General features: G+C 59.3%; 26 protein-coding genes. 23 read left to right on the top strand and 3 right to left on the bottom strand.

The window, feature by feature from the left end:
• Window positions 1-84: 84 nt before the first annotated feature.
• Entirely contained in the window at window positions 85-513 is a 429-nt protein-coding gene (locus tag E1K68_RS15470) for a glycine zipper domain-containing protein (RefSeq protein WP_003191547.1), read from the bottom strand.
• Between the two features lie 226 nt (window positions 514-739).
• On the opposite strand from E1K68_RS15470, the gene E1K68_RS15465 reads away from it, so the two are divergent.
• Window positions 740-1,198: an Hsp20 family protein gene (locus E1K68_RS15465; protein WP_003191546.1), complete on the top strand. Its 459-nt coding sequence runs from the start codon at window positions 740-742 to the stop codon at window positions 1,196-1,198.
• 67 nt (window positions 1,199-1,265) lie between these two features.
• On the opposite strand, the gene E1K68_RS15460 is transcribed toward E1K68_RS15465, so the two are convergent.
• A complete protein-coding gene (locus tag E1K68_RS15460; protein WP_003191544.1) occupies window positions 1,266-2,162 on the bottom strand; it encodes a LysR family transcriptional regulator in 897 nt (298 codons plus the stop codon).
• A 338-nt stretch (window positions 2,163-2,500) separates the two neighbouring features.
• On the opposite strand from E1K68_RS15460, the gene E1K68_RS15455 reads away from it, so the two are divergent.
• From E1K68_RS15455 to E1K68_RS15425, 7 genes are all read left to right on the top strand, one after another.
• Window positions 2,501-3,190 carry an isochorismatase family protein gene (locus tag E1K68_RS15455; protein WP_003191543.1) on the top strand — a complete coding sequence of 230 codons (690 nt, stop codon included), beginning with the start codon at window positions 2,501-2,503 and terminating at the stop codon, window positions 3,188-3,190.
• 63 nt (window positions 3,191-3,253) lie between these two features.
• Window positions 3,254-3,880, top strand: a complete 627-nt coding sequence (gene ycaC / locus E1K68_RS15450; RefSeq protein WP_003191542.1) for an isochorismate family cysteine hydrolase YcaC — start codon at window positions 3,254-3,256, stop codon at window positions 3,878-3,880.
• Window positions 3,881-4,054: 174 nt separating this feature from the next.
• Window positions 4,055-6,202: an FUSC family protein gene (locus E1K68_RS15445; protein WP_003191540.1), complete on the top strand. Its 2,148-nt coding sequence runs from the start codon at window positions 4,055-4,057 to the stop codon at window positions 6,200-6,202.
• Window positions 6,192-6,401, top strand: coding sequence for a DUF1656 domain-containing protein (locus tag E1K68_RS15440; RefSeq protein WP_003191536.1), 210 nt, complete (start codon window positions 6,192-6,194; stop codon window positions 6,399-6,401). Before E1K68_RS15445 ends, E1K68_RS15440 begins: the two co-directional genes overlap by 11 nt.
• Window positions 6,398-7,354 carry an HlyD family secretion protein gene (locus E1K68_RS15435; protein ID WP_003191534.1) on the top strand — a complete coding sequence of 319 codons (957 nt, stop codon included), beginning with the start codon at window positions 6,398-6,400 and terminating at the stop codon, window positions 7,352-7,354. Before E1K68_RS15440 ends, E1K68_RS15435 begins: the two co-directional genes overlap by 4 nt.
• Complete coding sequence (locus E1K68_RS15430; RefSeq protein ID WP_212614349.1) at window positions 7,354-8,775, top strand: OprD family outer membrane porin; 1,422 nt, start codon at window positions 7,354-7,356, stop codon at window positions 8,773-8,775. The genes E1K68_RS15435 and E1K68_RS15430 overlap by 1 nt, the downstream gene beginning before the upstream one ends.
• 23 nt (window positions 8,776-8,798) lie before the next feature.
• Complete coding sequence (locus E1K68_RS15425; RefSeq protein WP_003191531.1) at window positions 8,799-9,722, top strand: transporter; 924 nt, start codon at window positions 8,799-8,801, stop codon at window positions 9,720-9,722.
• On the opposite strand, the gene E1K68_RS15420 is transcribed toward E1K68_RS15425, so the two are convergent.
• Complete coding sequence (locus tag E1K68_RS15420; RefSeq protein ID WP_003191530.1) at window positions 9,719-10,339, bottom strand: TetR/AcrR family transcriptional regulator; 621 nt, start codon at window positions 10,337-10,339, stop codon at window positions 9,719-9,721. The two genes, E1K68_RS15425 and E1K68_RS15420, sit on opposite strands and share 4 nt — an antisense overlap.
• Window positions 10,340-10,565: 226 nt before the next feature.
• Here E1K68_RS15420 and E1K68_RS15415 point away from each other — a divergent pair, with 226 nt between their 5' ends.
• The 15 genes from E1K68_RS15415 to E1K68_RS15345 all read left to right on the top strand — a co-directional run.
• The gene (locus E1K68_RS15415) at window positions 10,566-11,432 is read left to right on the top strand and encodes a fumarylacetoacetate hydrolase family protein (protein WP_003191529.1); all 867 of its coding nucleotides are present in this window, start codon (window positions 10,566-10,568) and stop codon (window positions 11,430-11,432) included.
• Window positions 11,433-11,560: 128 nt separating this feature from the next.
• Window positions 11,561-12,556, top strand: coding sequence for a VOC family protein (locus E1K68_RS15410; RefSeq protein ID WP_003191528.1), 996 nt, complete (start codon window positions 11,561-11,563; stop codon window positions 12,554-12,556).
• 11 nt (window positions 12,557-12,567) lie between these two features.
• Window positions 12,568-13,191, top strand: coding sequence for a malonic semialdehyde reductase (locus E1K68_RS15405; protein WP_003191526.1), 624 nt, complete (start codon window positions 12,568-12,570; stop codon window positions 13,189-13,191).
• A 104-nt stretch (window positions 13,192-13,295) separates the two neighbouring features.
• Complete coding sequence (locus E1K68_RS15400) at window positions 13,296-14,528, top strand: MFS transporter (protein ID WP_003191525.1); 1,233 nt, start codon at window positions 13,296-13,298, stop codon at window positions 14,526-14,528.
• 30 nt (window positions 14,529-14,558) lie between these two features.
• Window positions 14,559-14,942: a nuclear transport factor 2 family protein gene (locus tag E1K68_RS15395; RefSeq protein ID WP_003191523.1), complete on the top strand. Its 384-nt coding sequence runs from the start codon at window positions 14,559-14,561 to the stop codon at window positions 14,940-14,942.
• A gap of 180 nt (window positions 14,943-15,122) precedes the next feature.
• On the top strand, window positions 15,123-15,923 hold the full coding sequence (locus E1K68_RS15390; protein ID WP_240164764.1) for a hypothetical protein: 801 nt from the start codon (window positions 15,123-15,125) through the stop codon (window positions 15,921-15,923).
• A gap of 252 nt (window positions 15,924-16,175) precedes the next feature.
• A complete protein-coding gene (gene pstS / locus E1K68_RS15385) occupies window positions 16,176-17,207 on the top strand; it encodes a phosphate ABC transporter substrate-binding protein PstS (protein ID WP_003191519.1) in 1,032 nt (343 codons plus the stop codon).
• A gap of 74 nt (window positions 17,208-17,281) precedes the next feature.
• Window positions 17,282-18,247, top strand: a complete 966-nt coding sequence (gene pstC / locus E1K68_RS15380) for a phosphate ABC transporter permease subunit PstC (protein ID WP_003191517.1) — start codon at window positions 17,282-17,284, stop codon at window positions 18,245-18,247.
• The gene (pstA, locus tag E1K68_RS15375) at window positions 18,247-19,140 is read left to right on the top strand and encodes a phosphate ABC transporter permease PstA (protein WP_003191515.1); all 894 of its coding nucleotides are present in this window, start codon (window positions 18,247-18,249) and stop codon (window positions 19,138-19,140) included. The genes pstC and pstA overlap by 1 nt, the downstream gene beginning before the upstream one ends.
• A gap of 76 nt (window positions 19,141-19,216) precedes the next feature.
• Entirely contained in the window at window positions 19,217-19,978 is a 762-nt protein-coding gene (pstB, locus tag E1K68_RS15370; protein WP_019817112.1) for a phosphate ABC transporter ATP-binding protein PstB, read from the top strand.
• A gap of 54 nt (window positions 19,979-20,032) precedes the next feature.
• On the top strand, window positions 20,033-20,731 hold the full coding sequence (locus tag E1K68_RS15365; protein WP_034135055.1) for a hypothetical protein: 699 nt from the start codon (window positions 20,033-20,035) through the stop codon (window positions 20,729-20,731).
• Entirely contained in the window at window positions 20,731-21,348 is a 618-nt protein-coding gene (locus E1K68_RS15360) for a hypothetical protein (protein WP_003191510.1), read from the top strand. Before E1K68_RS15365 ends, E1K68_RS15360 begins: the two co-directional genes overlap by 1 nt.
• 369 nt (window positions 21,349-21,717) lie before the next feature.
• A complete protein-coding gene (locus E1K68_RS15355) occupies window positions 21,718-23,577 on the top strand; it encodes a calcium-binding protein (RefSeq protein WP_212614348.1) in 1,860 nt (619 codons plus the stop codon).
• Window positions 23,578-23,848: 271 nt separating this feature from the next.
• Window positions 23,849-25,570, top strand: a complete 1,722-nt coding sequence (locus tag E1K68_RS15350; protein WP_212614347.1) for a ShlB/FhaC/HecB family hemolysin secretion/activation protein — start codon at window positions 23,849-23,851, stop codon at window positions 25,568-25,570.
• Between the two features lie 33 nt (window positions 25,571-25,603).
• The coding region (locus E1K68_RS15345) for a hemagglutinin repeat-containing protein (protein WP_244858814.1) at window positions 25,604-41,873 on the top strand (16,270 nt) is incomplete at its 3' end.

The following is a 41,873-nucleotide window of genomic DNA, read 5'->3' as shown; positions in this document are numbered from 1 at the left end:
AACGATAACGCGTGCTTCCTGAATAAACGCGGCGTCTGTGAGTTTTTCGCGAGCAAGCTCGCTCCTACAGGGTAAACCAGACGATCAGTGGTGCTTGTTCTTGTGCTTATGCTTGTTGCCTTTGTGCTTGCCACCACTTGAGCGATGACCGCTCTCGTCATCGGCCAGGTTGTTACCCAACGCGCCGCCGGCTGCGCCGCCCACGCCCGCGCCAATGGTGGACCCGGTGCTACCGCCCAGGCGATTACCAATCAGCGAGCCGCCCGCCGAGCCCAAACCGCCGCCAATCGCCGCTTCGGTTTTATTACCTTTTTGCGCACCCACCGCACTCCCGGCTGCGCCACCTACGCCTGCACCGATGGCTGCACCGGTCGAGCCACCGAGCTGTTGGCCGACCACATTGCCCAACACGCCGCCTACACCGCCGCCCAGCGCGGCGGTACCATCTCCAGCGGCCAGGGCGCCTTGGGAGATCAGGATGCCCAATGCCAGGGCCGGGAATGTCATTTTCATTTTTTTGTACCTCAAGGGCTGTCTCAGGCGCTCACGGGTTAAAGCACGCCTGGCAATGTGATTAGAGCACAGGCCGCCGCACTAGGGTTTCGGTGTTCGCCCCTTGCGCAAGAAAATTTTTATCAACCCTCTTGAATTCCTTTTGCGCGTCCATAAATTTTTGATCACGCGATGCCGAATCCGGGTCGCGTACTAAATCACTTGGAGAAACTCAGGAGATTTTAAAATGGCTACTACCCTGTCGTTGGCCCCACTGTTCCGTCAATCGGTGGGCTTTGATCGCTTCAATGACCTGTTCGAGTCGGCGCTGCGCAGCGAGGCTCCGAATTCCTATCCACCTCACAATGTGGAAAAGCACGGTGACGACGCGTACCGCATTGTCATCGCCGTGGCTGGCCTGACCGAGGAGGATCTGGATATCCAGGTCGAGAGGGGTGTATTGACGGTTTCTGGCGGTAAACGCGAAACCGACGATAAGGTCGCTTACCTGCACCAGGGCATTGCCCAACGTGCGTTCCGGTTGTCGTTCCGCTTGGCGGACCATATCGAAGTACGTGGCGCATCCCTGACCAACGGTTTGCTCAACATCGACCTGCTGCGTGAAGTGCCTGAAGAGGCCAAGCCAAAACGCATCATGATTGGTGGCGAGGCCAAACCTGAACTGCGTCAGGTCAGCTTGCAGTAAAACAATCGGCGGTAAAAAAGGCGCTCTGCGGAGCGCCTTTTTTGTGTGCGCTGCAAACCCAGGCCCGCTAAGCCTGGGTATTGGGCGCAAACAACTGCCTGGCCTCGGCAAAGCATTTTTCTGCGATGGCCGAGCGCGGTTCGGTCTTGCGCATCACCATGCCCAGGGGGGCAAGGACGCTGGCATCCGGCAGGTGGATAAACGCCAGGTTCTCAATCGGGCTTTCCAGGCCGCTGTCCAACGGCATGATCGCGCAGCAGAAGCCTTCGTGAATGGCCTGGAACAGTTGATAGGTGGAGTCGCTTTCCAGAATCGGCTGGGGATCGAGACCGCGGCTGCGGAAACTCAGGTCGATGGATTTTCGGTAGTGCATGCCATTGCTGATCATCCCCAGAGGCAGTTCGGCGGCTTCTTCCCAGCTCATCTGGGTGCCTTCGAAGTGGAAGTGGCGGGTGTCGTACAGCAGCCCGACACGGGTTTCGCCCAGTTCGAAAAACTCCAGGTAGTTGGGGCTGACGTGGTCCAGGTAGCACACGCCGAGGTCCAACTGGTTGGTGCCCAGGGCTTCGATGATTTTGTCCGAACTCATGGAGGTGAGGCTGAACTTGAGTTCCGGGAAGCTGTGGGACAAGCCCTGGATGAAGCTGATCGGGTTGAAGCCGCTCAGGGGCACCAGGCCCAGGCGCAGGTTACCGACTAACTGGCCGCGACACGCAGCGGCTTCGGCGAACAGGCCGTCGTGGGCGGCGAGTAAAGTCCTGGCCCAGGCCAGCACGCGTTCGCCGGCCTGGGTGAAGCCTTCGAAGCGTTGGCCGCGGGTCACCAGTTCCAGGCCCAGTTCTTCCTCCAGGTTGCGCAGGCGCATCGACAGGGTGGGCTGGGTGATGTTGCAGCGGGCGGCGGCCTGGCCGAAATGGCGGGTCTGCTCCAGCGCGATCAGGAATTTAAGTTGTTTGATGTCCATGAAGGCACCTGCCTGGAAATAAGTGAACGGTCATGATTGGCGCAAGTGCCTGAAATCCACGGGATGGAGCCGATGATCGCATTGTAACGACCGGCACGTCCAAGTGCCCTTGCCACCGTGCGGCTGCATTGTTCCATTTTTGAGATGGAGCGGCCCGTTTCAGCCACTACCTAACCCTGAACGCGATGATTAAGGTGGTTCCACTGTTTTTTTGGGTGGGCCTGCTGACACACGTCCAGGTCGTTGCCCAAGCGTGTCTGTACAGGAAGTGCAGGCACGGCCGGGCGCAGTTCCGGCGCACACGCCAGGGAGGTATCGCCAAGCAAGAGGAAATGCAAATGACTGCATCAGGTAACGCTGCAAACTTCAATGGTCAAAAGCCGACGATTGACCCCGCTGACACCGCCATGTTGCTGATCGACCACCAGAGTGGTCTGTTCCAGATCGTCAAGGACATTGATGTTCCTCAATTGCGCGCCAACGCCATCGCGCTGGCCAAGGCCGCAACCCTGCTGAAAATACCGGTTATCACCACCGCTTCGGTGCCGCAAGGACCCAACGGCCCGTTGATCCCGGAAATCCACGAAGCCGCGCCGCACGCCCAGTACGTGGCCCGCCGTGGCGAAATCAACGCGTGGGACAACCCGGAGTTTCATGCCGCCGTCAAAGCCACCGGCAAGAAGACCCTGGTGATCGCCGGCACCCTGACCAGCGTGTGCCTGGCGTTCCCATCGATTGCGGCGGTGCATGAAGGCTACAAGGTGTTCGCGGTGGTCGATGCCTCGGGCAACCACTCCAGGCTGGCCACCGACCTGACCGTTGCACGCCTGGCCCAGGCCGGCGTGGTGCCGATCGACATCATGGGCACGCTGTCGGAGTTGCAAGGCTCCTGGAACCGCCCGGATGCCCAGGAGTGGGCCAACGTCTACACCCAGGCCATGCCGCACTACCAGCTTCTCATCGAGAGCTACGTCAAGGCTCAGGAAGTGGCAAACAACCACGAAGTACTAGACTCACAGCGCAAGTAAACACGCTGGGTTCTTTACGGGGCGCCTACTCGGGGCGTCACCTTCTTTATCAGGAGTACCACGATGTCTACACCTTACGTTCGCTTGGACAAAGACAACGCCGCTGTGCTGTTGGTCGACCATCAGGCCGGCTTGCTGTCACTAGTCCGTGACATCGACCCGGACAAATTCAAGAACAACGTGCTGGCCCTGGCTGACTTGGCCAAGTACTTCAAGCTGCCGACCATCCTCACCACCAGTTTCGAAACCGGCCCCAATGGCCCGCTGGTGCCCGAGCTCAAGGCACTGTTCCCGGATGCGCCGTACATTGCGCGCCCAGGCCAGATCAATGCCTGGGACAACGAAGACTTCGTCAAGGCCATCAAGGCCACCGGCAAGAAACAATTGATCATTGCCGGCGTCGTGACCGAAGTGTGCGTGGCGTTCCCGGCGCTGTCGGCCCTGGCCGAAGGCTTTGAAGTGTTCGTGGTCACCGACGCCTCCGGCACTTTCAACGAACTGACCCAGCAGTCCGCCTGGGCCCGCATGTCGGCCAACGGCGCGCAACTGATGACCTGGTTTGGCCTGGCCTGTGAGCTGCACCGCGACTGGCGCAACGACATCGAGGGCTTGGGGACGTTGTTCTCCAACCACATTCCGGACTACCGCAACCTGTTCACCAGCTACAACGCCTTGACTGAAGGCAAGTAAGCCCGAGCATGGGGGCTGTGCTGCGACAGGCAGTCCTCATTTCAACCTAGCACCAGGTGCGTTCAGATGAGCATGAACCGGTTTCCAGCTAACGACCTGTTATGAATTGGGCGCAGCTTTTGACCAAAGGTTGTGTCTCGGTCCGCAGGCCTTGGCAGCCCGCTTGAGCCGTTTATGCAGCCCCTGATCAACTATTTCAAAGTGGTGTTCAATCCAGGTATGGGCGCGCTGCTATTTGCGTTGCGCACCGTTGCAGCTGGATTGTTGACCTTGTACCTGGCCTTCATCTTCGACCTAGACCAGCCAAAATGGTCAGTGATGGCGGTGATTATCGTCAGCCAACCCTTGGGTGGCATGGCGTTGCAGCGTAGTTTTTCACAGATTATCGGCACCCTGGTCGGCGCGGCAGTGGCGGTGCTGATCATGGGCGTTTTCCCCCAGGCACCGGTCCCATTCATTGTTACCTTGTCGCTGTGGTTGGCGTTCTGCACGGCGGGTGGCACGTTGCTGCGCTACACCAGTTCCCACGCCTTTGTGCTCAGCGGGTTCACGGCGGTCGTCGTTGGGCTGCTTGCTGTACCGGAGCAGGATAATACCTTGATGCTGGCGATCACCCGACTCACTGAGACGCTGTTGGCGGTTGCCTGTGTCGGCGTGGTCAGCCTGTTGACGGCGCGCCCGGAAGCGGTCGCCCGGGGGTACTTTGCCAAAGTAGATCAAGTCCTGAAATTGATGGCGGCCCATGCGGCGGCGGTGATTCGTACCGAGGAGAGCGAGGCCGATTTCCGTAAGCGCCAGATGCAGTTACTCGGAGAAATCAACGCACTGGAAGGCCTGCGCCGGCATTTGTATTTCGATGCGCCACGGTTGCGCAGTGCCAACGGCCTGGTGCAACTGCTGGGTAATCAATTGGTATTGCTGACTTCACGTCTGACAGTGCTGCGTCGTCAACGCACGCTGATCGATGAGCGTTGGCAAGGTGAGCTTCCCGAAGACATTCAACAGCTGCGCGCTGACGAACTCGCGTTCCTGGATGAGTTGGCAGTGGCGGGGCGTTCATTATCGACGCAGGCGCGCCAGCGCTTTAGCGTGTTGCAGCAGCGCTTTGACCAGCAGGCCAATAAGGTTGAGCAACGTGATGAGCCCATAACAGGTACGTTACGCGCGCTGGCGTGGGCCTTGCGTTGGGAGCAGGCCAGGCTGTTGCAACAACTGGAAGAGATCCTGCAACTGAGTGATGCCATTCAGGAGGGCCGTCCGGCCAACTGCCTGCACCGCCAGAGCCGAAGTAATCCGCTGTACCTGGACTGGCGCCTGGCGGGAATGAACGCTGCCCGTGCGTTTATTGCCTTGCTTGTGTGTGGATTGATCTGGATCGAAACGGCTTGGGATGGCGCCCGGGCAGGGATGATCCTGGTGGGAATTCTGTGCTCATTGATGGCGACCTTTCCACGGCCCTTGGCGGCAAGCCAGAACTACGCACGTGGGTTTGGCCTGTCGCTGGTGATTTCAGCGGTCTATCAGTTCATGCTGGTGCCCGCCATTGGCGACGTCGAAATGCTGCTGTTGATTCTGGCGCCGTTGCTCTATGTGATTGCTGTGGGCCTGGCCAGCCCACTGACTGCGGGGATAGGCATGGGCCTGGGGCTTTCGACCTTCCTGATGGTGGGCCCGCAGAATATCGGGGCCTGGCAAAACACCGCGAGTCAGTGGTTCGAATTTGCCGGTGCCTATATCGGAGCTTGCACCTTGTCGTTACTGGTGTACTCCTGGGTGTTTCCATTCAATCCGGCCCGGCGCATTCACCGTCTGTTCGATGAGAGCCGGGAGCAGGTCTACGTATTGCTCAAGACCTCAGCGACGGATCAGCAGCAGTTCGCCTTTGAAAGCCGGATGATGGATCGCCTGACCATGATGCTGGGTTTGTTGCCCGCGACCAAAGACCCGCGAGCCCATGCGCTGTTCGAGGTCACTCTGGCCTGCATGGCCCTGGGCGTGGCGTTGAACCAGCTCAAGCAACAAGGGCAGAACAATACATTGCTGACGGCGCAAACCCAGGCCCGTTTGCAGTCGGTTCTGGACCAGTCAGGCCGTTATGTGGCGGGAAGGCCCACCGTCGACTGGCAGGCATTGACCGATGCATTGCGGCACCTGGGCGATGACCTGGACCAACTGCATGCCGCTGAGCTTTCGTCCGGGCATGAACAGCTCTGGTCGGTGTTTCGCATTCGAGTGGCACTGCTGATCGTTGCCTCGTTTATTGAGCGCTACCGCGAATTTCTTGAGCTCGATGAAAAAGGAGTGCCGTCTCTTGCACATTGATTTTGAGGTAGGTGGCGTCTACCTGCCGCCCATTGCGCAGGCTTTGTTGCTGGCGCTGCCGATTTTCATGGTGCTGGGCTGGTCCTTGCGTCGGCTGGGCGTGCTGCGGTTTGTGTGGCATGAGGCGCTGTTCGAAGGCGCGCTCTATGTCTGCGTGTGTGCTGTTGTGATTCTAGTAATGGGAGCCTCGTCACCTTGAAAAAATACATCGCCCAACTGATTACCCTGGCGGTTGTCTTGCTGGCGCTGGTCCTGGGCTGGTTCGCCTGGGAGCACTACACCCGTTCACCCTGGACTCGCGATGCCAGGGTGCGCGCTGATGTGGTGACCTTGTCGGCGGACGTCTCCGGGCTGATCGCCAGTTTGCGGGTTCAGGATAACCAGCATGTGAGCAAAGGGGACCTGCTACTGCAAATCGACCCGGCGCGCTATGCCCTGGCAGTCGAGCACGCACGACGCTCTGTTGAAGTGGCCCAGGCCGCAATGGGCCAGTCGGAGGCTGCAATTATTGCCAGCCAGGCGCAGCTCAAACAGCGCCAAAGTGAAGAGCGGCGCCGGCGTAGCCTCAAACAAGGGTTCGCCATCTCCGGTGAGGAGTGGGAGAAGTCCAATACCGACGTGGCTATCGCTCAGGCGCAGTTGCTCAGCAACCAGGCCAACCTGGGGCTGGCCCAAGCCAATGTGCAGCTGGCAAAGGCTGCCTTGACCCAGGCCGAACTCGACCTGCAGCGCACCCGGGTGGTGGCACCCGTCAGTGGTTATGTGACCAACCTGCTGACCCGCCAGGGCGATTACGCCAGTGCCGGCGGTGCCTTGCTGGCGTTGGTGGACAGCGATTCGTTTTATGTCAGTGGCTACTTTGAGGAAACCAAGTTACCGCGTATCGCACAAGGTAACCCAGTGCGGATCCAGTTGATGAGCGGCGAGACCTTTAGCGGAACCGTGCAGAGCATCGCCTTCGCCATCACCGACCGGGAGAACGCGCCTGGCAGTCGCTTGCTGGCCAACATCAACCCCAGCTACACCTGGGTCAAGCTGGCCCAGCGGGTCCCCGTAAGAATCAGGATCGATCCTGCCTATGCCGCCAAGGACCGCTTGCGCGCAGGCACTACGGCGACGGTGACGGTGCTTGAACAACAGGAGCAACGCTGATGAGTGTGTCATTGCGCCGGCTTATAAGGGTCTCAATCTCGCTGACTGTCTCGTTGTCGGCGACAGGGGCCTATGCCGATAACTCCATGGACCAGAGAGATAACCTCAGCACCGGTATCAATGAGCGCCAAAAGGCTGAGCTGTCGGTCACGCCGGGATTTGTCAGCGGCTCGTCTCTTAACGGCTTGCTGCGCAATTACTACCTGGGCCGCGATAATCACAACACACCGTCCAGGCGTGACCAGCGCGAATGGGTGCAGGGCGTGTACTTGTCCTTTCGTTCGGGATACACCGACACACCCATTGGTGTCGGGCTCGACGTGCATGGTTTTTATGGGCTCAAGCTGGATGGAGGAGGGGGCAGCGGCGGGGCCGGCTTGCTGCCGCTGGACCCAAAAGGCGCGTCGGAGTCTGACTTCTCGGCTGCGGGCGCGGCGCTCAAGTTGCGCGGGTTTGACAGCCTGATGCAGGCAGGTGATCAGTACCTAGAAAACCCGCTGATCGCCAGTGGCGTCAGCCGAGTCTTTCCCCAGACATTTCGTGGTGCCACGCTCAAGAACTACAGCCTGGAACACCTGACACTGGACACTGGCTGGATCGACTCAACACGCCAGCGCAACCAGAGCGGCCAAAGCCACTTGACCACCAGTTACGGCACCGGCAACAAGGCTGGGGTGGCCGCTGATCGTGAAAGCGCGTCCATGAGTTGGCTGGGCGGCGTCTACGCGGTGCCCGGCGCAATAACAGTGACCCTGTATGGCGGCCAATTGAGTGATATCTGGAACCAGTACTACGCCGGGGTCAGCCAGCCATTCAAGCTGACGCCTGGGCTTACGCTGACACCGTACCTGCGTTACTTCAAAACCCGCGATCAGGGCCAGCGCCAGTTGGGCCATATCGACAACAACACTTATAGCGGTGGCCTGACGCTGTCCGGCGCAGGCCAGAGCCTGACCCTGGGGCTGCAGAAGGTGGACGGCGACACGCCGTTCGACTACATGGTCCAGGACGACCGGACCTTCCTTTACCTGGGCAACTCCCAGCAATACGCAGACTTCAATGCACCTGGCGAAAAGTCCTGGAAGATTCAATACCAGACCAGCCTGGCGTTTATCAACGCGCCGGATTTCCAGCTCAGCACTTCATACACTCGCGGTGAAGCGGACCTGACCCGGGTCGATCCCAATAGCACGGGCTACGGCTACATCTATAACGCCGCCGGCAAAGATGCACACCATTGGGAGCGGGACGTTGCCCTGCGCTATGCCGTGCCAGACGGCAAGGCCAAAGGCTTGAATATCACCTTGCGCTGGGCCGCACACCGTTCGGCACAGGGGTATACCGCACCGGGCAACACCCGTGGCAATTCAAACGCCGATGAGTACCGGGTGATTGTCGATTACCCATTCAGTGTTTTCTAGTCGTTATTCAATGAAGGTGTTGTATGAGTCAAACCCAATGGATTCGGGTGCTGGGCATCAGCTCGGCACTGGCCTGCGCCACGAGCGAGGCTGACAGCATCAGCCTGCCTCCTCTGGCCCTGGGCAATGCCAGTTTCATGGATGGGGTCGCCGGCCCCGGTGCGTTGTTCGAGTTACCGGTGCAGTATTACCGCAGCAACTCGGCCTACGATGCCCATGGACATGCGTTGCCGGGGCGGCAGCAGGTGCACAGCACCACGGTACTGCCGCACCTGGCTTACTTCAGCGACAAGACTCTGCTGGGAGCGAACTATGGCGCCGAAGTGCTATTGCCACTGGTGAACCTGGAGATAGAGATCGATCAGGGCCCCAAGGGACGACGGACTCGCCAGGGTGACATGATCGTCAGTCCGTTTCTGTTGCAGTGGGCCCCGGTGTCGTTCTTCGGCCGCCCGTACTGGCAGCGCTTGAATTTCGTGTTCTCCTTGCCGACGGGTTCCTATAACAAAGATTCGAGCCTCAATACCGGGAGCAATGTCTGGGTGTTCAACCCCCATTACGTGTTCACCTGGGAGTTGACTGACCGCCTGGAGGTCAGTGGTCGTTTCAATTATGCGTGGTCAAGCCGCAATAACGATCCGGCGTCAGTCCTGCAAGCCGGCAGTATCCAGCCGGGAGAGGCGTTTCATAGCAACCTGTCGGTTTCTTATGCCGTTGCCGAGAAGTGGCGTATCGGCGTTGCAGGCTATCAACTCAATCAGATCAGCGATGACCGCATTGATGGGCATCGCCAGCGTGACTCCAGGGAACAGGTGACAGGGATCGGGCCAGGGGTGATGTACCAGCAGGGAAGCCAGACATTCTTCGCCAATCTGTATTTTGAAAGTGGCGCTGAAAACCGCGCGCAGGGCACCCAATTGACGCTACGTTACCTTCATGGGTTCTAGTGCCTGTCAGTTGACAACCCGTTGATGAAAATCGCTGTGGTCTCACTGATCAGGTGCTCGCGCGCGGCTTTTCCAGGGCATGAGCTAAGCCCGAGCAGGCAGCGCAACTGCATGTCGCCGGTCAGCGCATCAAGGAAGATCTTCGCGCGGGTCTGCGAGTTGCCCGGCATGACCAGCCCGGCTTCCTCGGCCCAGGTAAAGTAATCGGCCAGGCAGCTATAGGCCGTTGCGGGGGCAGCCTCGAAGAACGACTTTGCAGCCTCCGGCGCGCGCAGGGCCTCGGACACGATTAGGCGATGCAGGGCCAGGGTGCGAGGCGACAGCACCACATCGAGAAAGACCCGTGCAATGGTCGTCAGTGCCTCCTGTAGAGGCTTCTGAGCGAGGGTCATGTGAGTCAGCGGGCTGACGTTTTCTGCGCACAGTTGTTCGATAATCGCGGCGAACAACCCTTCCTTGCCGCCGAAGTAGGCATAGAGCGTGCGTTTGGAGCCGCCAATGTTGGCGATGATCCCGTCAACACTGACCCCTGAATAGCCTTCTGCGAGAAACATATCAGTCGCAGCCTGGAGAATACTTTGACGCTTTGCTGCTTGCCTCGGGGTAGGGGTTTGCATGTGGCTCGGCTATTCCTGAAAAGAACAATTCAAAAGTTCTCCTAGCCTACGCCGCTCTGCACAAGCCTTCCAGCCGCGCAGAGGGACGAATCAAGCGATTGCCCCGGAATGTTTTTTGTAAAAACACTTTGATGACCCTTGACGAGTTATTTATTTGGGCGCATTTTCGACAAAAGGGTACGGTAACGTACCGTACCGAACTATAACAACAACAGAGGTAGTGATCATGCGTTTCGTACACTTTTTGGAAGGCTCCACCAAAGGTCTGGCCATTGAAAAAGCAGGCGCGCTGCGAGGTTTGACCGAACAGGAAAGTGGTTATCCGGGTGCCCTGGAGAGCTTGCTCAAGGCCGGTCCGAACGCGCTGCAAGCGGCCCATCAGCGCTTGAGCGACGCCCGTTTGCTCGATCCATCGAAGCTGCGTTACCTGCCCCCGCTGGAGCGCCCGGGCAAGATTGTGTGTGTCGGCCTGAATTACGCCGATCACACCAAGGAAAGCCCTTATGAACAGCCGACCTATCCGACCTTTTTTCCGCGTTTCAGCACCAGCCTGATCGGCCATGGCGAACCCATCCTGCGCCCGCGTGTCTCCGAACAACTGGACTACGAAGGAGAGCTGGCGGTAGTGATCGGCACCGGTGGCCGGCATATCGCGCGCGCGCAGGCCCTGGAGCATGTGGCGGGCTACGCGATCTTCAATGAAGCCTCGGTTCGCGATTACCAGTTCAAATCGCCGCAATGGACCATTGGCAAGAACTTCGACGCCACTGGCGCGTTTGGTCCGACCTTCGTCAGTGCAGACGAACTGCCAGCGGGGGCAGTCGGCCTCAACCTGGTGACCCGCCTCAATGGCACGGTGGTGCAGCAGGGCAATACCGCCGACATGATCTTTGGGGTCGCCGAACTGATCGCCGTGCTCAGTGAAGCGGTGACCCTGGAACCCGGTGACGTGATCGTCACCGGCACCCCGGCAGGGATTGGCTGGGCGCGACGTCCGCCACTGTTCATGAAGCCTGGCGACCTCTGCACCGTGGAGATCGAAGGCCTTGGCACCTTGAGCAACCTGATCGCCGACGAGCCTTCAGCGGCCTGAGTCCACGCCTCAGTTTTTTCGAGCGCGCAGCACAACCGACCCACCGTCACTACGGTGGGCAGCGATCCCGGCTGCCCTGGTTTTGACCACCGGTTGTCCTGCCCATTGAATGCCCAGGAGCAACTACCGTGCTGCAGATCAAAGACATCAACCATGTGCTCTACCGTCATCCCGACCTTGGAGTGGTCGAACGTTTCCTGACCGATTTCGGCCTGGTGGTTATGCACCGTACCGAGCAACGCCTGTATTTTCGCGGTACCTGCTCACTGCCCTATGTGTACATCGCCGAGAAGGCTGTTGAAGCCAGCTTTGGCGCCATCGCGTTCGCCGTCGAAAGCCTCGATGACTTGCATCAGGCTACCCGGTTGCCGGGGGCCTCGGCGATCCGGCCGCTGGAAGGCCCCGGAGGAGGGCAGTACGTCGCCTTGCATGATCCCTCGGGGCGGCGCATCGAGCTGGCCCACGGTATCGAAGCCGTGGGCACGCTGCCCCAGCGTGCTGCGTTGACCCTCAACTCGGCCCATCACAAGCAACGCTTTGGCGATGTGCAGCGGCCCGGCAAGGGCGCGGCACAAGTCCTGCGCCTGGGTCATGCGGCGATTGGCGTGCAGGACATGCCGCAGCACCTGGCCTGGTACCAGCAAGTGCTCGGCATGCTGCCTTCGGACCTTGTGGTTCAGGAGCCTGACCGGGACCGCCCGAGCGCGGCCTTCCTGCGGTTGAACCGTGGCAGCGCCTGGACTGACCATCACACCATCGCCCTGTTCCAGGCACCGAAGGACTTCGTCCATCACGTGTCCTTCGAGGTGCAGGATTTTGACGCGCAGTGCCTGGGCCACGAGTGGATGACCCTGCAAGGTTGGTCGCCGTTCTGGGGGGTAGGCCGGCACATGCTGGGCAGCCAGATCTTCGATTATTGGCGGGACCCGTCCGGCAACCTTATCGAGCACTTCACCGATGGCGACCTGTTCAACCAGGACTCGCCCTCGGGTTACACCCAGGCGTGCGACGCCAGCCTCTACCAGTGGGGCCCGCCGATGTCGGTGGAGTTCTTCCTGGGCGGCGAGTGTGCCGCTGAACAGACCTTGCCCCGGTCGACTTCAGACCGTCAACGACGCAGTTGAGGACAGATGCCATGAGTCAGGTAATCAGCGAGCAGGTGCTCGATAAGTTGTTTCGCCAGGCCCGTAGCCAGAACGGCTGGCTGGATAAACCGGTGGATGATCAAACCCTCAAGGCACTCTACGACCTGATGCGCTGGGGCCCGACCAGCGCCAACGGCTGCCCTGCGCGCATTGTGTTTTTACGCAGTGCCCAATCCCGGCAGCGTTTGCTGCCAGCCCTGAGCGCCGGCAATGTCGAGAAGACCCTGGGCGCCCCGGTGACGGCAATCATTGGCTACGACACGCAGTTCCATACGCAGTTGCCCAGGTTGTTTGCGCACAACCCCACAGTACGCGACTGGTTTGCCGACCAGCCGGATTTGCTTGAGTCCACCGCGTTTCGCAACAGTTCGCTGCAGGGCGGCTACTTCATTCTCGCGGCCCGGGCTCTGGGCCTTGACTGCGGGCCGATGTCCGGGTTTGACCACGCACAGGTCGACCAGACGTTCTTTGCTCCAGGGGCCGAGGGCATGCAGGCCTTTGCCGGGATGAAGATCAAGACGAACTTCCTGTGCAACCTCGGCTATGGCGACCCCGCAAAACTCTTTGCCCGTAACCCGCGGCTGGGCTTCGACGAGGCCTGCGCCCTGCTGTAACTGACTGACCGCACCCGTAAATCCTCCAGGCCGATCAAGCGTGCTGCGATGCATCACGTCTGTTGATCGGCCTGGCAAAACAACAACAATAAGGAAAACCTGCAATGCGAGCTCTATCCAAATGGCATGTACTTATCGGCGGTTTCCTTGCGTATCTGTTTGACGCCATGGAGATCATCCTACTCACCATTGCGCTCCCGGTGATCCGCCAGGACCTGGGCCTGACGTTCAATGAAGCTGGCATGCTCGCCTCGGCAACCTTGCTGGGGATTGGTTTGAGCGGCATTACCACGGGGTGGTATTGCGACAACTACGGCCGACGCAAAGCCCTGCTGATCTCGTTGATCGTGTTCGGCGTGTTGACCACGCTGGTCGCTACCACACACAACTGGGGCTTGCTCCTGCTCCTGCGGTTTCTGTCCGGGCTGGGCTTGGGCGGGGTGTGGGGGATTGTCTCAGCCTATGTAACGGAAACCTGGCCTGCCCATCAACGGGCACGAGCGATCGGGTTCGTGTTGAGTTCATTCCCGATTGGCGCCGCCATCGCGGCAATGGTGGCGGCCAGCTACCTGCCAGACTGGCAAACCCTGTTCATGGTGGCGGGGATCTCCACCTTGATCCCGCTGGCGTATCTGTTTTTCTTTGTGCCTGAGTCACCGGAATGGACCGCGCAGAAAATCCGCAACATGGCCGGCCCCAGCCAGCACAAGCATGTCTCGATACGCGAAATATTTTCCCCCGAACTGCTGCGCCTGACCCTGCTGGGTACCCTGGCGGCGAGTTTTGCGGTGATTGGCTTCTGGGGGGCGAGCACTTGGTTGCCCACCTACTTGATCAAGGAGCGCGGACTGGACATTGGGATGATGGCCAACTTCATGGCGATCCTCAACATCGGCGCCTTTATCGGTATCAATGCCTTCGGCTTCATCGCTGACCACATCGGTAAACGCAACGCCACGCTCCTGTCATTGCTCGGCAGCGCGCTGATGTTATCGATTTATGCACTCACCACCGATAACGCCATTCTGTTCTGGCTAGGGCCGATCTATGCCTTCTTCTATGCCTTTGCCAGTTTGTTTGCCTCCTACTTCAGTGCGTTGTACCCCACGCGGGTACGCACTCTCGGCGCGGGCTTCTGCTTCAACTTTGGCCGGGGCCTGGCGGCTTTTGCGCCTCTCCTGCTGAGTGGTATCGCCACCCACTACAGCCTGGCGTGGGGCCTGTTGGTGTGCGCCGGTTTTTTTGCCTTGGCCACTGTCACGCTGTTGTTTATGCCCCAGGTGGAGTCAGACGTGCCCGCTCGCGCGGGAGGGGCGCTGAAAACCACGGATTCCTGAAGTTTGAGATCAACACTGGAGTATCAAACGATGTCAGAGCAACGCGTAGAACAACAGATCCAAACCCTGGAATTGCGCCGCCGCCAGGCCATGGTCGAGGGCGATATGGACTTCCTGGAAAGTATCTATACCCGAGACTTGACCTACAGCCACTCCGACGGCAAGAGCGACAGCAAGAGCAGCTACCTGCAGGGCATGCGAGAGGGCGTCTGGCGCTATCGCGGCTTCACCAGCCATGACGAGCAGATGCGCAGGGTAGGGGAATGCGTGGTCGTTACCGGGCTGATCGATATGGACGTGGTGATCCGTGGCGAGCCCATGGTCCTCAACTCGCGCTACATCAGCGTGTGGAAGGCGGGCAATAACGGCTGGCAAATGATTGCCTGGCAATCCACTCGTCATACCCATGGCTAACGTCCGCTAAGCCATAGCACCCCTGGCAACTTGAACCCGGCCCTGGTGGTCGTCCGGGCAAGGCTTGCGCATGCCTGGAAACCGGGATGGCTGGAACTTTGACGTGATGGAATCCTGAACATGTACGTACAACAATTACAAAAAACGTATTGCAAGGCTCTTTTGATAACCGCGGGTGCAATGAGTCTGATCTCAAGCCCGGCACAGGCCAAGGACTGGAGCGATACCTTCATCGGTTTTCGCTACGGTACCGACTTCACCGAACCCAGCATCCGTGGCAAGGTCCAGAAGGAGATCTACCAACTGGGCCATGCCAGCGGCAATGAGACCGGTTCCAATTTCTTCAACGTGGACGTACTCAAGTCCGACAGTAACGATCCAAAGAAAGACAGCGATTCGGGTGCGACCGAGGCCTATCTAGTGTACCGCCATCAACTGTTCCTCAGCCAGGTGTTCGAGCGGTCGATGGCCTTTGGTCCGGTCAAGGAGGTGGCCCTGAGCGGCGGAGTTGAGCTCAACTACAAGAACACCGAGTTCGCTACCCGCAAGCGCATGTTGGTGGCCGGTCCGACGCTCAAGTTCGACGTGCCCGGTTACCTGGATATCAGCCTGCTGTATGCCATGGAATGGAACCACTGCGGGTTGAATGCGTGCCAGGCCGAAAACATCCAGTTCGACCCGTACTATGTGTTGCACATGGTCTGGGGCATCCCGTTCCAGGTGGCCGGCGTGCCCCTCAAATTCCAGGGTTTTGCCAGCTACAAGACCGAGAAGGGCAAGGATTACTTCAAGCAGGATACGGCCGAGGAAAGCCTGGTGCGCGCGTCATTGATGGTCGATGTCGGGCAACTGGCATGGGGTCGCAAAAATACCCTATTGGTCGGTCCGGGCTATGAGTACTGGAAACACAAGTATGGCGCGATCAATAAACCGGGTACCGATACGCATGCGCCGACGTTCCACCTTGAGTGGCACTTCTGAAGTTTAAACCCGATTGTGACAGGGCGAGGTGAGCTGTATGTCTTCAAGCTCACCTCACGCTGTCCAAAAAAGGCGCCAAAAAAGCGGCGCGTGCAGGTTCTTAGTCTTATTTTGTTACTAACCCATGTCCTAAAAATTCAGCCCTGCGGCGGCAAAGCAGGACAAAACACCCTCTCGCCATTCAATTTTCATAAAAATGTAACAACCCTGCTTCACAGTTCGGGAGCCCGTCACCACAACGAGTTCCTTTTAATGAAAAGCTTGATGAAGTCCGCAGCACTCGCCATTACGGTATCCCTGTGTGCCTCCTCCGTGACCTTCGCCGCCGAAAACGTGCGCCTCACCGGCTCTGGCGCCAGCTTCCCTGCACCTATCTACCTCACCTGGTTCAAGGATTTCAGCAAGAAGACCGCTGGCGTCACCGTGGATTATCAATCCAAGGGCAGCGGCGCAGGTGTGCAGGACTTCCTGAATAAAACCGTCGACTTCGCCGCCAGTGACTCGGCCATGAAAGACGAAGACATCGCCAAGGTCGCCGAAGGCGTGCAGTTGCTGCCAATGACCGCCGGTGAAATCGTGCTGGCGTATAACCTGCCGGGCAATCCCAAGGGCCTCAAGCTGCCACGTGATGTTTACTCCAATATCTTCCTGGGCAAGATCACCAAGTGGAACGACCCACAGATCGTCGCCGCCAACCCGGACCTGAAGCTCAGCGACACGCCGATCACGGTGGTTGTGCGTGCAGATTCCAGCGGCACCACAGCGGTCTTCACCAAACACCTGGCCACCATCAACCCTGAATTCAAAACGGCGCTGGGGGAGGGCAACACCGTCAACTGGCCGGCCAGCGACAAATTCATCAAGTCGCCCAAGAACGATGGTGTGACCGCCACCGTACGCCAGACCCCAGGCGCAATTGGCTACATCGAGTACGGCTTCGCCAAACTGGCCAAGGTTGACTTCGCCCAGTTGCAGAACAAGGCCGGCCAGTACGTGGTGCCAAACGCTGAAAGCGGCGCCGAGGCCCTGGCCGCCGTGAAGATGCCGGAAAGCCTGGTGGCCTGGTTGCCGGACCCGGACGGTGCCAAGTCTTACCCGATCACCTCGTACACCTGGATGATCTTCCGCAAGGACAACGGCAACCCTGCCAAGGCCAAGGCCATGCGCGAAATGGTTGAGTACAGCCTGACCGAGGGGCAGAAAATCGCCGACTCGATGGGTTACATCCCGCTGCCGCCATCGGTGGTAGAGCAGGTTCGCAAAGCCTCCGCCAACATTCAGTAACACCCGTGAGGCCGCTCTCGGTGTGGGCTGTTTGCCGCGCCGGGGGCGTTTCCCCCCTGTTCCGGAATTAGCCAATGAACAAACCTTTCGTCGTACCGGTTAACCGGGATTCTGCCTGCCAACCTCCCTCCGCCAAGGACTTCCTGGTTGATCGCACCTTCCGTGGGCTCGCGCGAATCGGGGTGGTACTGATTCTGGCGTTGGTCGCGGCCTTGGTATTCGAGGTGGGACGCAAGGCCTTGCCGGGCATGGAAAAGCACGGGTTCGATGTGCTTTTTGGCAGTGTCTGGGACGTTAACCAGGGCAAGTACGGGATCCTGCCGGCCATTTGGGGCACGCTCTACAGCGCTTTTATCGCGCTGCTGATTGCGGGCTTTTTCGGTGTCAGCATGGCGATTTTCCTGACTCAGGACTTTCTGCCGGCCAAGCTGGCGGCGGTGTTTCGCACCATCGTTGAACTGCTCGCGGCCATCCCCAGCGTGGTGTATGGCCTGTGGGGCATCTACGTGGTGATCCCGGCGATCCGGCCACTGACTACCTGGTTGAACAGTGAACTGGGTTGGATCCCGTTTTTCGGCACGTCCTTGAGCGGGCCGGGGTTGCTGCCAGCGGCGCTGGTATTGGCCATCATGATTCTGCCGACGATTGCCGCCGTGTCCCAGGACGCGCTCACCAGCGTGCCGATGAAAACCAAGCAGGCCGCCTACGGCATGGGCACCACCCATTGGGAGGCGATCCTCAAGGTGATGGTGCCGTCTGCCGCCACCGGTATTTTTGGCTCCCTGGTACTCGGCCTCGGCCGTGCGCTGGGCGAAACCATGGCGCTGGCGATGCTGGTGGGCAACGCCAACAACATTTCCCTGTCGCTGTTCGCGCCGGCCAACACGTTGGCAGCCTTGTTGGCGCTGAACTTCCCCGAAGCCGGGCCCAACGAGGTGGAGGTCTTGATGTACGCCGCCCTCGTCTTGATGTTCATCACGCTGCTGGTGAATGTCATCGGTTCCATGATCATGCTCTACGCCCAACGGGGTAACCGATGATGACTAATCTCACATCCCCTATAACCGCTGTACCGAGCCTGCAGCGCAAGTTCGAAGGCCGGGCGCTGCGCAGCCTGGTGTTGACCACATTGGTATGGCTGGGCGCGCTGCTGGCCAGTGTGCCGCTGATTTCGGTGCTCTACATGCTGATCACCCGTGGCGGCGCACGCCTGAGCCTGGAGGTGTTCACCGAGTTGCCGCCCACCGGCTTTGAAACGGGCGGTGGTTTCGGCAACGCCATGGCCGGCACCTTTGTGATGGTCGGTATCGCTGCGGCGATCGCAGTGCCGGTGGGCATCATGGCCGCGATCTTCCTGGCCGAACTGGGGCCGGACAGCAAACTGGCCAACGCTGCACGCTTTGCCGCCAAGATGCTCACCGGCTTGCCTTCGATCCTGGCCGGCGTGTTTGCCTATGCCTTGGTGGTGATGACCACCGGCACCTACTCGGCACCGGCAGGCGGCGTGGCCCTGGCGGTACTGATGCTGCCCATCGTAGTGCTGACGGCGGAAGAGTCGATGCGCATGGTGCCCAAGATCATGAAGGACGCGGCTTACGGCATGGGCTGCACCCGCTCGCAGGTGATCTGGAAGATCATCTTGCCGACCGGCCTACCTGCGATCCTCACCGGCGTGATGCTTGCTGTGGCACGTGCCGCAGGCGAAACCGCGCCGTTGTTGTTTACCGCGCTGTTCAGCAACTACTGGATCTACCACGACGGCGACTTGGCGGTGATGAACCCCACGGCCTCCCTCGCCGTGTTGATCTACAACTTTTCCGGCATGCCCTTCGACAACCAGCTGGAGCTCGCCTGGGCGGCCTCGTTGGTGTTGGTGATGATCGTGCTGGTCGTGAATATTGTGAGCCGTATCTTCGGCAAGCCTAAGTATTAAGAACGGGAGCATCTGAATCTTGAACGTCTCAACTGCGCAAATAGCCGCTCCGTTTGTCACCCAATCGCCTGTGGTCATGGACTGCAAGCTGGACCGGATTTTCTACGGCAACTTCATGGCGGTGCGTGACAGCCATGTGCCGATCGAGAAAAACAAGATCACCGGTTTTATCGGCCCGTCCGGCTGCGGCAAAAGTACGGTACTGCGCAGCCTCAACCGCATGAACGATTTGGTGAAGGGCTTTCGCTTCGAGGGCCACGTGCATTTTCTGGGGCAGGACGTGTACGGCAAGGGTGTAGACCCGGTGGTAGTGCGCCGTTACATCGGCATGGTATTCCAGCAGCCGAACCCGTTCTCCATGAGCATCTTCGACAACGTCGCCTTCGGCCTGCGCCTGAACCGCTACAAAGGCGACTTGGGCGATCGCGTCAAGCACGCCCTGCAAGGCGCTGCGCTGTGGGATGAAGTCAAGGACAAGCTCAAGGTCAGCGGCCTGTCGCTCTCCGGTGGCCAGCAGCAACGGTTGTGTATCGCCCGCGCTATCGCCACCGAGCCGGAAGTGCTGTTGCTCGATGAGCCTTGCTCGGCACTCGACCCGATTGCGACTCGCCGGGTAGAGGAGCTGATGGTGGAACTGAAGAAGGACTACACCATCGCCCTGGTCACCCACAACATGCAGCAGGCCATCCGCGTGGCGGACACCACAGCGTTTTTCTCGGTGGATATTTCCCAGGGCACGCGTACCGGCTACCTGGTGGAAATGGGCCCGACCGCGCAGATTTTTGGCAGCCCGCGTGAGCAGATGACCGAGGATTACATCAGCGGCAAGTTCAGCTGAGTCCCCATGTTCGATAGACACCACACGTGCGCCACCGTCAGCCCAGGAATGCCAATGTCTGCAACGCATCGTCTTGATTTGTCAGCGATTGAACGCGCGCTCCGTAAAGTGCAGAGCCGCTTTGCCGAGCTCAGCACGCAATTTACCGAGCCGCGCGACCCCTTGACCGACGAAGTGCTGCACAACGTGCTTGAAGGCTATGCGCTGGTTGACGACTATGTCGCACGGGGCGTTGACCTGTTTGACCTTCATCATCTGGACTTGATGCTGGAGATCAACGCCACCGTGCTCTGCGGTAGCGACCCGGCGCGCCGCGTGGAATACGCGCAGCACCTGGCCGCCACCGAGGAGCACTTCTTCAACAACGTTGAAGGCGGTATCAAGGACTTGTTCAATTGGTACTGCGCGTATCGCAGTGAATCGGTGTGGAAACGCGCGGCCGGTGTGTATGTGCGCATCCTCAGCAAGCCGCAGTTGTTCATCGAAGGCAACAACCGCAGTGGCTCGCTGATCGTCAGCTATCTGCTGATGCGCGCCGGGTTGCCACCGTTTGTGCTGACGTTGGAAAATGCCGAGGGTTACTTCAATCCTTCCTCGGTGATCCGCAACTCGGCCAAACATGGGGTCAAGGCGTTGTATGAATTGCCCAAGATCAAGAAAAAATACGCCGCCTTCCTGGAGGAACAGGCCCCGGATCCCAAGGCGTTTTTCTTGAGCGATATACCACAGCCTATCTATCAGGGAGGCCATTAATGCGCTGGTATCCAACACTCGCCAGCCGAGCCGTGCAAGCCGTCCAGCAAGCGGTCCTCACGCGTGCCGCCAAGCTCCCGCGCGTACGCATCTCCTTTGATATCGACGACACACTGGCTTGCCAGCTTGACCACGCTGACGTCGAGAGCAGTTGGCTGCCGGCCTGTGCTCATCGTTGGTGGGGAGAGCCGCTGCGTATCGGCACTCGTTCGCTGACGCGCGAGCTGCGGCGCCAGGGTTGCAGTATCTGGGTCTATACCTCATCGGGTAGGGCGCCTTCCTACATCAGACGTTGGCTGATGCTGTACGGCATCCGTGTCGACGGCGTAGTGAATAGCGAGCGGCATAACCACGCCCTCACGGTGCATGGGCTGTCAAACACCCCCTCGAAATTTCCGCCGGCCTTCGATATTGATTTGCACGTGGATGATTCCGAGGGCGTGCGCCTTGAAGGTAACGACCACGGCTTTCGCGTGGTGGTGGTTGATCCGCAGGATGAGCACTGGGCGCAAAGAGTGCTTGAAGCGGTGGCGGGGGTGCAGGCGCAACTGGCCCGGCAGCAATTGCCCAGGTTCAAGCAGCCTGTATGCCAAGGCGCTGAGGTTTATTCTTCATGAACGCCAGAGAAACCTGAACTTCTTGAACTCTTATTGCAGTTCACAACTTGCTATAAGGGTTTAATTTTCTTTGACTCGTTAGTCACGAACAACGCAAAACTTCCCTTCCTGTTCGACAAACAGCGCTTATGGCGCTTTTGTCGTCTATATCCCTAAGTACATACCCTTACCTTCCGATAGTCGGTCACTTTACGGCGGCGCTTCTAGGCTAGTGTTGACGAGCTTCCTTAATGGTCAACCTCGATATTAAGAAACGAAGCAGCCTGAACAGAATGCACAACAACAACTTCAATGCATATTGTTTAGCCCGACGCATCAGGTATTACCGTTGACTTTCGGTGTTGATCGCTGGGCTCAAGGAGTACTGACATGGCTATATTCGATTACAAGGGGCAAGACGCCCGCGTCCTGATTTCAGATGCCTGGACCCTCGCCACTTACACCAGCGGTGTTGCCACCGTAGGCGCGCTCTACAACATTCCGGGGCTTGTGCTGGGCGAGGGCAACACCTTCGCACTGCCCAAGGGCTGGCGTGAGATCGGCGCGAGCGAACTGCAGGTTGATAGCAGCCACACCGACATCACAGGAAGTTTTACCGGCGACGGCGTGTTCGGCTCCCAGGCCAGAGTGTTTGGTCAATACGATGACAGCGGCCAATTAGTCAAAATGGGCTTTTCCATTGCCGGCACTAACTCGCCAATTGATCTGCTGGGTTGGCCGGCGATGATCGATAACTCTTATATCAACGGCTATGACTACCTGCTCAATTCAATCAAGGATTACGCCACCGACCACAACCTGAGCGGCAAAGATGTTCTGGTAACCGGCTACAGCCAGGGTGGCTCCGTCACCAACAGCATGTATATCGGCAAGGACACTTTGGCCGACGGTTTTTTCAAGGATTCGGACTACTTTGGCATGGAGTCGCCCAAGTCCAGCAACAGCGACGGAATCTTCAACTTCGGTTTTGAAAACGATGTGGTCCACCGCCTCACGGGGCAAGAGACCAACGTGGGCAGCGCCATTATCGATGCGCTTCAAGGCAGTGACGCCAGTTACACTTCGACGACTGACAACATCGTGCTGTTCGACACGATCTACGCGCTGCCAACCTGGCCCAATGGTCCGTTCTCAATTGCCAACCTGTCAGGCTGGGCCGCGCATCTGGAAGGCATTTTCATCAACCCTATCCAGCGTATCGCCCAATCGACCTTCTACGATTACATCGAACGCGACAGCACCATCATCATCAGCAATCTCGACGCCATCAGCCGCAGCTTTACCTGGGTCAGCGACAAACAGACCGCCACCTCCAACCATTACGGCACACCGGCCTTCCTGCTGGGCACCGACAGTTCGGACAAGCTGCAGGACGGGCGCAGCGATGACTTCCTCGACGGGTTCAAGGGCGACGACAGTTTCCGCGTGAGTACCGGTACCGATATCGTCGCTGGCGGCGAAGGTAACGACAAAGTCTTCCTCAAAGGCACCTCGTCTTCCTACGAAGCCGTAAAACTCAGCGACGGCACGTTGTTTCTGAACGACAGCAGCGGCCAATACGGCCTGAAGGCATTGCACGGCGTAGAGCATGTGGAGTTCGAAACCGGCCTGGCCAACAGCCTCGGGCATGTGCCCGTGTTCGGCGGGCTCTTCGGTGGCATTGGCGAGGTCCTCACGCCGGCCTATACGGTGACCAGTGGCAAACTCGACTTCGAAGGCCTGTTCGGCGCCGATAAGGCGTATGCCAAATCCATCGAAGGCAGCCAATTGGCCGACACCCTCAAAGGCACCGCCGCGCGCGACCTGATATTCGGCCAGAACGGCAATGACCGGCTCGACGGTGGCGCTGGCAACGACCTGCTGCACGGCGGCGACGGCAACGACACACTGCTGGGCGGCACGGGCAACGACGCGCTGTATGGCGCCAGCGGCAATGACGTCTTGATCGGCGGGCTGGGCAATGACCAACTCAGCGGTGGCGTGGGCAGCGACCTGTTTGTTTTCGATCAACGCGGGTTTGGCCACGACGTGATCAGCGACTTCAACATTCACCAGAACGGGCAGGACCTGCTGGTATTCGCCAAGTCGCTGTTTGCCAGCGCCGATGCTGTGCTTGGTGCCACGACCCAGCATGGCAGTGACAGCGTGATTCTGGCGGGGGACAGCAGTGTCACCCTGGTGGGGTTCAATGCGGCGCAGTTGAGTGCAGAGATGATCAGCGTGGTCTGACACGGCACCTGCGAAACGGAAGGTAAAAACCTCACAGGGTCTCTGATGCTGTGGGGTTTTTTATTGCTTGCTGATTAACGCAACGGCTCGATACCACACGCAGCGTCATAGTTTAGCGGTAGGGCTCAACCCCCAAAAAACTCTACATTTCAAGCCCGCGCAGCTCTGCATAAAGGATTGAACGAATTTGCACGCTTAATTGACGCCATCAAAATGACATCTTATCATCGCCACATTGGATGGCATAAAGCCATATAGAGGGATCTATAAAGTGTGGCGTTTACCGCGTCGGACCAGGTTAAGCCTGTTGTCCGCTTTTTTTTGCCTAGGCACCTCCGGATGGGCGCAAGCGGCTACGCCGCAGAACGCTCCCGGCATCACCGACCTGATCCGTGACCGCCAGGACCGCCTGCTCGAAGAGCAGCAACGGCGCCTTGAAGAACTCAAAGACCTGCCCGGCAAGTCCGCCGCGCCGGCAACCCCGACAACCCCCGTCGATACGCGCTGCTTTGCGATCAAAACCATCGAGCTGGGCGGTGCGGATGCGCTGAGCGAAGGTGAGCGCGCTGATCTGATCAAGCCCTATGTCGGCCAATGTCTTGGTGTGCCGCAGCTCAACGCAGTACTCAAGGTGATCACCGACCGTTATCTGGCCAAAGGCCTGGTCACCAGTCGCGCCTACTTGCTGCAGCAGGACCTTTCCAGCGGCAATCTCAAGATTCAAGTGGTCGAAGGGAAGCTGGAGAGCCTGAAAGCTGCCGAAGGCGGCGGCATCACCGACCGCCAATTGACCATGAGTTTCCCCGGCAAGCAGGGCGAACTGCTCAATCTGCGCGAAATCGAGCAGATGGTCGATCAGTTGAACCGCTTGCCGTCGAACCAGGCGCAAATGGAGCTGGCGCCGGGCAAGGCCGTGGGGGGCAGTGATGTACTGGTCAAAAACACCGCGCAAAAACCCTGGCGTGTCGGCTTGTCGCGGCATAACGGCGGCCAGCGTAGCACCGGTGAGCAGCAGTGGGGCGCCAGTCTGGACTGGGACAATCCGTTGGGCCTGGCCGACCAACTTTCGCTGCGTGGCGGCCACGATGCCGTCAGTGATCACCAGAAAACCTCGCGCAATTCGATGCTCAGTTATAGCCTGCCTTTCGGTTGGTGGAACCTCTCGTACAGCTATATCGACAGTGAATACCGCTCGCGAGCCGAGGCTAACAATTTCAAGTTCAAGCAGACCGGCGACAGCCAGACTCATCAGTTGCGCCTGGAGCGGGTGATCCATCGTGACGCTTTGAGCAAAACGTCCTTGAACACTGGCATCGCCTATCTTCGCACCAACAACTTTATCGAAGACAGCAAGCTTGCCTTGAGCAGCAACCGCCTCAGTGAAGCGCAAGTGGGCATCAACCATGGTCGGCGTATTGGCGGTTCATTCCTCAACATTGACCTTGGCATGCAAAACGGCATCGGCGCATTCGACGCCCAGGCCAATCACGATCCAAAGCCTGGGCAGCCGGATGCGCGCTATCGCAAGTACACCGCTACGGTGAGCTATTTGTATCCATTCAAACTGTGGGGTGAGTCCTTCAGCTTCAGCAGCTTGATGACCGGCCAGCACAGCGAAGACGTGTTGTTCAGCCCTCAGCGCATGAGCCTGGGCGGGCAGTCGTCGATTCGTGGCTACAAAGACCAAATGCTCGCCGGCGACAGCGGCGGCTATTGGCGCAACGACCTGCGCTGGAGCCGGCCGGTGACCTGGGCCTGGATGCAGCCGGTGTTCATTGAATACGGCACCAGCCTGGGCTACGACCAGGGCGTGATCAGCCATGGCCGCTACAACGCCGAGCAGCATGGGCGCATGAGCAGCAACTCGGTGGAGTTGTTCGCGCGCGGCAAGAACGTCGCGGCCAGCGTGGCCTTTGCACACTCGTTGGAACGACCGGAAGCGATCACGGACCGTGAAGCGCCGATCTATTTCCGCCTGGACTTTTTCCTTTAAATTTTTGACCGCCTTCGGGCTTCGAGACATGACATGGACGTTCGCCAGTACGCATTCCTCGCGCGCCAGCCTTCTGCTGCCGTAAAAAGCCGCTCCCATTTCCTGGGGCTGCCTAAACGTGGATTGGCATTGATTCTGGCCAACGCCATGTTCTGGCACCCGTTGCTGGCCCAGGCAGACGGCATTGTGGTGAATGCCCCCGGTACGACGCTCGGGCAAGCAGGCAATGGCGTGCCCATCGTCAACATCGCCACGCCGAATGCCAACGGCCTCTCGCACAACCAATTTCATGACTACAACGTCGGCGCCAACGGGGTCATCCTCAACAACGCCACCGACCGTACTCAGTCCACGCAACTGGGCGGCATCATCGTCGGCAACCCGAACTTGCGCGGCACAGCGGCCAATATCATTCTCAACGAAGTCAACGGCGGCAGCCCCAGCCAACTGCGCGGCTACACCGAAGTGGCCGGGCAATCGGCCCATGTGATCGTCGCCAACCCGTATGGCATCAGCTGTAACGGTTGCGGCTTTATCAACACCCCGCAAGCGACGCTCACCACCGGTAAAGCCGTGATCGAAAACGGCCAGATCACTCGTTACCAGGTCGACCAGGGCAGTGTTGCCATCGAAGGCGCCGGCCTGAACGCCAGCAACGTCGATCAGTTCGAAATCATCACCCGCGCCACCACCCTCAACGCGCAGATCCAGGCGAAAAAACTCACCGTCGTCGCCGGGCGTAATGATGTAGATGCACGCACCTTGAATGCTACTGCGCGGGCAGCGGATGGCAGCCAGGCGCCGGATCTGGCGATTGACTCGTCGGCGCTGGGCGGCATGTATGTGGGCGCAGTCAAACTGGTGGGGACCGAGGCGGGTGTCGGCGTGAAGTTGTCGGGGGACATGGTCGCCGGCGGTGATATTCAGATCGATGCCGGTGGCCACGTGGTCATGGGCCAGACAACAGCGGCCGGCACCATTAACGTGAAGGCCCGCAGCGTGGAAGCCCAGGGCGTGGTCGCGGCGGGCAGCGTGCTTGAGATGAAGACGCAAGGCGACTTGCTCAATCAAAAAAGCCTGGCTGCGCGTGATCGCGTGGCGCTGCAAAGCGGTGGGGTGTTGACCAACAACGGCGTCATCGAAGCGGGCGTCAATGCTGATCAGACGCGCAACGCTCAGGGCGATATCCACGTCACTGCCGCCCAGTTGAATAACAACGGCAAGACCGTCATCGCCAGTCGTGACCTGACCGTCAATGTGGATGGCACTGTCGACAACCGCAGCGGCACCCTTAGCGCGCATAACCAGCTGAAGGTGGCGACCGAAACACTGGATAACCAACAGCAAGGCCGCGTATTGAGCGCCGCAGGCATTGAGGTTAATGCCGCCCGGTTGCTTAATGCTGACGCAGGCCTGGTGGTGGGCGACCGCGGGCTCAGCGGCCGCATCGGGCGGTTGGTCAATCGCAAGGGCGAGCTCTCAAGCCTTGCTGACGTCACCTTGCAGGTCGACAGCCTGGACAACGTCGCTGGCCTGATATCTGCGGGCCAGGCGCTGCGCTTGACTGCCAGCGCGGCGGTGAACAATCAAAGTGGTCGTCTGGTGGCCGGGCAGATGGTGCAGGTCAACGCGGGGCAACTGGACAATAGCCAGTCAGGCATCCTGACCAGCCAGGGCGACCTTGGGCTGAATATTGCCGGCACGTTGGATAATCAACAGCAGGGCCGCATCGAATCGGGTGCCGCTGCACAGGTCAACGCCGGCAACTTCAACAACCAGCAACATGGCGTGCTCTCCAGCGGTGGCACCCTCGAGCTGACGGCCGGCCCGGTGATCAACAGCCAAGGTGGATCCATTTCCAGTGCCAAGGCCCTCACTGCCCGTGTCACCAGCCTCGACCAGCATGAACAGGGGCGCCTTTACAGCAATAGCGATGCGGTCCTGGACCTGGGCAACGGCCACCTCGACAACCGCGACGGGGGCTTGATCAACGCCGCTGGCCAACTGACGTTGAATAATCTCAATAGCGTCGACAACCGCAGCGGCGAAATTTCCAGCGCTCACGGGTTCACGCTCGCCGCCAACAGCCTGGACAACCGCGCTGGCAAACTGCTCAGCGACCAGGCCTTGGGCCTGAAGATCGTGCAGACGCTAAACAACGGTGCAGGGCTGATTACAGCCAGCGGCCTGGATATTGACGTTGCCAGTTTGATCAACGACCAACGCGGTCGAGTTCACAGCCGTGATCGGCTTAACGCCCGGGTGGGTGGTTTGCTTGCCAATCAAAGCGGAAGTTTCAGTGCCGACGCAGGCGCACAGTTGACCGTGGGAGGCCTGGACAACAGCAATGGCGGCCAACTCTTCAGCCAAGGCGATTTGAGCCTGAACCTCAATCGGGGTCACCTTAACAACCAGGGTGGCTTGATCAACTCCCCAGGCCAGTTGTTGCTGACCCAACTTAACAGCGTCGATAACCAGGGCGGCGAAATCTCCAGCGCCCAAGCCTTCGATCTGAATGCGGATCAACTCAATAACAGCGCCGGCAAGTTGCTCAGCGAGCAAGCCTTGAGTGTGCGCATTGCCCGCGCCCTGGACAACACCCAAGGTGCGTTGACCGCAAAGGCCTTGGATGTACGGGCTGGGACACTGATTAACCAGTCCGGTCGACTCGCTGCGGTGGATAGCGTCAACTTGCAAGTCGATGGCGAACTCGATAACCGCAGTGCAAAGGTTCTGGGCAAACACCTTGTGCTTGGCGTTGGGACGCTCAATAACGACCAGGGCCTGGTGCAGGGTGATTCGACGTTGCTGCTCCAAGCGGGCGGCGCGGTCAGCAACCAGGCCGGCACGTTGGCCGCTGGGCACAGCGTGACGCTCAACAGCGCCAGTCTGGATAACCGCACAGGTAACTTGACCAGCGACGGTGCACTGACGGCAGGTATTGCGGGCAGCCTGCTCAACCAAGCGGGGCTTATGAGTGCCGGCACTGATATGCAGGTCAATGCCACCGACCTGAACAACTCGCTCAAGGGTCGCATTGCCGCTCAGCAGGTACTGCTCACGGGGCAAGGGTTGGATAACAGTGCAGGCGGTAGTTTGTATGCCAAAGGTCAATTGGGTGTGGCCCTCGGCGGCCAGTTGAACAACGCCCAAGGCACACTGCGCAGCGATGATCGTTTGACCATCAATGCCTCCGGTTTAACCAATGATGACGCAACACTATCCAGTGCCAGCGACCTGAAGATCACGACCGGCAAGCTGAGCAACCAGGGCGGGCGCCTTAGCAGCGCGACCCGGTTGGGTATGACGGTTACCGCACTGGACAACAGCCGTAACGGGCATGTCGCAAGCCAAGCCGATGTAAGCCTGGATATGCAAGGTGGTCACCTCAACAATAACGGTGGTTTGATCAACGCGCCGGGGCAATTGCTGCTCAAGCAACTGGGCAGCGTTGATAACCAGGGCGGTGAAATTTCCAGCGCCCACGCGTTTGAGCTGGCGGCAACAGCCTTGAACACAGCGGACGGCAAGGTACTCAGCCAGCAAGCCCTGACCTTGCGTATTGCCCAAGCGCTGGACAACACACGCGGCTTGATTTCTGCCGCGGCCTTGCAGGTGAGCAGCGCAAGCCTGGGCAACCAGGGTGGCAAGTTGAGTGCCGTTTCCGACCTGAACCTCGGCGTAGAAGGTGTGCTGGACAACCGCAACGGTGAATTACTGGGTCAGCACTCGACAGTCGAAGTGGCTGCGCTGAACAACAGTCAGGGGCGCATCCAGGGCGATAACCGCTTGACCTTGACCAGCCACGGCGCGGTCAACAATGACAAAGGCACGCTAGCTGCCGGTCAGATGCTGATGGTCAATGCCGCCAGCCTGGACAACCAGTCCAAGGGCCGCCTGACCAGCAAGGGGGACGCGCAGCTGGTGGTGGGGAGTGTGGATAACCGCGGTGGCAGCATCACCTCGGTCGGGCAATTGCGGGTCAAGGGTGACGAGCTGGATAACCGTCAGGCCGGGCTGCTCAACTCGGGCCAGGCCATGAACCTGTCCATTGGCAAAGTGGACAACCGAGGGGGTGAAGTTTCCAGCGTTACCGAACTGACGATGACGGGCCGCGAACTGGACAACAGCAATGCCGGTCGCGTACTGGCCAATAGCACGCTGCAGTTGACGCTCGACAGGCTGAACAACCAGCTCAAGGGCCTGATTTCTGCGCAACAGGATGTCAACCTCAAGGCAGCCAGCCTGGACAACAGCGCCCAAGGCAGTGTCTATGCCAAGCGCAACCTCGATATAACCCTGGCCGAACAGGCTGACAACAGCCAAGGCGTCATGCGCAGCGACGCCGCCTTGCAACTGCGCGGCGCCAGCCTGGGTAACAACGGCGGGCGTATCAGCAGCGGCGGGGCGTTACTGTTGAGCGCCGCCAATGGCCTTGCCAATCAGAACGGCGAGGTGCTCAGCGCTGATACGGCGACGGTGAAGGCGGACAGTGTCGACAACAGCCAGGGGCGCATTGTTGCTGACGGTGCGCTGCAACTGACCACAGGCGTATTGCTTAACCAACATCAAGGCCGTGTCACCAGCGCTGATCGCCTCAACCTGACAGCGACCGACGTAGACAACCGCTTCGAGGGCCGCATTGCCAGTGACCAGGCGCTTAACGCCAGCCTCACCAGCCTTGACCAGCGTGGAGCCGGTGAGTTTTACAGCAACAGCGAACTGACCCTGGACATGAACCAGGGGCACTTGAATAACGCCGATGGCTTTATCAACGCGCCAGGGCAGTTGTTGCTCAAAAACCTCAAAAGCGTCGACAACCGTAACGGTGAAATCTCCAGCGCCAAGGCCTTTGCCTTGCGTGCCGACACCCTGGACAACAGCGGCGGCAACGTACTCAGCGACCAAGGCTTGACCGTCAAAATCGAACAGGCGCTGCTTAACGTCAAAGGGCTGATTTCAGCCGCCGGTGTCGAGCTCGATGCCGCGCGCCTGGACAACCGCGAAGGCAAGGTCAGCAGCGCGCTGGATGCGCGCCTGGCGGTCAGTGAGGACCTGCTTAACGACCAGGGCGAAATCGTCAGTGCAGGCCACACGCAGCTGAAGGCGGCCAGTTTGAGTAACACTGGCGGGCAAGTGCTCGGTGATGTCAGCCTGGACGTGAAGGTCAAGGGCGCACTGAATAATCAGGCCGGCACACTCGGGGCCGGCACCTCGTTGAACGTGCACGCCGCTAGTCTGGATAACCGCCAGGCCGGCAAATTGGGCAGCGACGGCCAACTCAAGGCCACGATTGATGGGTTACTCGACAATCAGGCCAAAGGGCAGGTGCTGGCCAAGGGCGCGATGGAACTGCGTGCCGGTCGTTTGGATAACCGCGAAGGGCAACTGACCGGGCAGGACCTGTTGACGCTGCACAGTGCGACTGTCGACAACCGCTCAGGCGTGATCCTTTCCCAGAAGGACCTTCAACTCAATGTGGGTGAGTTGGACAACCAACACGGTTCGCTCAGCAGCAAGGCGGCCTTGGGCTTCGCGGGGCAACAGTTGCGCAACCAGAAGGGCTTGGTCAGTGCCGTGGGGCCCCTGCGGCTGACGGCCGACACTGTAGAAAACGCGGCTGGCCGCATCGCCAGCCAGGCGGATCTGCAGGCAACTATCGGTGTACTGGCCCAACAAGGCGGTGAGTTGGTCGCCCAGGATGAGCTGAGCCTTAGCGGGACCTCCCTGGACAATCGCGAGGGCGGCCTGGTAGGCGCCACAAAAGCGCTGAAACTCACGGTCGACGCCGTTGATAACCGTGCGGGCGAGATTTCCAGCCGCAGCAGCATCGACTTCAAGGCGCAGCGCCTGGATAACAGCGCGGGCAAACTGATCGCCGGTACCGCATTGGAACTGGCCGTGGCCCATGTGATCAACCAGGCCCAAGGGTTGGTATTCGCCCGGGACAACCGCTTCAACGGCGCGCGCCTGGATAACGGCCAAGGCACTTTTGCGGGCCAGCAATCGCTGAGCATGTCGCTGGTGGCCGTTCCCGGCACTGAACTGGATGGCCGGCTGGATAACCAGCTGGGCACAATCAGCAGCGAGGGCACCCTGCAACTGGCCGGCACGACGCTCAACAACAACGCGGGTGTAATCTCTTCGGCGCACGCACTCATACTGGCTGCCAGCGGTGCTATCACCAACCAGGGCGGCATCATCGAGACCGATGCCAGCCTTGACCTGACCAGCGCAAGCCTGGACAACGGCCCCAAAGGCCTGCTCAACAGCCGTGGTGAGCTGACCCTGGCCACCGGGACGCTGAACAACAATGGCCGTATCACCAGCGCCGATCGCCTGGATCTGGCAGCCACCCAGGTGGACAACAGTGGACGTATCGCCAGCAGCAAAAACCTGACCGCCATCCTCACCGGCCTGAATCAGCAGGGCGGTGAGCTGTTCAGCAACACGCAGCTCGATCTGGACCTCAACCACGGCCAATTGAGCAACGTGGGCGGCCTGATCAATAGCCCGTTGCTGATGCTGAAAAACCTGGCCGAGGTGAACAACCAGCGTGGCGAAATTTCCAGCCAGCAAGCTTTCACGCTGGCGGCTCGCAACCTGGATAACGGCGGCGGCAAGCTGATCAGTAACCAAGGCCTGACCCTGCAGATTCAAGACGCCTTGGGCAACGCCAAAGGTGCGATCAGCGCCGCCTCGCTCAACGCCAACAGTGCCCGCCTGGACAACACGGATGGGCTGCTCAACAGTCGTGGCGTCATGCAAGTCTCTGCCACCCAGGCGCTGGATAACCAGCGCGGCACGCTGATTGCCGACGGTGCCATGGGGCTGTCGTCCGCTCGGCTCGACAACCGTGGCGGTGATGTATCGGGCAAGGCCTTGGTGACTGCTGATGTCGATCAGGTCGATAACCGCGGCGGTCAACTCATCAGCACTACAGCAGTGGATATACGCGCTGCGTCCCTGGACAACCGCAAAGGCCTGGTGGGCGCCGATAAAACGCTGGAACTGCGGGTCGATCACATCGACAACCGTGGTGGCGAACTGTCGACCAACGCCGACCTGACCGTCACCGGGCAAACCCTGGATAACAGTGATGCGGGTCGTGTATTGGCCGGGCAATCATTGAACCTTGCGCTCACCCAACTGCTGAATCGCAACCAAGGCCAGCTCAACACACAGCGGCTGATGCTGAGCGCTCAGAACCTGGACAACAGCAATGGCAAGCTGCTCGCCCAACAGCTACTGCAACTTGAGCTCAAAGGCGAGCTGAATAACAGCCAGGGCGTGATCAACAGCGAAGGACGCTTGGGCGCCAACGCCGTCAGCCTGGTCAACCGTCAGGGCCGAGTGTCCAGTGCCCAGGGGTTGGCGCTGGGTCTGACAGGGGCGCTGGACAACGAGGGCGGTGAACTCGTGACTGACAGTAGCCTGCAACTGCGTAGCGCCAGCCTCGGCAATCAGAACGGCGTGCTCAGTGGCAAAGGCGCGGTCGGGGTCACCACTGGCGCGCTGGATAACACGGGGGGTCGTCTGATCAGCGGCGACACGCTGGCGCTGAAGGCTGGGTTGCTGAACAACAGCGCTGGCAGCATCGGCAGCGCCCAGGCCCTGACGGCCAGCGTGAATGGGCTCGACCAACAAGGCGGCAAGCTGTTCAGCAATGCCGGACTTACCTTGGACCTGAACCACGGCCAACTCAACAACCAGCAAGGCCTGATCAATGCGTCCGGCCCGCTGGTGCTGAGCCAGCTCAACGGTGTGAACAACCAGGCCGGTGAAATTTCCAGTGGCCAGGCATTCACTATCGCGGCGCGCAACCTGGATAACAGCAGTGGCCGCCTTCTCAGCAACCAGGGCCTGACGCTGCGTATCGACCAGGTACTCACTAACATCAAGGGTTTGGTTGCAGGTGCAAGCCTGAGTGCGCAAGCGGCCGCGGTCGACAACAGTGGCGGCACGCTTACCAGCCGTGGTGGCCTTGAATTGACCAGCACCGGGCTGCTGAGCAACGGGCAACAAGGTTTGATCAACGCCGCGCAAGCATTGACAGTCAATGCGGGCAACTTCAATAACCAGGGCGGCAGCCTACTGGGTACCAGCGCCCTGACGCTCAAGGCGTTGGCCGTGGACAACAGTGCCAAAGGCCTGATCAACAGCCAGGGCAGCCTGGAACTCACTGCACATAGTTTAGACGCCAGCGACGGTGGCGAGGTGTCGGCCAAGGGGGACATGGACCTCACACTCACTTCCATGTCCTTGCGTGGCGGCCGGTTGATAGGTGAACAGCGCCTGAGCGTGGACCTGGCAAACGGTGACCTGGATAACCGCAAAGGCCTGATCTTCTCCAAAGGCCCGCTGACTTTGCAACGCGTGCGCGACCTGCAAAACCAGGGCGGCGAACTGTCCAGTCAAAATGCCCTGAGCTTGACGGGACGCAACCTGGACAACAGCGCCGGCACGCTTATCAGCCAGCAATTACTCACACTGAACGCAGGCGACGTGGTCAACCGCGGCGGCCTGATCTCGGGTTGGCAGGGCCTCAACCTGATCGGCACTCAGTTGGATAACCGCGACAAAGGCACGCTGTCCAGTCGCAACGGTGATCTTGATGTGCGCCTCAATGGCAGCTTGCTCAACAGTGGCGAAGGTGCGTTGGCCAGCCAAGGGCGATTGACGGTCAGCGCCGCCAGCCTGGATAACAGCGCCAGCGGTGCAATCTCCAGCGGCGCGCAGCAGACGCTGAGCGTGCTTGGCGCGCTGAACAACACCCAAGGTGGGCTGATCGACAGCGGCTCTACGCTGGATCTGAGCGCGGCCGACCTCGACAACAGTGCCGGTAATATCACGGCCCTGCGCAACCTGAACTTCCTGGGCGGCAACGTGCTCAACACCGGTGGCTCGCTGATGGGTAACGACCATCTGGTGCTCAACCTGCAAGGCAACCTTGGCAACGTCAACGGCAAGATCGCAGGCACTGGGTCGTTGCTACTCCAGCGCGCCATCGAGGTGGATAACCGCGGCGGTCAACTGGCCAGCCAGGGACGCCTGTCATTGGCCATGGGCGGCCTGAACAACAGCCAAGGCGGCACCGTCGCGGCCAAAGGTCCGCTGGGCATCGATGCCAGCGCCATCGTTCAAAACAACGCTGACGGCTTGATCTACAGCCAGGAAGGCGACCTGCACATCAACGCCTATGGCCTGACCAACGCCCAAGGCAAAGTGCAGGGGCAAAACGGCTTGCGGGTCGAGGTCAATGGTGATCTCGACAACCAAGGCGGCAATATCATCAGCCAGACCGGTGACGTGCACCTCAAGGCCGGCAACCTCGACAACCGCAGCGGCGTGCTCGCCAGCCTCAAGGGTGCCATTGAGGCCGGGGTGGTCGGTGTGCTTCGCAACGGTCCTGACCTGAGCGGCAACCCCAAGGGCGGCTTGATTCAGGGCCAGCGCCTGCTACTCAATACCAGTCAGCTCGATAACCAGGGCGGCTATCTTGGCGCGCAAACCAGCGATGCATTGCTCACGGTTGCAACCCTCAATAACCAGCAGGGTGCTTTGTATGCCAAAGGCCTGATGCGCATCAATGGCAGCGCTCTGGATAACAGCGCCGGGCAGATCGCCGGCGACCAGATCGCGCTCGGCCTCAACGGCCAACTGACCAACCACAACGGCCTGATCGAAAGCACCAACAACCTGACTGTGGCCGCCAATGCCCTCGATAACCAGGGCGGCAAATTGCGCGCCTTGGGACGCTTGGGCAAGACCGAGTTCCAGATCGGCGGTGTGTTCGATAACCGCAACGGCGCGGTGGAAACCGCCAACCAGGACCTGACCCTGGCAGCCGCCAGCTTCCAAAACAACGGCGGGCAGTTGCTGCATGTGGGTGAGGGCACATTCGACATCTCATTGCCTAACGTTACCGGCGCCGGCGGCACCGTTGTCACCCGTGGCGGCCTGACCCTGAACGCGGATACCTGGACCAATACCAGCGTTATTCAGGCGGGGCGTTTGAACGTTAACGTCAATAACTTCACCCAGACCGAAACCGGGCAGTTGCTGGCTTCGACGCACTTGGAAGGGAAGGGGGGGAGCTGGGTCAATAATGGGTTGATTGCCAGTGATGGCACGCTCAGCTTGGGGCTAACGGGGACCTACGGCGGCAGTGGGCGTATCAGCAGCGTAGATACCCTGAACGTCGGCGCCGCTTCGTTAAACCTTGATGCTGCTTCAAGTATTACGGGGGGCCGGGGGGCTACCATCAGCGTCGCAGGCCAAATGACTAACTCGGGCCGTATCAGCGCCATGGGCAATTTGGCGATCAGTGCTGGAGCGCTGACTAACGCGGGCACTCTTGGCAGCAGTGAGGGCATGCTGATTGACACGCAGACCTTGCTCAACGAGCGCGGCGCGATCATCAGCGGTGGTGACATGTCGCTGCTGGCCGAGAGTTTTACCAATAAAAACGCGGATGTTTACAGCCTGGGCAAACTCTTTGTCGCCCGGGATATACAGGGCAATTGGGCGGGCACCCTGAACAATATTTCGGCCAACCTGGAAAGCGCGGGCGATATGACGCTCCATGTGGGCGCGATAGAAAACAAAAAAGAATTCTTCAATGTTTCATCGACATTGGTTTCCGGCGCTATCGGGATGAGAGGCACGTCGGCACGGGCCGGGCACATGGTATTGATGGAAGAATATGAATCCAAGGTGGATGCGGAGTCGGTGTCCGCAAGCATCTCGTCCGGCAGGAACCTGGATGTTCAGGGACGTAGCCTGTTGAACTCTGCCTCGGTTATTTCGGCCACCGGCAATATCAGTGCTGCGCTGGAAAACTTCAGTAACGTTGGCGCCACATTAGGAAAGTATTCGGTTCTCAAGTCTTTCGACCTTCCTAACCTCAAGGAAGACAAGAATATCTCCCGTTTCTGGCGTTCGATCATGGATTACAACGCTGCGAATGATCCGTCCTATACGCTTCAAGGCTCCGGTTCGAGACGCGCGGGAACCCTGCATTTCTGGGATCAAAACTGGAACGAGTCGATGGTGACGCCCTACACAAGAATGGGGGGGACGGCTCAGCGACAAACCAACCTGACGTTTGGTTGGAAAACGTACACGACCTTCAATGTCAATTTCCAAGCCCTGTTTCCTGCGCCAGCCTACAACGCGGGCACCAGGTCGGCATTACCGGCCACTCTGAGTGGAGTCAATTTCTACGATCAGCGGATGATCTCCAAGCCCGGCAGTGCAGGCACTGCCCAAGCCATCGTTCAGGCTGGCGGTGCGGTTCAAATCAATGCCAGCAAGAATCTGGTCAACAGTGTCATCCAAGAGGGCCAGCCGATATCGACAGGTTCCGGACGTGGGTTTGATGCCACTCGTCCAGTCAATAATGCTGTTGTTGCAATCGACTTGAATGCGCAGCTGCCACCGGACTTGGCCCAACAACAAGTCAACCCCTTGACGCTACGCGGGTTCACTTTACCCACCGGCACCCACGGCCTGTTCCGCCTCAGTAGCCGGGCGGGTGAGGATACCCAGGCCACCCAAGCCACCAGTGGCCCACAAAGCTGGACCATGGGCGGTGCGACCCTCGGCCTGGCTCAACGCCAGGATGTACAGCCAGCGCTTGAAACGCGCACCTTCGATTTCAAAAGCGTCACTCAACAGGGCGCAGCTACGCGTCAGGTGGGCTCCACTGCACGTCAGGTCAGTGGTGTCACCGCCACCACCAGAACGCTTAACGTTGCCGGGGCCGGCGATGTGGCCAACGGGAGTGGCTGGACGCCCAGCCAGATCACCCCAGGTGAAATCGCCCGGGGCGACGGTATCAACGCCCAAGATCCGTCCAGCGGTTCAACGTCGCCAGTGGCGAAGGTCACAGGGCCTACGGACCAGCCAGACCTAGCGCTGACCCAAAGAGACACCCACGTTCAGGTCGCCACACCGGGCGAGCCCACTCGGCCGACGTTGAATATCCCTGGCGTGATGCCGGTTATGCCAGGCGTGCAGCCGGTGGTGAACACACCCGTCGCACAAGGTGCGGGCAGCAGCCCAACCCAGGTCGCGGAGGTGATCGCCCAGCCGGTCAATGCGCTGGCGCAAACCACTCCAGTCGCCAGCCAGACCATCAACCGCGTGCAAGGCTTCATGCCTACCGCGCCAAAGTCGCAACCTCATAAATACCTGATCGAAACCAACCCGGTGCTCACGGACCTCAAGCAGTTCATGAGCTCCGACTACTTGCTCGCAGGGCTGGGTTACAACCCGGACGAAAGTGCCAAGCGCCTGGGCGACGGGCTCTATGAGCAACGCTTGATCCAGCAGGCCGTGCAAGCGCGCACAGGGCAGCGTTTTATCGACGGCCAGAACACCGACGAAAAGCTGTTCAAGTACCTGATGGACAATGCGATCCAGAGCAAGCAGCAACTGAACCTGGCAGTGGGCGTTACCTTGACCTCGCAACAGGTCGCGGCGCTGACCCATGACATCGTCTGGCTCGAACAGCACGAAGTGAACGGTGAAAAGGTGCTGGTGCCGGTGCTGTACATGGCCCAGGCCGACAATCGTCTTGCACCCAATGGCGCATTGATCGCAGGCAACGACCTTAACCTGATCGCCGGCGAAAACCTGGAGAACGCCGGGACCCTGCGTGCCACCAACAACCTGTCCGCCAAAGCGGGCAATGACCTGATCAACAGCGGCTTGATCGAAGCCGGCAACCGCCTCGACCTGCTGGCGGGTAACAACATCGTCAACAAGTCCGGCGGCATCATCGCCGGACGCGATGTCACGCTGACGGCGATCAAGGGTGATGTGATCAACGACCGTGCAGTAACCCGTACCGGCAACGGCACCGCTGAGCGCCGCGACTATCTCGACAGTGCGTCACGCATCGAGGCAGCTAATGACCTGACGATGAATGCAGGCCGTGACATCGCCAATACCGGTGGCGTGCTGCAAAGCGGGCGTGACACCACATTGGTCGCTGGCCGCGATGTGCACATCGATGCCGTTGAGCAACGCAATGGTTTGGACCTGGGCAGCCGCCTGCGCACCGAAACCGTGACGCAAAACGGTGCCAGCGTGGAGGCAGGCCGTGACCTCAAGGTATCGGCAGGGCGAGACTTCAGCGCCATTGCCAGCCGCATCGACGCCAAGCGTGACTTGAGCATCACGACGACTGAGGACCTGAGTATTTCCTCAGCCGCTGACGAACAGCATTCCTCCAGCAAGTCCAAGAAGGTCACCCAGTCCAAGGACCATATCAGCCAGGTTTCCAGCGTGCTGACGGCCGGCGGCGACGTGTCGCTCAATGCCGGTAAAGACCTGGAACTCACCGCCAGCCGAATCGCCGGCGGCGGCAACGTGGCTCTCGATGCACAGCGCGATGTGAGCATCCTCTCTGCCCTGGACGAAGACGCTTCGTTCTACTCGAAAAAGAGCAAGGGCTCGTTCGGTCGTAGCAAAAGCCAGCAGCGGGAAAGTTACGACAGCACCAACGTAGCCTCCGTCGTCGAAGCCGGCAAAGACTTGACCATCAATGCCAGCAAGAAGACTGATGGCGGCATGAGCATCGATGGCGGGCGTGACGTCACCGTGATCGGCAGCCAGTTGAAGGCCGGTGGCGACATGTTGCTGGGAGCCACGGGTGACATCGCGGTGTTGTCAGGTGTCGAAGAACATGGCTCCTACAGCAAGAAAACCAAGTCCGGGTTCCTGGGGCTGTCCAAAAGTGGCAAGAGCCAGTTGAAGACTACTGCGAGCCAAGTGGGCAGTGAGTTGGAGGCGGGCAATGATGTTGTGGTGGCGGCGGGTAATGATGTACGGGTGCGGGCCAGTGAGATCAGTGCCGATAACGACACTGAACTGCGTTCCGGGCTGGTCAATAGCACGGGTGACATCAACCTGATTTCTGCGAATGACACGGCTTATAGTCGCAGTGAAGAACACAAGAAGAAGTTTGGTTATACGGAAAGGCCGACATCAGTCGCCATTTCGTCTGCGAAGAAGGCCGGTCGTGAAGCCCAGAGCAGCACCAGCGTGGGCAGCCATGTTAGCGCCGAGCGCGATGCAACTTTGCAGGCTGAACGCGACATCAACCTGGTTGGCAGCGGCATCACCGCAGGGCGCAATGTCAATCTGGATGCAGGGCGCGACGTCAATGTGGTCGCCGCACAAGACACCAGCAGCGAACGTAGCTGGGAGAAGAAAAAGCAGACGGGTTCAAGCATCTCCAGTAACGGTAATGGCATCAGCATCTTCGCCGGGACCGAAGGCAGTGGGGAGAAGAATCGTGTCGAACACGAGACCGCTTCCAGCAGCCAGATCAGCGCCGGGCAAGATGTGGCGATCAACGCCAAGCGTGATATCAACCAGCGCGGCTCTGATGTGGGCGCTGCCAATGATATCGAGCTGACGGCGGGCAGAAATATCAATATCGATGCTGCGCGTGAAAGCGTGCTCACCGAGCAGATACGCGAGAAAGAGAGCAACGGCCTGGGTGTTTCGATCAACCATAACTATGCCAATACCAAGGATGCCGTCAGCGGAGCAGGAAAAGGCGAGGACAATGTCAGCAAGGGCTCCAGCACACTCAAAGCCGTTGATTCGGTCAGTCAGTTTGTCAGCGGGCCAACGCTGGACGGAAAGTTTGGCAACAGTAAACAAACCAACAGCCAGCAGGTTATCGAGCAAACCAATCGCTCTTCGACGCTGAGCGCCGGTAACGATTTGCACCTCAACGCTGGTAACGATGTGCTGGTGAAGGGAAGCCACCTGGACGCTGGGCGTGACATCAATATCAAAGGACGTGACGTCACGCTGGACGTGGCCAAGGGCGGGATTAGTGAAGAAACCACCCACACCCAAAGTTGGGGCGGCATTCATGGCGGCACCAGCGGCGGGATCAAGTTGGGCGCCGGCGGCAGCTTCGGCACGGCTACGGGCGAGAGCTCTCAAGGCTCGTCTACGGCTTCACAGCTGGAAGCCGGTCGCGATATCAACCTCAAGGCCAGCAATGACCTGAACTTGATTGGAACGCAGGCCAAAGCCCAACGGGATATCGAGCTGAATGCCGGCAACGATTTGAACATTCGTTCGGCGCATAACGACAGCAACAGCGAAAACAACCGCCACAGTGGCGGCGGGGAAGCAGGCCTGACGTTTGGCTCTGAAGGTATTGGCGTCTACGTCAGCGTCAGTATGGGCAAGGGTAACCTGGAGCGAGAAGGCCAACGCCAACAAGAGGCTTACCTCTATGCCGGCGACCGCCTGGGTTTCGCCAGTGGCAAAGACACCACCATCGGCGGAGCAAATCTAAGAGGCGATGAAGTGGTAGGGCGTGTGGGCGGCGACCTCAAGGTTTCGTCGGTCGCTGATACGGGCAAGGTCAAGGGCAAAGAGTTTGATATCAGCGTTACGGCCACCATCGGCCCGGGTGCGGGTGTCAGCGGCTCGGTCGGCTTTGGCAAGACCACAGGCAAAACGGACTGGGTCGAAGAGCAAACCCGTATCACCGGCAAAAATGCCGTCGATATCAGAACAGAGAACCATACCCAGATCGACGGAGCCGTCATCGCCGCTGACAACGGCAACCTGAAACTGGACACCGGCACCCTCGGCTTCAGCGATATCGCCGGGCAAGACAAAGAGCATGGGTACTACCTGAACGTAGGTGGCACCTATAAAGCCGGGAGCAGTGAAAGCAAAGGCAACACCGTACAAGACAGCAGCCAGGCGGGAAAAGGCAAGGAAGGTCAAACCGGCTGGAGCGTTGAGGGTTGGAACTACGAGAAAGAACGTGAACAGATTGTCCGCGCCACGGTGGGGGCAGGTGAAATCGTTGTACGCAAGGATGCTGAGACGGGGGCTGACTCTACGGCCGGGTTGAACCGGGATGTGGGTAAGGCCTATGAGATCACCAAGGATGATGAAAAACGAACGGATTTGTATGCGAGTAGTTCGTCCATTGATGCTGTGATGGATCCTGAGAAAGCCGCCAAAGATCTGGTTGCAGACGTTGTCAATTTCAAAGACAACCAAAAGAAAAAGATCGAAGCAGTTGCCGGCGCGCTCGAACAGATCAAGGGCGAAATTCGTGCAATTCAGGCTCAGCGCGTCAGCATTGACGATGTTTCAGCGAATATTCGTAAAAAATTCGGCGATGAGCAGGCGCTGACAATTTCGAAGAATCTGGTGCGAAAGGGCATCGCCCCTGAGACTCTGGATGCGCTCCCGGCGGACGTTATAAGCGCATTGAATGATTTTTCGGAAAAGGCGGCAATTTACGATA

Source organism: Pseudomonas sp. B2021 (assembly GCF_018135665.1).
Classification (GTDB): Bacteria; Pseudomonadota; Gammaproteobacteria; order Pseudomonadales; family Pseudomonadaceae; genus Aquipseudomonas; species Aquipseudomonas lactis.
Note: the sequence above shows the minus strand (reverse complement) of the source record. Positions and strands in the feature narration are given on the sequence as shown.

What these genes read in the sequence shown, in the direction of transcription:
- E1K68_RS15400 (WP_003191525.1), top strand. Translation starts at nt 13,296, where the DNA reads ATGCGAGCTCTATCCAAATGGCATGTACTTATCGGCGGTTTCCTTGCG.
- E1K68_RS15425 (WP_003191531.1), top strand. Translation starts at nt 8,799, where the DNA reads ATGAGTCAAACCCAATGGATTCGGGTGCTGGGCATCAGCTCGGCACTG.
- E1K68_RS15445 (WP_003191540.1), top strand. Translation starts at nt 4,055, where the DNA reads ATGCAGCCCCTGATCAACTATTTCAAAGTGGTGTTCAATCCAGGTATG.
- E1K68_RS15355 (WP_212614348.1), top strand. Translation starts at nt 21,718, where the DNA reads ATGGCTATATTCGATTACAAGGGGCAAGACGCCCGCGTCCTGATTTCA.
- E1K68_RS15455 (WP_003191543.1), top strand. Translation starts at nt 2,501, where the DNA reads ATGACTGCATCAGGTAACGCTGCAAACTTCAATGGTCAAAAGCCGACG.
- E1K68_RS15365 (WP_034135055.1), top strand. Translation starts at nt 20,033, where the DNA reads ATGTCTGCAACGCATCGTCTTGATTTGTCAGCGATTGAACGCGCGCTC.
- E1K68_RS15405 (WP_003191526.1), top strand. Translation starts at nt 12,568, where the DNA reads ATGAGTCAGGTAATCAGCGAGCAGGTGCTCGATAAGTTGTTTCGCCAG.
- ycaC (WP_003191542.1), top strand. Translation starts at nt 3,254, where the DNA reads ATGTCTACACCTTACGTTCGCTTGGACAAAGACAACGCCGCTGTGCTG.
- pstS (WP_003191519.1), top strand. Translation starts at nt 16,176, where the DNA reads ATGAAAAGCTTGATGAAGTCCGCAGCACTCGCCATTACGGTATCCCTG.
- E1K68_RS15430 (WP_212614349.1), top strand. Translation starts at nt 7,354, where the DNA reads ATGAGTGTGTCATTGCGCCGGCTTATAAGGGTCTCAATCTCGCTGACT.
- E1K68_RS15465 (WP_003191546.1), top strand. Translation starts at nt 740, where the DNA reads ATGGCTACTACCCTGTCGTTGGCCCCACTGTTCCGTCAATCGGTGGGC.
- pstC (WP_003191517.1), top strand. Translation starts at nt 17,282, where the DNA reads ATGAACAAACCTTTCGTCGTACCGGTTAACCGGGATTCTGCCTGCCAA.
- E1K68_RS15360 (WP_003191510.1), top strand. Translation starts at nt 20,731, where the DNA reads ATGCGCTGGTATCCAACACTCGCCAGCCGAGCCGTGCAAGCCGTCCAG.
- E1K68_RS15460 (WP_003191544.1), bottom strand. Translation starts at nt 2,162, where the DNA reads ATGGACATCAAACAACTTAAATTCCTGATCGCGCTGGAGCAGACCCGC.
- pstB (WP_019817112.1), top strand. Translation starts at nt 19,217, where the DNA reads ATGGACTGCAAGCTGGACCGGATTTTCTACGGCAACTTCATGGCGGTG.
- E1K68_RS15390 (WP_240164764.1), top strand. Translation starts at nt 15,123, where the DNA reads ATGAGTCTGATCTCAAGCCCGGCACAGGCCAAGGACTGGAGCGATACC.
- E1K68_RS15395 (WP_003191523.1), top strand. Translation starts at nt 14,559, where the DNA reads ATGTCAGAGCAACGCGTAGAACAACAGATCCAAACCCTGGAATTGCGC.
- E1K68_RS15415 (WP_003191529.1), top strand. Translation starts at nt 10,566, where the DNA reads ATGCGTTTCGTACACTTTTTGGAAGGCTCCACCAAAGGTCTGGCCATT.
- E1K68_RS15470 (WP_003191547.1), bottom strand. Translation starts at nt 513, where the DNA reads ATGAAAATGACATTCCCGGCCCTGGCATTGGGCATCCTGATCTCCCAA.
- E1K68_RS15420 (WP_003191530.1), bottom strand. Translation starts at nt 10,339, where the DNA reads ATGCAAACCCCTACCCCGAGGCAAGCAGCAAAGCGTCAAAGTATTCTC.
- pstA (WP_003191515.1), top strand. Translation starts at nt 18,247, where the DNA reads ATGACTAATCTCACATCCCCTATAACCGCTGTACCGAGCCTGCAGCGC.